Source organism: Streptomyces sp. NPDC045967, from assembly GCF_056430495.1.
Genome location: NZ_JBWKLE010000008.1, coordinates 225,051 through 274,046, shown reverse-complemented (window position 1 = coordinate 274,046; position 48,996 = coordinate 225,051). Strand labels below are relative to the sequence as shown.

Genomic DNA, 48,996 nt, shown 5'->3' with positions numbered 1-48,996 from the left:
CCGCACATGGAGAAGACCGACGACGAGGGCAAGGGCACCATCGTGCTGGCCACCGTCCGCGGTGACGTCCATGACATCGGCAAGAACCTGGTCGACATCATCCTGACGAACAACGGCTACAACGTCGTCAACATCGGCATCAAGCAGCCCGTCTCGGCGATCTTGGAAGCCGCGCAGGAGCACAAGGCCGACGTGATCGGCATGTCGGGACTGCTGGTGAAGTCCACCGTGATCATGAAGGAGAACCTGGAGGAGCTCAACCAGCGCAAACTCGCCGCCGACTACCCCGTCATCCTCGGCGGCGCCGCCCTCACCCGCGCCTACGTCGAACAAGACCTCCACGACATCTACGAAGGCGAAGTCCGCTACGCCCGCGACGCCTTCGAGGGACTGCGCCTCATGGACGCCCTCATCGCCGTGAAGCGCGGCGTGCCCGGCGCCGGCCTCCCCGAGCTCAAGCAGCGCCGCGTCGCCAAGAGGGACACGCCCGCGCTCCAGGTGGAGGAGCCAGAGGAGCCCGGCGGCCGCTCGGACGTGGCCGTGGACAACCCGGTGCCCGCCCCGCCGTTCTGGGGCACCCGCGTGGTCAAGGGCATCCCGCTCAAGGACTACGCCTCCTGGCTGGACGAGGGCGCGCTCTTCAAGGGCCAGTGGGGCCTCAAGCAGGCCCGCGCCGGCGGCGCCACGTACGAGGAACTGGTCGAGAGCGAGGGCCGTCCGCGGCTGCGCGGCCTGCTGGAGAAGCTGCACACGGAGAACCTGCTCGAGGCCGCCGTGGTCTACGGCTACTTCCCGTGCGTGTCCAAGGGCGAGGACCTGATCATCCTCGACGAGCAGGGCAACGAGCGGACCCGCTTCACCTTCCCGCGCCAGCGCCGCGGCCGCCGCCTGTGCCTCGCCGACTTCTTCCGCCCCGAGGAGTCCGGCGAGACCGACGTCGTCGGCCTCCAGGTCGTCACCGTCGGATCGAGGATCGGCGAGGCCACGGCCAAGTTGTTCGAGTCCGACTCCTACCGCGAGTACCTGGAGCTGCACGGCCTCTCCGTCCAGCTGGCCGAAGCCCTCGCCGAGTACTGGCACGCCCGCGTCCGTGCCGAGCTCGGGTTCGGCGGCGAGGACTCGGACAAGGTCGAGGACATGTTCGACCTGAAGTACCGCGGTGCCCGCTTCTCCCTCGGCTACGGCGCCTGCCCCGACCTGGAGGACCGTGCGAAGATCGCCGACCTCCTCCGGCCGGAGCGGATCGGCGTCCACCTGTCCGAGGAGTTCCAGCTCCACCCGGAGCAGTCCACCGACGCGATCGTCATCCACCACCCCGAAGCGAAGTATTTCAACGCACGCTGAGGCGGACCGGCGTACACTGGTCGGTCCCATACAGGCCGGTCACCTGTTCCCGAGGGGATGTCCCCGCGGGCGGAGGTGACCGGCCTTCTCGTCCCCCAAGAGAGGCGTGCGCATGACCAGCACCGTTCCCGCCCCCGTCGTCCGTACGGCCGACGGACACGCCCTTCAGGCGGTACTGCTGGACATGGACGGAACCCTCGTGGACACCGAGGGCTTCTGGTGGGAGATCGAGGAGGAGGTCTTCCGGGAGCTCGGACACCCGCTCGAGGACGCCTGGAGGGACGTGGTCGTCGGCGGCCCGATGAGCCGCAGCGCCGCCTTCCTGATCGAGGCCACCGGCGCCTCCATCGGCCTCGACGAGCTCAGCGTGCTCCTCAACGAGCGTTTCGAGGCGCGGATCGCCGACCAGGTGCCGCTGATGCCCGGCGCCGACCGGCTGCTGAGCGAGCTGGCCCGGCACAACGTGCCGACCGCCCTCGTCTCCGCCTCGCACCGGCGTGTCATCGACCGGGTCCTGCTCACCCTCGGGCGGGACCGCTTCACGATGACCGTCGCCGGTGACGAGGTGCCCCGTACCAAGCCGCACCCCGACCCCTACCTGCTCGCCGCCGGCGCCTTGGGCGCGCACCCCTCCCGGTGCGCCGTCATCGAGGACACCGCCACCGGGGTGGCCGCCGCCGAGGCCGCGGGCTGCCGGGTCGTGGCCATCCCCTCGGTGGGCCGCATCGACGCGGCCCCCGGCCGGACCGTCGTGCGCTCGCTCGAAGAGGTCGACCTGCCGTTCCTGCGCTCGCTCATCACTCCGCTGAACTGAGCGCGCGCGGGCCGCCGGCTGACGCAGGGGCATTCCGCGCATACGCTCCGTGCCGAACAGAACACCGCACGATTCCGGTCCCACGAGAGGATCTTCCGTGGACCGACCCGGAGGCTGAAATTCCATCCCTTCCGGGCTGCTTGTCCCAGGTGACCTTTGTCACCCGTATAGCCCCCGAGACACCTGTCCGGGGGCTTCTGTGCCTTCCCATCTGTCCGGGTTGATCAGCTCCTGACCGAATCTGCGCGAACCGCGGGATCGACAGCCAGTCCGCGCTCATCACGGTGCGATTACACCCCAAGTCCGGCCAGTTCCAGCCATCCCGTCCCGGCCCACTAATGTCAGGCCGGGCACCGCGCCGTACCTCGGCGTCCCGGACACACACCCCTGTTCCCGGACGCAGTGGACCGATCGTCATACCACCGGCCCGATCGTTCCGCCCCGAACGGGCGACCGTCGCGAATCGTGCCCTTTACGCCGCTTTGACCAAGTGCCGGGTACAGGGAGTTCTTCCAGCATGAACCGCAAGACCATGGTGCTGACGGCCGCGGCCGGACTGCTCACGCCCACGCTCGCCGCCTGCGGCAGCGCCAGCGGCACGGCAGCGGGATCCGGGGCGATCGTCGTCGGGACCACCGACCGGTTCGAAGCCGCAGAACTCGCCCCCGCCCCGTTCGACCCCGCCTACGCGTACGACGCCGGCGCCTGGAACGTCCTGCGCCAGACCGTCCAGACCCTGATGCACACCCCGCGCGGCGGCGGCCAGCCCGTCCCCGAAGCGGCCTCCGACTGCCGCTTCACCGACGCCGGCAACGAGAGCTACCGCTGCACCCTGCGCCCCGGTCTGAAGTTCGCGAGCGGCGACCCGGTCACCGCCAAGGACGTCAAGTTTTCCATCGACCGCGTCCTCGCCATCAAGGACGAGAACGGCCCGTCCTCGCTGCTCTCCACCGTCGGCAGCGTCGAGGCCAAGAGCACCGACACCGTCGTCTTCCACCTGAAGACCCCCGACGCGACGTTCCCGTACAAGCTCTCCACCCCCGCCACCGGCATCGTCAGCGAGAAGCACTACGACGCCGGCAAGCTCCGCGAGGGCTTCGCCGTCGACGGCTCCGGCCCCTACACGATGAAGGCCGAAGTCAAGGACAACCACCTCGTCCGGGCCGTCTTCACCAAGAACCCGCACTACAAGGGCGACCTCAAACTGCAGAACGACAAGGTCGAGCTGCGGGCCTTCGACGACTCCGACGCCATGGGCAGGGCACTGACCGACGGCAAGATCCACATGGTCTCCCGCACCCTGTCGCCCGCCCAGATCGCCCAGTTCACGGCCACGCCCCCCAAGGGCGTCAAGCTCTTCCCCCTGCCCGGCCTGGAGATCCGCTACCTCGGCTTCAACACCGAGGCCCCGGTCGTCAAGGACAAGGCCGTGCGCCAGGCGCTCGCCGCCGCCGTCGACCGCGACGCCGTCATCTCCAAGGTGTACGGCAAGTCCGCGCAGCCCCTGTACTCCCTGGTCCCCACCACCGTGACCGGCCACGTCAACTCCTTCTTCAGCAAGTACGGCGAGGCCAACACCGCCAAGGCCGCCGCCCTGCTCAAGGACGCCGGGATCAAGACCCCGGTCAAGCTGACGCTGCACTACACCAAGGACCACTACGGCGACGGAACGGCCGCCGAGTTCGAGGCCCTCAAGGCCCAGCTGAACTCCACGCAGCTGTTCGACATCACCGTCCAGGGCAGCGACTGGGCCGACTTCCGCCCCGCGCAGAAGAGCGGCCAGTACGCCGCCTACGGGCTCGGCTGGTTCCCCGACTACCCGGACGCCGACAACTTCCTCGCCCCGTTCCTGGAGCAGGACAACTTCCTGGGCACCCCGTACGCCAACAGCACGGTGCGCACCAGGCTCATCCCCGAATCCCGGCGCGCCGTCGACCGCAACGTCGCCGTCCCCGCGATCACGGAGATGCAGGACATCGTCGCCGAGGACGTACCCGTCCTGCCCCTGTGGCAGGGCAAGCAGTACGTCGCCGCGCGCGACGGGATCACCGGAGTGGAGTGGTCGGTCAACGCCATCTCCGACCTCCAGCTGTGGGAGCTCGGCCGCGGCGTAAGCGGCTGACAACGGCAAGGACCGGCAGCGGGCGCCGCGGGCCGGAGCAACGAGACAGTTCGACTGTGAAGGACGTACCGTGAATCGACGTAACCAGTGGCTGGCGGCCCCGCTCGGCGCAGCCACCGCCGCCGCGCTGCTCAGCGGTTGCGGTTCGACCGATGGCTCCAACGCCGGCAGCGGCAAGGGCGTGGTCATGGGCATATCCGACAAGGTGAAGGCCACCGACCCCGCCTCCGGCTACGACCCCGGCTCCTGGCTGCTGTTCAACAACGTCTTCCAGTCGCTGCTGAGCTTCCCCAAGGGCGGCACCACCCCCGAGCCCGACGCCGCCGAGAGCTGCGGATTCGAGGGCGGCGACAGCAAGCTCTACAAGTGCGTCCTGCGCACCGGCCTGAAGTTCAGCAACGGCCACGCCCTCACCTCCGAGGACGTCAAGTTCTCCTTCGAGCGCACCCTGAAGATCAACGACGAGAACGGCCCGGCCGTCCTGCTGTCGTCGATCGCCGGCATCGACGCGCCCGACGACCGGACCATCGTCTTCCGTCTGAAGACCTCCGACGCCACCTTCCCCAGCAAGATCGCCTCGGGTGCCGGCTCCATCGTCGACCACAGCGAGTACCCGGCCGACAAGCTGCGCTCGGACAACAAGGCGATCGGCTCCGGCCTCTACAAGCTGGACTCCTTCAGCGACAAGAGCGCCAGCTTCTCCGTCAACGACAAGTACACCGGCAAGGCCAAGCCCAAGAACACCGGCGTCACCCTCAAGTTCTTCAACGGCGACCAGGCCGGCCTGAAGTCGGTGCTGGAGAGCGGCGAGGTGGACTTCGCCTTCCGCGGGCTGGCCGCCAAGGACGTCGCCGCCCTCGCGGCGGTCAAGACCGGCGACAACAAGATCGACGTCGTCCAGGGCGCCGGCGCCGAGGTCGAGCACATGGTCTTCAACGTCAACGACCCCGTCGTCGGCAAGCTGCCCGTCCGCAAGGCCATCGCCTACCTCGTGGACCGCGAGGCGCTCGTCCGCGACGTGTACGCGGGCACCGCCACCCCCCTGTACTCCATCGTCCCCGCCGGCATCGCCGGACACACCACCCCGTTCTTCGACCGCTACGGCGGCAGCCCGCAGCCCGAGAAGGCCAAGGCCGTCCTCAAGGCCGCCGGCATCAACGGCAAGGTGAAGGTCACCCTCTACTCCACCCCCTCGCGCTACGGCCCCTCCACCGACCAGCAGTTCGCCGTCATCGCCAAGCAGCTCAACGACAGCGGCCTGTTCGAGGCCGACATGAAGTCCGTCGAGTACGAGCAGTACGAGAAGGACATCCACGACGGCAAGTACGGCATCTACGTCAAGGGCTGGGTCCCCGACTACCCGGACGCCGACAACTTCACCCAGCCGTTCTTCGGCCCCGGCAACGTCCTCGGCAACAACTACGACAACAAGGAGATCAGCGGGACGATCATCCCGTCGACCTCCGCGAAGTCCGACCGCACCGCGGCCAACATCGACTACGACCGGCTCCAGGACATCGTCGCCGACGAGCTCCCGATCCTCCCGCTCTGGCAGGGCAAGCAGTACGCCGTCACCCGCCAGAACGTGACCGGCCTGCAGTGGTCCCTCGACGCCTCGACCGTCTTCCGCTTCTGGGAGATCAGCAAGGGCTGACCGGCCCCCCGGCCACGCGACGACGGGCCGGCGACCGCACCACGCGGTCGCCGGCCCGTCGTCGCGAGCACTCCCGTTCGACGCTACTGCGCGCCCGGGCGCACCAGCCCGCTCTCGTACGCGTACACCGCCGCCTGAACCCGATCGCGCAGGCCCAGCTTCGTCAGCACGTGCCCCACATGCGTCTTGACCGTCGTCTCGCTCACGAACAGGTCCGCCGCGATCTCCGCGTTCGACAGGCCCCGGGCCACCAGCCTCAGCACCTCCACCTCGCGCTCGGTCAGCCTCCCCAGCGCATGCGGAACGCTCTCCTCACCGGAGGGCAGGTGCCCCGCGTACTTGTCCAGCAGCCGGCGCGTGACGCTCGGCGCGAGCAGCGCCTCACCCGCCGCCACCACCCGGATCGCCTGCACCAGCTCATGGGCCGGGGCGTCCTTCAGCAGGAAGCCGCTGGCCCCCGCCCGCAGCGCCTCCACCACATACTCGTCCAGGTCGAACGTGGTCAGGACGAGCACCTTCGCCGGGCCGTCCCGGCCCGGACCGGTGATCTGCCGGGTCGCCTCCACCCCGTCCATCCGCGGCATCCGGATGTCCATCAGCACCACGTCCGGCTGCAGCGCACGCACCTGCTCCAGCGCCTGCAGACCGTCCCCGGCCTCCCCGACCACCGCCAGGTCGCCCTCCGCCTCCAGGATCATCCGGAAACCGGTGCGCAGCAGGGGCTGGTCGTCGACCAGCAGGACGCGGATCGCCACAGGGTCTCCTCGATTCGTCGGACGGCTACGGCGGATCCGCCCATTGTGCCCTGCGGCCCCGCTCAGGAATCCGCCGGGCGGACCTCCTCCGACCCCGCCCGCGGCGCGGGCACCTCCCCGCGCGAGGCGGGCAGGACCGGCAGCGGATACACCGGGGGAGTCCCGCCGAACTCCGGACACACCGCCCGGTGATCACACCACCCGCACAGCTTCGTCGGCCGGGGCCGCCACTCGCCCGACTCCGTCGCCTCCCGGATCGCCTCCCACAGCGCCAGCAGCTTGCGCTCCACCCGCTCCAGATCCGCCACCACCGGGTCGTAGGTCAGCACGTCCCCGCTGCCCAGATACACCAGCTGCAGCCGCCGCGGAACCACCCCCTTCAGCCGCCACACCACGAGCGCGTAGAACTTCATCTGGAACAGCGCGCCCTCCGCGTACTCCGGCCGCGGCGCCTTGCCCGTCTTGTAGTCGACGATCCGCACCTCACCCGTCGGCGCGACGTCCACCCGGTCGATGATCCCGCGCAGCCGCAGCCCCGAATCCAGCTCCGTCTCCACGAAGAACTCCCGCTCCACCGGCTCCAGCCGCGTCGGGTCCTCCAGCGTGAACCACCGCTCCACCAGCGCCTCGGCCTCCGTCAGCCACCGCGCCAGCCCCGCCCCCTCGTCACCTTGCGGGAACAGCTCCGCCAGCTCCGGCTTCGCCTCCAGCAGCCGCTCCCACTGCCCCGGCACCAGAGCCTTCGCCCGCGGCGCCGTCCGCTCCTGCGCCGGATGATCGAAGAGCCGCTCCAGCACGGCGTGCACCAGCGTGCCCCGGGTGGCCGCCGCGCTCGGCTTCTCCGGCAGCCTGTCGATCACCCGGAACCGGTACAGCAGCGGGCACTGCATGAAATCGCTCGCCCGCGAAGGGGAGAGCGAAGTGGGCCGTGCGGCGCCGGGCGCCACCTCGACCGGACCGTCACCGGAGCTCGTCGTCATGCACAAAACCCTACGACCCGCCACCGACAGCACGCGCATACCATCGACGCAAAGGCCCCGAGCACTGCATGATCGAGGCATCACACCCCGCCGCCCGACGAAGCGGACCGCCCCAGACACACCCCCGGGCTCACCCACCGAGGCCCCCAGAACGAAGGACAGACGTGGCAGACACCGACGAAACCGGCGAGCGCGCGCACCGGCGCTCCGGACCGGGCGGCGGACTCCTCATGGGCCGCCCCTTCGGCGTACCCGTCTACGTCTCGCCCAGCTGGTTCCTCGTCGCCGCCCTCATCACCTGGGTCTTCGGCGACCAGCTCGACCGCATCCTCCCCGACCTCGGCCCCGTCCGCTACCTCGTCTCCCTCTTCTTCGCGGTCGCCTTCTACGCCTCCGTCCTCGTCCACGAGCTCGCCCACACCGTCGCCGCCCTGCGCTACAAACTCCCCGTGCGGCGCATCCAGCTCCAGTTCTTCGGCGGCGTCTCCGAGATCGAGAAGGAATCCGAGACCCCCGGCCGCGAATTCGTCCTCGCCTTCGTCGGCCCCCTGCTCTCCCTCCTCCTCGCCGCGGGCTTCTACCTCGGGATGAAAGCCGTCGACCCCGCGACCGTCCCCGGCGTCCTCCTCGCCGGCCTGATGATCTCCAACCTGCTCGTCGCCGCCTTCAACCTCCTGCCCGGCCTCCCCCTCGACGGCGGACGCATGCTCCGCGCCGTCATCTGGGGCATCACCGGCAAACCCATGGCCGGCACCATCGCCGCCGCCTGGATCGGCCGCGCCCTCGCCGTCGCCGTCCTCCTCGGCCTGCCCCTGCTCACCCACACCGGCACCCTCGGCAACCGCCCCGCCGACATCGGCGGCATCGACACCGTCATGGACGCGCTGCTCGCCGCCATCCTCGCCGCCATCATCTGGACCGGCGCCGGCAACAGCCTGCGCCTCGCCCGGCTGCGCGAACACCTCCCCGCCCTGCACGCCCGCGCCCTCACCCGCCGGGCCATCCCCGTCCCGAGCGCCACCCCCCTCTCCGAAGCCCTGCGCCGCGCCACCGAAGCCGGCGCCCGCGCCCTCGTCGTCGTCGACGGCCACGGCGACCCCACCGCCATCGTCCGCGAGAGCGCCATCGCCTCCGTCCCCGAACACCGCCGCCCCTGGGTCGCCGTCAGCGGACTCGCCCAGGACCTCACCGACGGCATGAAGGTCTCCGCCGACCTCACCGGCGAAGCACTCCTCGAGCGCCTGCGCACCACCCCCGCCACCGAGTACCTCGTCCTCGAACCCACCGGCGAGATCTACGGCGTCCTGTCCACCGCCGACGTCGAGAAGGCCTTCGTCAAGGCCATGGCACGGCCCCGGTCCTGAAGCCAATACACTGGTCACATGTCCGAACCGACCGGTGCCGCCCGCCGACGCGGGCCCTTCGAGGTCGGGGACCAGGTACAGCTCACCGACCCCAAGGGCCGCCACTACACGTTCACGCTCGAAGCAGGGAAGAATTTCCACACCCACAAGGGTTCCTTCCCGCACGACGAGCTGATCGGCGCTCCCGAAGGAAGTGTTGTCCGCACCACGGGGAACGTCGCGTACCTCGCGCTGCGCCCCCTGCTCCCCGACTATGTCCTGTCCATGCCCCGCGGCGCCGCCGTGGTCTACCCCAAGGACGCGGGCCAGATCCTGGCCTTCGCCGACATCTTCCCCGGCGCCCGCGTCGTGGAAGCAGGAGTGGGCTCCGGCTCCCTCAGCAGCTTCCTGCTGCGCGCCATCGGCGACCAGGGCATGCTCCACAGCTACGAGCGCCGCGCGGACTTCGCCGAGATCGCCACCGCCAACGTCGAGCGCTACTTCGGCGGCCCCCACCCCGCCTGGCAGCTCACCGTGGGCGACCTCCAGGACAACCTGTCCGACACCGACGTCGACCGCGTCATCCTCGACATGCTCGCACCCTGGGAATGCCTCGAGGCCGTCTCCAAGGCCCTGGTCCCCGGCGGCATCCTCTGCTGCTACGTCGCCACCACCACCCAGCTGTCCAAGACCGTCGAGTCCATCCGCGAGATCGGCTGCTTCGCCGAGCCGCAGCCGTGGGAATCGATGATCCGCAACTGGCACGTCGAGGGCCTCGCGGTCCGCCCCGACCACCGCATGATCGGCCACACCGGCTTCCTCGTCACCGCCCGCCGCCTCGCCGACGGCGTCGAGCCCCCCATGCGCCGACGCCGCCCCGCCAAGGGCGCCTACGGCGAGGACTACGAAGGCCCCGGCAGCGACCGCTCCGCCTAGGCCCTGTCGTCAAAGTCGCGCCGGGCCCGCGGCGCCCGGCACCGCACCTCGCCGCGTTGTCGGGGGGCCCGAGTACGTCCCGTACACGGGCGCCCCTCCGCCGTGCGATGCACGGCACCGGACGCCGCGGGTCTGACCGGCGCCACTGTGACGCCAGGACCCAGGCCCGGGGCCCGTCCTTTCCGGCCCCAGCGGACCCGCCGAGGACGGCCCCCGCGGCCGCCCAACACGAAAGCGCCGTGGCGCAGTTCCCCCCACCAGGTCGGGAACTGCGCCACAGCGCCTTCTGGTTGAACGGACACCGGACCGGACCCGCCCGTTCCCCCTCGGTGTGAGGTGTGGCACGATGCTGGCTCCCCGTCACCCTTCGCACAGGAGACACCCCGCGTGCCGCACAGCCCCGCACTGCTGGAGCCGACCACGGAAACCCTGGCGCACAGCCACACCCGGCCCGCCCACTGGCTCGCCACCGCCACCGCCATGGCCGCCGTCATAGCCACCGCGGGACTCGTCCAGCCGGCCACCGGCACCCCCGCCGCCGCCACCGAGCACGCCGCCGCACACGCCGCCCCGAGCCCCACCCCCGCACCCGACGCCGCCGCCGTCACCTACCCCCTCGACTGCAAGGGCGCCCCGCAGACCGTCACCGCCACCGCCCACGGCGACCTCGACGGCGACGGCCGCCCCGAGACCGTGGCGGCCGTCCGCTGCCAGGCGGGCTCCGGCACCCCGCCCCACGCCCTCTACGTCCTCACCCAGGCGGCACCCGCCACCGGCGCCGCAGCGGCCGGCCCCCGCGTCGTGGCCACCCTCCTCGACCCCGCACAGCGCCAGAACGCCACCGACCTCACCGTGCGCGACGGAACCGTGACGGCCACGCTCCTCGGCTACTCCTCGCCCGAGGTGCCGCGCTACAGCCCCGACGTGACGAAGCTCGCCAAGTGGCGCTGGACCGGCGGAAAATTCCGCCAGGAGCTGACGGACTCGACCGCCAGGCGTGTTTGAAGCGTCACTCGGCGTCCGGACCGAAGACCTCCACCCCGTCCGAAACGCGCCTCACGTGAATGCAGTCACCCGGGCACTCCTTCGCCGAGTCCACCACGTCCTGCAGCAGCACCAGCGGAACCGGAGTACTCGCCCCCGCCTCCTGCAGCAGCTCGTCCTGCGGGCTCTTCACGTACGCCAGACCGTCGATGTCCAGCTCGAACACCTCCGGCGCGTACTGCGCGCAGATCCCGTCCCCCGTGCAGAGGTCCTGGTCGATCCAGACCTCCAGCGGCTCCCCGGCCTCGCCGGTGCCGCCCCTCGGAGCCTCCTGCTGCACGGTCATATCTCCTGCCGTTCCCTGCGCTCGGTGATCCATCCCGGTCACTCCCCGCAGCAAGTCGCGCGAGCTCTGACGGGTGTTGAACACATCGACCTTACAACCGGCCGCTTTCAGATGTTCACGGGTGGGTATTTCCTTGACGAGAGGGAGTACGCAAGGGTGAAGATCGGACACACCCCTACCGTCTTTGTGATCTAGGGGTTTCAATCACCACCAGCCCAGGTAGGGTCAGGAAGCGTCCAGCTCCCCTTGGAGGAGGTGAGGACCGTGGCAGCCCACGACGACGACATCAACCGCGGCATCCGGCCCGGGCGAGGGTCTGAGGACCCCGCCGGCCAGGTTGCCTATCTCGAGCAGGAAATCGCCGTCCTGCGACGCAAGCTCGCCGACTCTCCGCGGCACACGAGGATTCTCGAAGAGCGGATCATCGAGCTCCAGACGAATCTGGCCGGCGTCTCCGCGCAAAACGAACGACTCGCGAACACCCTCCGTGAGGCCCGCGACCAAATCGTGGCCCTCAAGGAAGAAGTCGACCGGCTCGCACAGCCGCCGGCAGGCTTCGGTGTCTTCCTCCAGGCGAACGAGGACGGCACCGTCGACATCTTCACCGGAGGCCGAAAGCTCCGCGTGAACGTCAGCCCCAGCGTCGAACCGGAAGACCTCCGGCGCGGCCAGGAGGTCATGCTCAACGAAGCGCTCAACGTGGTCGAGGCCATGGCATACGAGCGGGCCGGGGACATCGTCACCCTCAAGGAGATCCTCGAGGACGGCGAGCGCGCCCTGGTCGTCGGGCACACCGACGAGGAAAGGGTGGTGAGGCTCGCCGAGCCGCTCCTGGACATCACCATCCGCCCCGGCGACGCCCTCCTGCTCGAACCCCGCTCCGGCTACGTCTACGAGGTCGTCCCCAAGAGCGAGGTCGAAGACCTCGTCCTCGAAGAGGTCCCGGACATCGACTACGACAAGATCGGCGGCCTGGGCGACCAGATCGAGCTGATCCGCGACGCGGTCGAACTCCCCTACCTCTACCCCGACCTCTTCAAGGAACACGAACTGCGGCCCCCCAAGGGCATCCTGCTCTACGGCCCGCCCGGCTGCGGCAAGACGCTCATCGCCAAGGCCGTCGCCAACTCCCTTGCCAAGAAGGTCGCCGAGGTGACCGGACAGGCCCAGGGCAAGTCGTACTTCCTCAACATCAAGGGCCCCGAACTCCTCAACAAGTACGTCGGCGAGACCGAGCGGCACATCCGCCTCGTCTTCCAGCGTGCCCGCGAGAAGGCCAGCGAGGGAACACCCGTCATCGTCTTCTTCGACGAGATGGAATCCCTCTTCCGCACCCGCGGATCCGGCGTCAGCTCGGACGTGGAGAACACCATCGTCCCCCAGCTGCTCGCCGAGATCGACGGCGTGGAGGGCCTGGAGAACGTCATCGTCATCGGCGCCTCCAACCGCGAGGACATGATCGACCCCGCCATCCTGCGCCCCGGACGCCTCGACGTGAAGATCAAGATCGAGCGCCCGGACGCCGAAGCGGCCAAGGACATCTTCGCCAAGTACCTCAAGGCCTCCCTGCCCCTGCACACGGACGACCTGTCCGAACACCAGGGCTCCACGGCCGGCACCGTCCACAGCATGATCCAGACCGTCGTCGAGCAGATGTACGCCGAAACCGAGGAGAACCGCTTCCTCGAGGTCACGTACGCCAACGGCGACAAGGAAGTCCTCTACTTCAAGGACTTCAACTCGGGCGCGATGATCCAGAACATCGTGGACCGTGCGAAGAAGATGGCCATCAAGGCCTTCCTCGAGCACAACCAGAAGGGCCTGCGCGTCTCCCACCTCCTTCAGGCATGCGTGGACGAGTTCAAGGAGAACGAGGACCTGCCCAACACCACCAACCCCGACGACTGGGCCCGCATCTCCGGAAAGAAGGGCGAGCGGATCGTATTCATCCGCACGCTCGTCACCGGAAAGCAGGGCGCGGACACCGGACGCTCCATCGACACGGTGGCGAACACCGGCCAGTACCTCTGACCGAGCGGAGCGGCTGCGGATGCCCTCCCCGGGCATCCGCAGCCGACTGCTTTACCGACTGCTTTCCAGCCGGTGACGAGGCCGATCCAATGACGGAAATGATCTCCCCACGAGCGCGGAGTGGTCCTAGGCTCTTCCGTACCGCCGGACGCGCAGTGCGGGGACGGGCACCGCACGAGCACACGCAAACGGAGCACCAGCGGTACTTGAGCGACGCTCCCGAAGGGGAACGCCGCCGGGCAAGGAGGGCCGCATGACCGTACGGCGAGTAATGGGAATCGAGACGGAGTACGGGATCTCCGTCCCCGGACACCCGAACGCCAATGCCATGCTCACCTCATCCCAGATCGTCAACGCCTACGCGGCGGCGATGCACCGGGCGCGCCGCGCCCGCTGGGACTTCGAGGAGGAGAACCCGCTGCGGGACGCCCGCGGCTTCGACCTCGCCCGCGAGGCCGCCGACACCAGCCAGCTCACCGACGAGGACATCGGCCTCGCCAACGTCATCCTCACCAACGGCGCACGCCTCTACGTCGACCACGCGCACCCCGAATACAGCTCGCCGGAGATCACCAACCCGCTCGACGCCGTGCTCTGGGACAAGGCCGGCGAACGCATCATGGCCGAGGCGGCCGAACGGGCCGCCCAGCTCCCCGGCGCCCAGCCCATCCACCTCTACAAGAACAACACCGACAACAAGGGCGCCTCCTACGGCACGCACGAGAACTACCTGATGAAGCGGGAAACCCCCTTCTCGGACATCGTGCGCCACCTCACCCCCTTCTTCGTCTCCCGCCAGGTCGTCACCGGCGCCGGACGCGTGGGCATCGGCCAGGACGGCCGCGAACACGGCTTCCAGATCAGCCAGCGCGCCGACTACTTCGAAGTCGAGGTCGGCCTCGAGACCACCCTCAAGCGCCCCATCATCAACACCCGCGACGAACCCCACTCGGACGCCGAGAAGTACCGCCGCCTCCACGTCATCATCGGCGACGCGAACCTCTCCGAGATCTCCACCTACCTCAAGCTCGGGACCACCTCCCTGGTCCTGTCCATGATCGAAGACGGGTTCATCACCGTCGACCTCGCCGTCGACCAGCCCGTGCGCACCCTGCACCAGGTCTCGCACGACCCCGACCTCACCCACCTCATCACGCTGCGCAGCGGCCGGACCCTGACCGCCGTACAACTCCAGATGGAGTACTTCGAGCTGGCCAGGAAGTACGTGGAGGAACGGTTCGGGGCGGACGTGGACGAGCAGACGGCGGACGTGCTGACCCGCTGGGAGGACGTGCTCGGCCGGCTGGAGACCGACCCGATGAGCCTGTCGGGGGAGCTCGACTGGATCGCCAAGCGAGAGATCCTGGAGGGCTACCGGCGGCGGGACGGACTCGGCTGGGACGCCGCGCGGCTCCACCTGGTGGACCTCCAGTACTCGGACGTACGGCCGGACAAGGGCCTGTACAACCGCCTGGTGGCCCGCGGCAAGATGCAGCGGCTCGTCACCGAGCCGGACGTGGAACGGGCGCAGAGCAAGCCTCCGGAGGACACCCGGGCCTATTTCCGCGGCCGCTGCCTGGAGCAGTACGCGGACGACGTGGCCGCGGCGTCCTGGGACTCCGTGATCTTCGACCTCCCGGGCCACGACTCGCTCCAGCGGGTGCCCACGCTGGAGCCGCTGCGGGGCACGCGGGCCCACGTGAAGGAGCTGCTGGACCGGTGCCGCACGGCGCAGGACCTGGTGCGGCTGCTTTCGGGGAGGTGAGGGGGCCTGAAAGGGCTCCGACACGGGAATCATGAAGAGAACCGGACGTTGTGAAAGTACGGGGACGAACGTCGGACCCTCCTTGTAGGGTCGGACGTAGGTCTGATCTTGAGGGATCCCGAATCCCGGGGTCCCTCGACGTGAGCGTGCGAACCGAGCGGGGTGAGGTAGACATGGCGACCAAGGACACCGGCGGCGGACAGCAGAAGGCGACGCGCTCGACCGAGGAGGTCGAGGAGGCGGCGGTCGAGGAATCGACCGACCTCAAGGAGCGCCAGGAAAAGCTCTCCGACGACGTCGACTCCGTACTGGACGAAATCGATGATGTGCTCGAGGAGAATGCCGAGGATTTCGTTCGGAGTTTCGTACAAAAAGGCGGCGAATAGCCTTCGAATCTAAGGTGAACTTGCCAGCATCGGTTTCATGTCCAATGGAACGAAGTGGTGTCGCGGCTGTAGCCGGGACGTCCCGCTGAGCGGGTTCGCCCTAGATCGGAATCGTGGCGACGGTCTCCAGCCGAGGTGCCGTGAGTGCGTGGCGGAGTACTCAGCCGCGCACTACCGGCGCCGCCAGGCGGCCAGCGGCAAGGTCGTCAAGGAGAAGGTGGATGTCCCGGTCGGCCACAAGCTCTGCCGACAGTGCGGTGAAGTCAAGCCGCACGCCGAGTGGCACAAGAACGCGTCGGCGTCTGACGGCCTATCGACTCGGTGCAAGGCGTGCAGGGCGATCCAGGGCCGGGCGGGCCACTTGAAGCGCTCCTACGGCCTCACCGAGGCGCAGCGGGACGAGATGATCACCGCTCAAGGCGGTGTCTGCGTGATCTGCCGGTTGGCCCCGGCCGAGCACGTTGATCACGATCATCAGACGGGTAAGGTCCGAGGCGTACTGTGCTTCAGCTGCAACGCAGCCCTGGGGCAGTTCAAGGATCGGCCGGACGTCATACGGCGTGCAGCCGCTTACGTGGAAGGAAACCTGTGGAACCCAACACTCGTAGCACAGGGCGTCTACCGGCAGCCTTCCTGACGCCGGGGTCGTCGTCCTTCATGGACTTCCTGGGCGCGCACTCGCCCGAGATGCTGCCCGGCAACCGCAAGCTGCCGGAGGGTGTCGTCGAGGCGCCGCACGGGACGACCATCGTCGCGGCCACGTTCCCCGGCGGGGTCGTCCTCGCCGGTGACCGGCGGGCGACCATGGGGAACATGATCGCGCAGCGGGACATCGAGAAGGTGTTCCCGGCCGACGAGTACTCGGCCGTCGGCATCGCCGGCACCGCCGGCCTGGCCGTGGAGATGGTGAAGCTGTTCCAGCTGGAGCTGGAGCACTTCGAGAAGGTGGAGGGGACGACCCTCTCGCTGGAGGGCAAGGCGAACCGCCTGTCCACCATGATCCGGAGCAATCTGGGCATGGCGATGCAGGGCCTGGCCGTCGTGCCGCTCTTCGCCGGGTTCGACGAGGCGAAGGAGAAGGGCCGGATCTTCTCCTACGACGTGACCGGCGGACGCTCGGAGGAGCACGGCTACGCGGCGACCGGTTCGGGTTCCATCTTCGCCCGCGGGTCGATGAAGAAGCTCTACCGTCCCGATCTGACGGAGCAGCAGGCCACGACGCTGGTGGTGCAGGCGCTGTACGACGCGGCCGACGATGATTCGGCGACCGGTGGGCCGGACCTGTACCGCAACATCTACCCGATCGTCACCGTCATCACGGATGAGGGTTTCCGCAGGCTGACGGACGAGGAGTCGCAGGAGCTCGCCCGCGCCGTCACCAACCGTCGTCTCGAGCAGCCCGACGGCCCGCGCGCCGCCCTGCTCTGACCATCCGTCTCCCTGTAGGAACCCAGAAGAAAGGGACGGACAGCCGGTGTCGACTCCGTTCTATGTGTCACCCCAGCAGGCCATGGCCGACCGGGCGGAATACGCCCGGAAGGGCATCGCCCGCGGCCGCAGCCTGGTCGTGCTGCAGTACGCCGACGGCATCGTGTTCGTCGGCGAGAACCCCTCGCGCGCGCTGCACAAGTTCAGCGAGATCTACGACCGGATCGGCTTCGCGGCCGCCGGCAAGTACAACGAGTACGAGAACCTGCGGATCGGTGGTGTGCGCTACGCGGATCTGCGCGGATACACCTACGACCGTGATGATGTGACGGCCCGTGGGCTGGCGAACGTGTACGCGCAGACGCTCGGCACGATCTTCTCCAGTGCGGGGGAGAAGCCGTACGAGGTGGAGCTGGTGGTCGCCGAGGTGGGTGCGACGGCGGCCGGTGACCAGATCTACCGGCTTCCGCACGACGGGTCGATCGTGGACGAGCACGGCTCGGTGGCGGTCGGCGGGAACGCGGAGCAGATCAGCACGTTCCTGGATCAGCGGCACCGGGACGGGATGACGTTGGCGGAGGCGCTGAAGCTGGCGGTGCAGGCGTTGTCGAGTCAGGCCAATGGTGCCGACAAGGCGATTCCGGCGGAGCGGCTGGAGGTCGCGGTGCTGGACCGGACGCGGTCGCAGCAGCGGAAGTTCAAGCGGATCCGCGGTCGGCAGCTGGCGCGGCTGCTGGAGGCGGATGTTCCGGCGGCGGCTCAGGCTGATGCCGTGTCGAACGACGAGGCTCCGGAGGACGAGGCGGAGTAGTTCCGCCGGTGTGCGTGCGGCCCCGGTTCGCCCCTTGCGGGCGGGCCGGGGCTTCGTCGTGTTCAGCGGGCGGCGGGGTCGGGGGCCGGGCCGGTGGAGTCGCGGACGATCAGTTCGACGGGGATGTCGGGGGCGGTCGAGGGGGTGCCGTCGAGGACGGCGAGGAGGGCGCTCATGCCCTGTTCGCCGACGCGTTCGGCGGGGAGGTGGACGGTGGTGAGTTCGGGTTCGACGGCGGTGGCGAGGGCGAGGTCGTCGAAGCCGGTGACGGAGAGGTCGGCGGGGATGTGCAGGCCGAGGCGGCGGGCGGCCTTGCAGGCGCCGGCGGCCAGGATGTCGTCGTCGCAGACGACGGCGGTGGGCCGGGGCCCGGGGGCCGTGAGGGCGGCTTCGGCGGCCGTACGGGCGCCGTGGACGCTGAGGGGGGCCCGGACGGTGCGCAGCTGTGCGTGGGGGCTCAGGCGGGCGCTGAGGGCCTGGGCGCGGATCTGGAAGGTCCAGGAGTCGACGGCGGAGGCGAGGTGGAGGACGTTGCGGTGGCCGAGGGCGAGGAGGTGGTCGGCGACCTGGTGCATGCCGTCGGCCATGTCGAGGTTGACGTGTGCGGCGGCGGCGGTGGCGTCGGGGTCGCTGTCGAGCATGACGAGGGGGAGGGTGTCGCCGCCGAGGGCGTCGAGGGCGTCGGCGGCCATGGAGGAGGCGATGACGCCGTCGAGGGCGGCGCGGGCGGAGGCGAAGGGGTCGCGGGCGGGGCCGGTGCCGTCGGGGGAGGGGTAGAGGACGACGCCGAAGTCGTGTCGGGCGGCGATGCGGGCGGCGCCGGTGTGGACGCGGGCGAAGAACTCGTTGGTGAGGGCGGGTACGACGAGGAGGGCGGTGCGGGTGGTGCCGAGGCGGAGGCTGCGGGCGGCGAGGTTGGGGCGGTAGCCGAGGGTGGCGGCCGTCGTGCGGACGTGGTCGGCGGTGCGGGGGGAGACGCGGCCGCGCCATTTGTCGCCGAGGACGAGGGAGACGGTGGCTTGGGAGACTCCGGCGGCGGTGGCGACGTCGCGGCTGGTGGGTCTCGTCACACGGGCTCCTGAAGTGCGTGGTCGGTGGGGGGTGGCGGGGTGGTCGCGGGTGTGCCGGGTGGACTGGTGAGCTGGGGCCATGGTACGTATGACGAGTCACGTTATACGTATTACCCCGGCTCGATCCGGGCAGAAGGGGGCGCTCATGGCCGCGGGGTACGCGGAGCTGCTCAGGACCCGGCATGCCGCGAGGCTGCTGGCGGGCACGCTCGTGGGCCGGCTGCCCAACGCCACGGCGCCGATCGCGATCGTGCTGTTCACCCGGGCCGAGGGCGGCAGCTACAGCCTGGCCGGGGCGCTGGCGGCCGCGTACGGGGTGGCCAACGCGGTGGGGCAGCCGCTGCTGGGGCGTGCCGTGGACCTGTACGGGCAGCCGCGGGTGCAGCTGCCGGCCGCGGTGGTCTCGGCGCTGGGGATGGTGTGGCTGGCGGTGGCCGGTACGGCGCCGGTGGCGGGCGCGTATGCCGCGGTGGTGGTGGCGGGGCTGTTCACGCCGCCGCTGGAGGGCGGGCTGCGGGCGCTGTGGCCGGGGGTGCTGGGCGGCAGGGAGGAGCGGGTGCACGCGGCGTACGCGATGGACGCGGTGGCCCAGGAGGTCATGTTCACGGTGGGGCCGCTGCTGGTGACGCTGTTCGTGGCGGTGTGGTCGCCGGCCGGGGCGCTGCTGGCGCTGAACGCGATCGGGGTGCTGGGGGCGGTGTCGGTGGTGGTGAGCGAGCCTTCGCGGGCATGGCGTTCGGCGCCGCGCGAGGCGCACTGGCTGGGGGCGTTGCGTTCGCGCGGGCTGCTGGCGCTGCTGGGGGCGTTCTTCTTCGTGGGGACGGCGCTGGGGTCGATCACGGTGGCGGGTGTCGCGTATGCGGACGACCACGGGGACCAGGCGGTGTACGGGTGGCTGATGGCGGCGCTGGGGCTGGGTGCGCTGATCGGCGGGGTGTTCTACGGGTCGCGTGAGTGGGTCGGGCGCCCGGAGCGGCGGCTGCGGATGCTGGTGGCGCTGCTGGCGGTGTGCTATCTGCCGCTGGTGCTGACGCCGGGGCCGGTGGCGATGACGGTGCTGGCGGCGGTGGCGGGCGTGTTCCTGGCGCCGGCGCTGGCGTGCGCGTTCATCGTGGTGGACCGGCACGCGCCGGCGGGGACGGTGACGGAGGCGTTCTCGTGGCTGGTGACGTTCTTCGGTGTCGGTGCGGCGATCGGTACGGCGGCGGCGGGGCCGGCGGTGGAGCTGGGCGGCACGGCGTCGGGCTTCGGGGTGGCGGGGGTGGCCGGTTTCGCGGCGCTGATCGTGCTGATGGCGACTCAGCGGGTACTGGCGGCCGGGGGCCGCGGCGGCGGGCCGGAGGGGGCGTCGGAGGGGGCGTCGGGGGGCTCGTCGGCGGAGGGTGCCGGGGTGGCGTCGGGGGTGCGGGCGGAGGGCTGATCGGGGGGCGGCCGGGCGGCCGGATGGCGGTGCGGGCCGGGGCGGTTTCGGCAAATTGATCGAAACGGCGCTCGCGAACCCGGTTTCAGAAGAGGGCAGGAGGCGTAATGTTCAGTCATGGACCGCCGCATTTTCGGGCTGGAGAACGAGTACGGCGTCACGTGCACGTTCAGGGGACAGCGCCGACTGTCTCCTGACGAAGTGGCGCGCTACCTCTTCCGCCGTGTTGTGTCATGGGGCCGCAGCAGCAATGTCTTCCTGCGGAACGGTGCCCGTCTGTACCTTGACGTGGGCTCACATCCGGAATATGCAACTCCCGAATGTGACAACGTGACCGAGTTGGTCACGCACGACAAGGCGGGCGAGCGCATTCTCGAGGGCCTACTCGTCGACGCCGAACGCCGCCTGCACGAGGAGGGAATCGCGGGCGACGTCTATCTCTTCAAGAACAACACCGACTCGGCGGGCAACTCGTACGGTTGCCACGAGAACTACCTGGTGGCCCGGCACGGGGAATTCTCCCGGCTGGCGGACATTCTCATTCCGTTCCTCGTCACGCGGCAGCTGATCTGCGGGGCGGGCAAGGTGCTGCAGACGCCCCGGGGCGCGGTCTACTGCGTGAGCCAGCGGGCCGAGCACATCTGGGAGGGCGTCAGTTCCGCGACGACCCGTTCGCGTCCGATCATCAACACCCGCGACGAGCCCCACGCGGACGCGGAGCGCTACCGCCGGCTGCACGTGATCGTGGGCGACTCGAACATGTCCGAGACGACCATGCTGCTGAAGGTCGGGGCGACCGACCTGGTGCTGCGCATGATCGAGGCGGGCACGGTGATGCGGGACCTGACCCTGGAGAACCCGATCCGGGCGATCCGTGAGGTCAGCCACGACATCACCGGTCAGCGCAAGGTGCGCCTGGCCAGCGGCCGGGAGGCGTCGGCGCTGGAGATCCAGCGGGAGTACTACGACAAGGCGGTGGACTTCGCGGAGCGGCGGGGGATCCGTACGGGCGTGGTGGACCAGGTGCTGGAGCTGTGGGGCCGCACGCTGGACGCGATCGAGGCGGAGGACCTGGACCGGATCGGGACCGAGATCGACTGGGTCATGAAGTACCAGCTGATCGAGCGGTACCGGGGCAAGCACAACATGACCATGTCGAATCCGCGGGTGGCGCAGATAGACCTCGCCTACCACGACATCCACCGGCGGCGCGGGCTGTACTACCTGCTGGAGCGCAAGGGGCAGGCGGCGCGGATCTGCAACGACCTGAAGATCTTCGAGGGCAAGTCGGTGCCCCCGCAGACGACGCGGGCGCGGCTGCGCGGCGACTTCATCCGGCGTGCGCAGGAGCAGCGGCGCGACTTCACGGTGGACTGGGTCCACCTGAAGCTGAACGACCAGGCGCAGCGGACGGTGCTGTGCAAGGACCCGTTCCGGTCGGTGGACGACCGGGTGGAGAAGCTGATCGCCGGCATGTGAGTGCCCGGTGTGACCCGGCACCGATCTCGCGCAGGGCCCCGTACGGTCTCGTACGGGGCCCTGCGCACGGCTTAGAGTGGCGGGCGACCGCCTTGCCGTCTGAGATCTGAGGAACACGTGCGCCGACTTGCCGGCCTGCTTGTCGTACCCCTTCTGCTGCTGTCGACAGCGGCGTGTGGCGACGACAGCGGCTCCGACTCCGCCCAGATGAAGAACGGGGTGCCCGCGATCACCAAGGGCGCCAAGTTCGGGGAGACGCCCACCCTGTCGCAGGGGAAGGGCACGCCGCCGAAGGACCTGAAGGTGGAGACCCTCAGCGAGGGCGACGGCCCTGCGCTGAAGAAGGGCGACATCGCCCAGGTCAACTACCTCGGGCAGGTGTGGGACGGCAAGGAGCCGTTCGACGCGAGCTTCGGCAAGGGCAAGCCGTTCGACGTGACCATCGGCGCGGGCATGGTCATCAAGGGCTGGGACCAGGGCCTGGAGGGCCAGAAGGTCGGCAGCCGTGTCGAGCTGGTCATCCCGCCGGCGCTCGGTTACGGCGAGCAGGGCTCGGGCGACAAGATCAAGCCCAACGCGACGCTGGTGTTCGTCGTGGACATCGTCAAGGGCACGTCCGTCCCGGCCTCGGCCACGGGCAAGGAGGTCGCCCAGGACAACAAGGACCTGCCGAAGGTGGGGACGAACACGGACGGCAAGGAAGTCTCCGTGACGGTCCCGAAGGACACCGCCGAGCCGGGCAAGCTGGTGTCGAACTACGTCCTCGAGGGCGACGGTGCCGCGGTGAAGGACACCGACAACGTCGTGGTCAAGTTCAACGGCAAGACGTGGAAGGACGACAAGACCTTCGAGAGCACGTACACCAGCGACACGACGGTCACCTGGCCGATGGAGCAGCTGTCGGTCAAGGGGCTGAAGGAGGGCCTGCTCGGCAAGAAGGTCGGCAGCCGTGTCCTGCTGGTCATCCCGCCGGACCTGGCCTTCGGCGACAAGGAGCAGGGGACGATCCCGGCCAAGTCGACGCTGGTGTTCAGCCTCGACATCCTCGCGGTGATGTAAGACTGTCCCGGTTGGGCCCCCGTTCGTACGTATGAGGAGCAGTTCCGTGAGCGACAAGCTCGAGAAGCCCGAGATCGACTTCCCCGAGGGCCCGGTTCCGACCGACCTGGTCAAGGAGGACCTCTGGCTGGGCGACGGCGCCGAGGCCAAGGCCGGCGACAACGTCAAGGTCCACTACGTGGGCGTGGCGTTCTCCACCGGTGAGGAGTTCGACGCTTCCTGGAACCGCGGCACGCCGCTGCAGTTCAAGCTCGGTGCCGGCCAGGTCATCTCCGGGTGGGACCAGGGCATCCAGGGCATGAAGGTCGGCGGGCGCCGCAAGCTGACGATCCCGGCGCACCTCGCCTACGGCGACCGCGGCGCGGGCGGCGGCGTGATCGCCCCGGGCGAGACGCTGATCTTCGTCTGCGACCTGATCGCCGTCTGATCCCGAAGGCGCGCCCGCCAGGGCCCCCGCCGTGAGGCGGGGGCCCTCGCTTTTTGTCCCGGACGGCCGGGGCGGTACGGTCAGCGCTCACGGGTGTGTGTCGAGGACGGGGGAGCGGCGTCGATGGCGATTGCCAAGGCCGAGCGGCTGATGAATCTGGCGCTGTGCCTTCTGGGTACCCGACGGCCGCTGAGCAAGCGGGAGTTGCGCGGTTCCATCGAGGCATACCTGGAAGCCGGCAACGACGAGTCCTTCAACCGCATGTTCGAGCGGGACAAGGACGACTTGCGGGAACTCGGCCTGGTCATCGAGACGGTGGAGAACCTGGAGGGCGAGATCGGCTACCTCGCGCGCCGGGACAGCAACCGGCTGCCCCCGGTCTGCCTGGACGCCGAGGAGGCCGCCGCCCTGGGCCTGGCGGCCAAGGTGTGGCAGCAGGCCCGGCTCGCCGGCGCCGCCAGCGGCGCCCTGCAGAAGCTCCGGGCGGGCGGGATGCCGGAGGCGGGGGACCCCTACGAGGGGCAGCACAGTGCCATCGAACCGCGCATCCCCGTGCACGAGGCGGCCTTCGAGCCGCTGATGCTGGCCTGCCGGGACCGCCGGCCGGTGGTCTTCGACTACCGCAAGTCCACCGCCGCCACGCCCGGTACCCGCCAGGTGGAGCCCTGGGCGCTGGAGTGCTGGCGCGGCCACTGGTACCTGGCCGGCTTCGACCGCGACCGCGGGGCGGAGCGGGTGTTCCGGCTCTCCCGGATCACCGGCAAGGTGCGCTCCCGCGCCGGCCGGTACACCGCGGAGGTGCCGGACGTGGTGACCGTGCGGGAGACGGTGGAGCGTTTCGCGGGGGAGAGCGCGGAGCGCTCGGCGCTGATCCGGCTGCGCGCCGGGGCGGGTTATCCGCTGCGCGCCAAGGCCACCGCCGTGCGTGAGGGCGGCGACGGCTGGGACGAGCTGGAGATCCCCTACGGGCACGGGCTGGACGCCTGGCTCGTGGAGTTCGGCCCGGACGTGGTGGTCGTGGAGCCGGCCGATCTGCGGGCGGACGTGGTGGACCGGCTGCGCGCCGTCGCCCAGGGCTGATCCGATACACCTGTCGCTACGCCCTGAGGGGGAGACGTACCAGCATGGCTGCCAACGCCATCGACCAGACCCGCCGGATGCTGTCCCTGGTGACGTATCTGCGCGAGCGCCCGGGCGCGCACGTCGCCGACGTGGCGCGTGCCTTCGGGATCACCGAGGACGAGCTGATCTCGGACCTCGACGTGCTGCCCATGTGCGGGACCAGCTTCCGCGGCGGGGACCTGCTCGACATCGACACCGACGGCGAGCGGATCTGGTGGCGCAATCCCGACGCCTCGGGGGAATCCACCGCCGAGCCGCTGCGGCTGGCCGCCGACGAGGCGACCGCGCTGCTGGTGGCCGCCCGCGCGGTGGCGACGCTGCCCGGGCTGCGGGAGGGCGACCGGGACGCGCTGCTGCGGGCCACCGCCAAGCTGGAGGCCGCGGCGGGCGAGGCCGCCGGGGCCAGCTCGCGGCTGTCGGTGACGTTCGAGTCGGAGGGCGGGGTCTTCGCGGACGTCGACCGGGCGATCTCGGAGCGGCGCCGGCTGTGGCTGCGGTACTACTCGCCGGCGCGCGACGAGCTCACCGAGCGCAAGGTCGACCCGATCCGGCTGTTCGCGGTCGGGCACACCTACATGGAGGGGTGGTGCCACCTCTCCGAGGCCCGGCGCACTTTCCGTCTGGACCGGGTCGCGGAGATCCGGCTGCTGGACGAGCGGGCCGAGCCGCCCGCGATCGAGCCGCGCGACCTGTCCGAGGGGCTGGTCCAGCCGGCCGCCGAGGATCCCGAGGTGGTGGTCGAGGTCGGGCCCGGCGGGCGCTGGGTGGCCGAGTACTACCCGCACGACAGCGCCGAGGAACTGGCCGGGGGCGGCCTGCGGATCACGCTGCGCAGCCCGGATCCGGCGTCGCTGCGCCGGCTGGCGCTGCGGCTGGGCCGCGAGGGGCGGATCGTGGCTCCCGCGGAGCTGGCGGACAGCGCGCGCAGTGCGGCCCGGGAAGCGCTGGCGGGGTACGGGGAACAGGTCTGAGGGGAGCAGCGGTCGATGTCGCCTACGTCGGGTATGTCGGTTTCTTCGGGTGCTCCGGGATCGTCCGCGGCATCGGGGTGCGTGTCGTTCAAGGCGGCCTGTCCTGACTGCGGCGCCCGCTTCGAGCTGGACGCGGGCGCCCTGCGGCTGGTCATCGGCGGAAGCCGGCGGACCACCTTCTACTCCTTCACCTGTCCGGGGTGCGGGCGGTCGGTCCGCAAGCCGGCGGGGGAGCGCATCGTGGAACTGCTGACCGGCGGGGGCGTGAGCACCCTGCGCAGCGTCTGAGCCGCCGGGTGGCCTAGGCTCGTCCCATGCTGTGGCCGATGTTCGCAATTGCCCTGGGTTTCCTCGGGATCGCCGTCCTCGCCGTGCCCGCGGTACGGGTCTTCGTGGAGGTCCGCAGGCTCTCTGTGCAGGTTGCGGCGGCCAGCCGCCGGATCACCGAGGCCGCGGAGGACCTGGAGCGGTCCGCGGCCGACCTCGCCCGGGCGGGACGCGGCGTGCGGCCGTGAAACGGGGCGAACCGGGGCGGACCGGGTGCGGGTGGGGGCTCCGCGCGCAAGCGCGGGTACCCCGGGGGATTGCCCGGCGTTAACCCCCGGGGGTTACGATCCTTGCCTGAGCGGTTGCCGGATTTGGGTCCGAGCCGTCCACAGCCACCACAACCAGTCGTTTCGGTGAGAAGGAAGACACACATGATCGGCAATCTGAAGCCCCTTGAAATCTTTCTGATCATCGCTGTCATCGTGCTGCTGTTCGGCGCCAAGAAGCTCCCCGAGATGGCCCGCTCCCTCGGCAAGTCGGCCCGCATCCTCAAGAGCGAGGCCAAGGCCATGAAGAAGGACGGCGAAGCGGACGACGCGGCCCCGGCCGCCGACCAGGCCGCGCAGCAGCCCGTCGTCCCGCGCACCATCCAGGCCGCGCCCGGTGACGTCACCAGCTCGCGGCCCGTGAGCGAGCCGAACCGCACCACCCAGGGCTGACGCGAGCCGGCACGCCAGTCATCTGCAACGAGACGAGGGACGTGGGTTGCTCAAGTCTGCCCGCAAGCAGGAGAAACCAGGACGACAGGCCAAGGACGCCGAAGGGCGCATGCCTCTCGTCGAGCACCTGCGTGAGCTGAGAAACCGTCTGCTGAAGTCGGTCCTGGCGATCCTCGTGATCACCGTCGTGGCGGCCTTCTTCTACAAGGACCTCATCGACTTCATGCTGCGGCCGATGCTGGACTCCGTCGGCTGCACCGACGGGGTGCTCTCGCAGCGCAACGGCCGGCCCTGCGCCGACATGACCGTCAACGGCCTCATCGCCCCCTTCTCGATCGCCCTGAAGGTCTCGCTCACCGCCGGTGTGGTGCTGTCCGCGCCGGTCTGGCTCTACCAGCTGTGGGCGTTCACCGCCCCCGGCCTGCACAGCCACGAGAAGAAGTACGCGATGAGCTTCGTCGCGGTCGGCGCCCCGCTCTTCGCCGCCGGCGCGGTGCTCGCGTACAAGGTCCTGCCGCAGACCGCGACGATCCTGCTGGACTTCACCCCCGAGCACGCCCGCAACCTGCTCCCGGTCGACGACTACCTCGACCTGGTCACGCGCATGGTCGTCGTCTTCGGCCTGGCGTTCGAGCTGCCGCTGCTGCTGATCCTGCTGAACTTCACCGGCGTGCTGACGGGCAAGCGCCTGGCGAGCTGGTGGCGCGCCATGATCCTCGGCATCACCGTCTTCGCCGCCTTCGCGACGCCCACCGGCGACCCGCTCACCATGCTCTCGCTGGCCGCCCCGATCGTGGCCCTGTACTTCATCGCGCTCGGCGTCTGCCTGGTCAACGACCGCAGGCGCAAGCGCAAGGACCCCGACGCCGGGCTCGACGACGACGAGGCCGCCGAGTTGGACCTCACCCCGGCGCCCCTCGGCGAGATGGAAACCGTCCCCGCCCCGGCCGCGCTGCCCGGCCAGGCCGACGGCGGACGCCAGCGGATCAACGGCTACGACGACGCGACCTGAGGGGCCGCCTCCCTCCCGGCCGCCGCACCGGAGGGACCGCGGCGCCGGCCGCCCCGGCACCCGACGCGCCCGGCGCCCCGGCCCCCGCCTCCTCACTTAAATGATCGCGACTGTTGTCAGGGGTGACGGGTAGGCTCGAACCCAAGATGACCGAAGAACTCTCACCGGCCGAGCGGTACGCCGCCGCCCGGATCCGCGCCGCCGAAGAGGCCAGCGCGCTGGCCCCCTTCCGCGAGATGTACGCATTCGATCTGGACCCGTACCAGGTCGAGGCCTGTAAGGCACTGGAGGCCGGCAAGGGCGTCCTGGTGGCCGCTCCGACCGGTTCGGGCAAGACGATCGTCGGCGAGTTCGCCGTGCACCTGGCCCTCCAGCAGGGCCGCAAGTGCTTCTACACCACGCCCATCAAGGCCCTGTCGAACCAGAAGTACGCCGACCTCGTCAGGCGCTACGGCGCGGACAAGGTCGGCCTGCTGACCGGCGACAACAGCGTGAACTCCGAGGCGCCGGTGGTCGTGATGACCACCGAGGTGCTCCGCAACATGCTCTATGCCGGCTCCCAGTCGCTGGGCGGCCTCGGCTACGTGGTGATGGACGAGGTGCACTACCTCTCCGACCGGTTCCGCGGGGCCGTCTGGGAGGAAGTGATCATCCACCTGCCCGAGTCGGTGACCCTGGTGTCACTCTCGGCGACGGTGTCCAACGCCGAGGAGTTCGGCGACTGGCTGGACACCGTGCGCGGCGACACCCAGGTGATCGTCTCCGAGGAGCGGCCCGTACCGCTGTGGCAGCACGTCATGGCCGGCCGCCGGATCTTCGACCTCTTCGAGGAGGAGTCCGACCACGGAGGCCGCGGCTCCGCCCGCCGCGAGGTCAATCCCGACCTGCTGCGGATGGCGCGCGAGGAGAACAGCCGCACCTACAGTCCCAAGGACCGGCGGCGCGGGAAGATGGTCCGGGAGGCGGACCGCGAGCGCGAGCGGCGCTCGCGCGGCCGGATCTGGACGCCCTCGCGGCCCGAGGTCATCGCCCGCCTCGACGGCGACGGGCTGCTGCCCGCCATCAACTTCATCTTCAGCCGGGCCGGCTGCGAGGCCGCCGTCCAGCAGTGCCTCTACGCGGGCCTGCGGCTCAACGACGACTCCGCGCGCCTGCGGGTCCGCGAGATCGTCGAGGCGCGGACGGCGTCCATCCCCCGGGAGGACCTGCACGTCCTGGGCTACTACGAATGGCTCGAAGGTCTGGAGCGGGGCATCGCCGCGCACCACGCGGGCATGCTGCCCACCTTCAAGGAGGTCGTCGAGGAGCTCTTCGTACGGGGCCTGGTCAAGGCCGTCTTCGCCACCGAGACCCTGGCGCTCGGCATCAACATGCCCGCGCGCACGGTCATCCTGGAGAAGCTGGTCAAGTGGAACGGCGAGCAGCACGCCGACATCACTCCCGGCGAGTACACGCAGCTCACCGGCCGGGCCGGGCGGCGCGGCATCGACATCGAGGGCCACGCCGTCGTGCTGTGGCAGCGGGGCATGGACCCGGTGGCGCTCGCCGGGCTCGCGGGCACCCGTACCTATCCGCTGCGCTCCAGCTTCAAGCCCTCCTACAACATGGCCGTGAACCTGGTCAGCCAGTTCGGGCGGCACCGCTCGCGCGAACTGCTGGAGACCTCCTTCGCGCAGTTCCAGGCCGACCGCTCGGTCGTCGGGATCTCCCGCCAGGTGCAGCGCAACGAGGAGGGCCTGGAGGGCTACCTCGAGGGCATGACCTGCCACCTCGGCGACTTCGAGGAGTACGCGCAGCTGCGCCGGGACCTGAAGGACCGGGAGACCGAACTGGCCAAGCAGGGCGCCGCGCAGCGCCGGGTGCAGGCGGCCGGCTCGCTGGAGAAGCTCAAGCCGGGTGACATCATCCACGTGCCCACGGGCAAGTTCGCCGGGCTCGCGCTGGTCCTGGACCCCGGTGTGCCGGCCGGGCGCGTCCACGGGCACCGCGGGTACGAGTACGCCGAGGGCCCGCGCCCGCTGGTGCTCACCGCCGAGCGGCAGGTCAAGCGGCTCGCCGCGATCGACTTCCCGGTGCCGGTGGAGGCCCTCGACCGGATGCGCATCCCCAAGACGTTCAACGCCCGCTCTCCGCAGTCCCGTCGGGACCTGGCCTCCCAACTGCGGGCCAAGGCCGGGCACATCACGCCGGAGAAGCGTGGGCGCGGCCGGGCCGCTGCGGCCGACGACCGCGAGATCGCCCGGCTGCGGGCGGAGCTGCGGGCGCACCCCTGCCACGGCTGCGACGAGCGCGAGGACCACGCCCGCTGGGCGGAGCGCTACCACCGGCTCAAGCGGGACACGCAAGCGCTGGAGCGGCGGATCGAGGGGCGGACCAACACCATCGCCCGCACCTTCGACCGGATCCACGCCCTGCTGACCGAGCTGGACTACCTGCGCGAGGACGAGGTCACCGTGCACGGCAGGCGGCTCGCCCGGCTCTACGGCGAGCTGGACCTGCTGGCCTCCGAGTGCCTGCGCGCCGGTATCTGGGAGGGCCTGAGCCCGGCCGAACTGGCCGCCTGCGTCTCGGCGCTGGTCTTCGAGGCGCGGCAGTCCGACGACGCGGTCGCGCCGAAGGTGCCCGGCGGCGCGGCGAAGGCCGCGCTCGGCGAGATGGTCCGCATCTGGGGTCGGCTCGACGCCCTGGAGGAGGAGCACCGCATCAACCAGGCGGAGGGCGTGGGCCAGCGCGAGCCGGACCTCGGGTTCGCCTGGGCGGCCTACCAGTGGGCCTCCGACAAGAGCCTGGACGAGGTGCTGCGCGAGGCGGAGATGCCGGCCGGCGACTTCGTGCGCTGGTGCAAGCAGGTCATCGACGTGCTGGGGCAGGTCGCCGCCGCGGCGCCGTCGGCCTCCGGCGACAGCGGGAGCACCGTGGCCCGCAACGCCCGCAAGGCCGTCGACGCACTGCTGCGGGGCGTGGTGGCCTACAGCTCCGTCGGCTAGCCGGCGCCGGGCCGTGGATCAGGACCCCGCCTCCCAGGCGGCGGGGTCCTCCCAGGCCCGCAGGGTGCGGTCGCTCTCGAAGCGGTGGCTGATGCCGGTGACCGGGTCGGTGAACTCCAAGGCCCGGGCGAGGAGTTGCAGCGGGCGCCGGTAGTCGTCCGGGGCGGGGTCGGTGACCTGCGGGTAGACCGGGTCGCCCAGGATGGGCACCCCGAGGCTGTTCATGTGCACGCGCAGCTGGTGGGTGCGGCCCGTGTGCGGGGTCAGCCGGTAGCGGCCCACCGTGTCCCGGGTCCCGGTCAGTTCCACCCGGCTCTCCGCGTTGGGTTCCGCGCCCGGCACCTCCACCGCCGCGATGACCCCGCGGGCCTTCTCGATGCGGCTGCGGACCGTGCGCGGTAGGGAGAGCGCCGGGTCGTGCGGTGCCAGCGCCTCGTACTCCTTGCGGACCCGGCGCTGCTGGAACAGGAGCTGGTACGCCCCGCGGTCCTCGGGCCGGACGCTGAAGAGCACCAGCCCCGCCGTCAGCCGGTCCAGCCGGTGCGCCGGGCTCAGGGCCGGCAGGTCCAGTTCCGCACGGAGCCGGGCGAGGGCGGTCTGGGTGACGTGGCTGCCGCGCGGGGTGGTCGCGAGGAAGTGCGGCTTGTCCGCGACCAGGAGGTGCGCGTCGCGGTACACGACGCGGATCGGGAACGGGACGGGCGCCTCCACGGGAAGGTCGCGGTGGAACCACAGGTGGCCGCCCGGCTCGTACGGGTCGCGCGCGTGCAGGACCCGGCCGCCGGGCCCCAGCACCCGGCCCGCCTCCAGCAGCCGGGCCACCGCCCCGGCGCCCGGGCCGCCCGCGTAGTGCGCGGCGAGGTAGCTGCCGAGATCGGGCCAGGTCCCGTCCGGATCGGGGGGCAGGCGCAGTCGGACCGGGTCGATGCCGGCGCGCTGGGGGAGGGGGGAGGGGGGCGGCGGGGTTCGGCGTCTCATCGGAGACAAGGCTATGCCGACACGCTACTGCTCGGTGAAGGTGCCCAGGTGGTCGGCGTCGAGGTACTCGACGCGGAGCGTGCCGTCGGCGAAGGTCACCCCGGTGCGGCCGACCGCGTTCTCGCCGGTGGTCTCGAAGCTGAAGGTGTCGCCGTCGTAGTGGGTCAGGGGGAACCGCAGCGGCTTCGGCCCGAGGGCCAGGGTCAGCGCGCCGGTGTCGTCGGCGGTGACGGTGGCCTTGCCGTAGTAGGGGCTGACGTAGCTGCCGGTGTACGCGGCGCTGTCCTGGGCCGGCCGGGCGGAGGCGGGCGGCGAGGCGTAGTCGGTGGGGGAGCGGCCCGCCTGCTCCATCTGCTCGTAGAGGGAGCCGGCCAGACCCAGCCAGTCGGCGGTGGCCTTGCCGTGCTCGGCGAAGTCGAAGAAGTCCAGGGCGACGGCGTCGGCCAGTCCGACGGGGGCGCCGTTGGTCAGGACGACGATGCCCAGGCGCTCCAGCGGGAGCATGGTGACGTTGGTGTTGGCACCCAGCTCGAAGGCCCCGGAGTGGCTCAGGCGCAACCGGCCAGCGTCGTCGTAGGAGACGTTCCAGCCGAGGCCGTAGAAGCCGGTGCGGGCGGTGGCGCCGGCCGGCGGCTGCGAGACGACGTGGGGGACGTGGGTGCGGGCCAGGGTGTCGGCGGGGATGATCCGCTTCCCGTCCAGGGTGCCGCCGGCGAGCTGCAGGCGCAGCCAGCGGGACATGTCGCGCGCGGTGGAACTGACGCCGCCGGCCGGGGCCTGCGCGTCGGGGTTGCGCACGAAGCGCGGGCTCCAGGCCCCGTCGGGGGCCTTGACGTGGGTCGCGGCGTGGTCGGGGGAGTTGACGAACGCGGAGAACTCGGTGCTGGTGTGCGTCATGCCGGCGGGCCTGAACAGGGTGTCGGCGCTGAGCTTCTGCCAGGTGGTCGCCTTGGCGCGGGCGATGGCCTCGGCGGCGGCGGTCAGACCGAAGTTGGTGTACGCGTAGCTCGCGCGGAACGGGGACAGCGGGGCCAGGCGCAGGTGGTCGAGGATGTAGGTCCGGTCGTAGCCGAGGTCCTCGAGGAGGTCGCCGGCGTGGTCGGGCAGGCCGCTGCGGTGGGAGAACAGGTCGGCGGTGGTGACGTGGCCGGTGACCCAGGGGTCCTTGAGGGAGAAACCGGGGAGGGTGGTGTGGCGGTCCCACTGGTCGGGGTCGGTGAGGGTGCCGGCCACGACGGTGGAGGACACCGGCTTGGAGAGGGAGGCGATCTGGAAGACGGTGTCGGGGCTGACGGCGGCGCTCTCGCCGGTACGGCGGACGCCGAAGCCCTGGAGGTGGACGACCTCGTCGTCGTGGACGACGGCCACCGAGACGCCGGGGACGCCGGTGCGGCGCATCATCTCCCGGACCGTGCCGTCGAGGCGGGCCACCGCCTTCGCCACGGCCGCGTCGCTGAGCGCGGGCTTCGGGGCGGGGGGTGGGCTGGGGGCCGTCGTCCCTGCGGTGACCAGCAGGACGGCTGCCCCGGCCGTGACCGCTGCGCGGAGCATGTGCATGGGCTCATTGTCCCGCCGGGGCCGGGGATCCGCGCGGGGTGGCGGCGCCGCAGCGGGGGCCCCGCGTCTCAGCCGTCGGCCCGGGCTGGATGTGGCTCGGGGGTGCTGCCGGGACTCCGCCCCGGACCCCGCGCCTCAAACGCCGGCGGGGCTGGATGGGGCTCGGTGCTGTGCGTGATCTGTCGGCGCGTGGTGGTCGGGTGCGGCGCCGTTGCCGGGGCTCCGGCCCGGACCCCGCGCCTCAAACGCCGGCGGGGCTGATGGGGGTTCGGGGGCGCTGCCGGGGATCCGGCCCGGGCGCTGGGGCTGGTGCCTGCGTACCCGGGCTTCGCCGCAGGCGGCTAGGCGGCGGTTGCGTGGTCCTGTTCGGCTTCCACCGCCGCGTTCCAGTCGCGCTTGATCGCGCGCCAGCCCTCGTCCGTCTCGCCCAGGCGCCAGTAGCCGGAGATCGAGAGGCGTTCGCGGGCGATGCCGCGTTCCAGCCGGAGGTGGCGGCGCAGGTCCTTCACGAAACCCGCCTCGCCGTGCACGAAGGCGCAGACGTCCGTGGAGGGGAACTCCAGCGCCGTGACCGCCTCGACCAGCGCCTCGCCGATCGGCCGCTCGCCGCGGTGCAGCCAGACCGGGGCGATGCCGTCCGGGGTGGTGATCCTCTGCTCCGCCGACGGGCCGTCGACCTCCACGAAGGCGTGCACCCGCGCACCCGCCGGCATCCGCTCCATCGCCGCCGCGATCGCCGGCAGCGCGCTCTCGTCGCCGACCAGCAGGTGCCAGCCGGCCGTCGGGTCGGGGGCGTAGGCGCCGCCCGGGCCGAGGAACCGGACGACCTCGCCGGGCTGGACGCGCGCGGCCCAGGGCCCGGCCAGGCCCTCGTCCCCGTGGACGACGAAGTCGAGCGTCAGCTCCCGGCGGGCCGCGTCCCACCGCCGGACGGTGTACGCGCGCTGTCTCGGCCACTGCGTCCGCGGGAAGTGGGCGCGGATCCGCTCCAGGTCCCACGGCTCGGGGTACCGGACGCCCTGCGGCGGGAAGAGGATCTTGACGTAGTGGTCGGTGAACTCGCCCGCGCCGAACCCGGCCAGTCCGTCACCGCCCAGAACCAGGCGCACCATGTGCGGCGTGAGCCGCTCGGTGCGTACGACGACGGCGGTGCCGACGGAACGGGCGCGTCCTTCTGCCACGGTGTCTCCCCTGACTCCCCAGAACCAAGCTTAGGATTACCTAAGTTAGCATCTCATGGCCGGAGCGCGCTGCTGAGACGCGACACGGCTCCACCCAGACCCCACCGACGGGCGAGGGCGTCGACGAGCTCGGGCTGGGCCGGGGCGGCCGGCAGGGCAGGGTCGAACGGCGGCAGCGGGACGTCGGAGGCCACCTGGACCACCTTCGGGGCCACGGCCAGATAGGGGCGGGATTCGTCCAGGCGCTTGCGCTGGGCGGGGGTCAGCTTCGACTTCGGGTCGTCGACCGCCGCGATGATCCCGGCGAGCGAGCCGTAGGCGTCGAGCAGCTTCGCCGCCGTCTTCTCGCCGATGCCCGGAACGCCCGGCAGGCCGTCGCTCGGGTCCCCGCGCAGCAGGGCCAGGTCCGCGTACCCGGGACCGTCCACCCCGTACTTCTCGCGCAGCCACGCCTCGTCCGTCACCTGCAGGCTGCCGACGCCCTTGAGGGGGTAGAGGACCCGCCGCCCCCGGGCGTCGTCCACCAGCTGGTACAGGTCCCGGTCGCCGGTGACGATGTCCACCGGGCCCGTCGCGCGGGCGGTGAGGGTGCCGATCACGTCGTCCGCCTCGTAACCGGCCACGCCGACCCGGGCGATGCCGAAGGCGTCCAGCGCCGCCTCGATGATCGGGACCTGCGGGGCCAGCGTGTCGGGCGTCTCCTCCACGTCCGGTCCCGCCGGGGTCTCCACGGCGACCCGGTGGGCCTTGTAGGAGGGGATCAGCTCCACCCGCCAGTGCGGCCGCCAGTCGGCGTCCATGCAGGCCACGAGGTCGTCCGGGCGGTGGTCCTGGACCAGCCGGCCGATGAAGTCGAGCAGGCCGCGCACGGCGTTGACCGGAGTGCCGTCGGGGGCCTTCACGGAGTCCGGCACACCGAAGTAGGCCCGGTAGTAGAGGGAGGCGGTGTCCAGGAGCATCAGGCGTCGTGTCGTCACGCAGACGATGATGCCGCAACGCCGCCCGGGAGCCGCCCGGGCGGCCACGGACCGTGAGCGCTCCCGTACGGGAACAGCCGTGCACGCGAAACGTGGGGCGGATGCTGCGTAAGGTGCTTACAGCACACCGATGTGCGACGGACAAGGGGAGGGCAGCCCCGACATGAACGACAGGGACGGCACGGACGGCCTGGACGACGAACGCCCCAAGGGCACGGGCAGCGACAAGGACAAGGAAAAGGACGGCAAGGAGCCGCTCCGGGTGGGCGTGGCCGTGCGCAAGCGGCGCCGCGCCCTCCACCTGACCCTGGCCGCCGTGTCGGCGCGCAGCGGGCTGTCGGTCCCGTTCCTGAGCCAGATAGAGAACGAGCGGGCCCGGCCCAGCATGCGGTCCCTGGAGAGGGTCGCCGACGCGCTGGAGACCACGGCCGTGGAGCTGCTCGCCGCGTCCGACACCGCGCGCACGGTGGACCTCGTACGGGCCGGTGACGCCTCCGGGCTCACGCCGGTGCCGGGCGTGCGGCCCCTCGTCCGCGGGCACCACCAGCTGCACGCCCTGGAGTTCACCGGGGACCAGGACGCGGGGCGCGAGTACCAGCACCGCAACGACGAGCTGATGTACGTGGTCGCGGGCGCCTGCCAGGTGGAGGCGGAAGGGCGGGCCTACCGGCTGGAGAGCGGCGACGCGCTGTTCCTGTCGGGAGGCGTACGCCATCGCTGGCGGGCCGTCACCGAGGACACCCGGATCCTGGTCGTGGCGGTGGGCGAGCACATCCACGCGACCTCCGAGCCGCCGTCCCCGGAGCACTGAGCGCCGTGCGCCGGATCGTCTCGCTGGTGCCGTCCCTGACCGAGGCGGTGGCCGTCAGCGCGCCCGGCCTGCTGGTCGGGGTCACCGACTGGTGCACGCACCCCGCGGACCTGGGGGGCGCGGCGCGCGTCGGAGGGACGAAGAACCCCGACGTACGCGCCATCGCTGCGCTGCGCCCGGACCTGGTGATCGCCAACGAGGAGGAGAACCGCGCCGTGGACCTGGCGGCGCTGCGGGCGGCCGGACTCCCGGTGCTCGTCACCGAGGTGCGCGACCTGGCGCAGGCCCTGCGGGAACTGGACCGGCTGCTGGTCGGGGTGCTGGGGCTGGCCAGGCCCGGCTGGCTGGCGGACGCCGAGGCCGCGTGGGCCCGGGTGGAGCCGGCCGCCGAACGGACGGCCTTCGTGCCGGTGTGGCGGCGGCCGTGGATGGTGCTCGGCCGGGACACCTTCGCGGGCGACCTGCTCGCCCGGCTGGGCGTGCGCAACGTCTACGCGGGGCACCCCGAGCGGTATCCCAGGATCCCGGTGGAGGAGCTCGCGGCGGCGGGCTGCGATCTGGCGGTGCTCCCGGACGAGCCGTACCGCTTCACCGCGCAGGACGGCCCGGAGGCGTTCCCCGGCCTGCCCGCCGCGCTGGTCAGCGGCCGCCACCTCACCTGGTACGGGCCCTCGCTCGCCGAGGCCCCGGCCGTGCTGGCCGGGGCGCTGCGGCAGGCGCGCGTCGCCCGCTAGGCGGCGGCCCGCCCGCTAGGCGGCGGGCAGGAGGCGGCCGGTGGACAGGCCGCGCAGGGTGTGGGCGGCGGCGAGCAGCCAGGCGGTCAGCAGGGCGAGGAAGAGGACCGCGGCGAGCCACGCGAAGGCGCTCAGGCCGGTGTGCCGGGCCAGGCCGGCCGCGCCGGTGACGCAGGTGCCGACGGGGAAGGTCAGCGCCCACCAGGTCATCGCGAAGCCCATGCCGTCGCGGGCGGCCCGGACCAGCAGGGCCGCGGCGAGGGCCAGCCACAGCAGGGCGAAGCCCATCACGGGGACTCCGTAGACGACCGCGAAGGCGCCGAGGGCGTCGGCGTAGGGGGCGCCGATCGACTGCGGGGCCATGTCGGCGAGCTGGTTCACGGCGGTGGTGGACTGCCCGAGGGGGCCGAGGACCAGGAACAGCGTGGGGGTCAGGAGCAGGGGGAGGGGGCCGCCCACGAGCAGCCGGCCGAAGACCAGGGGCAGCATCAGCAGCGTGGCCAGCAGGCTGATGCCGAACATCGCGTAGCAGGCCAGCAGCAGGGCCTCGCGGGGCTGGCCGGCGGGCAGATGGGGGATCAGCAGGGGGCCGACGGCGGCCGAGACCATCGGGGCGACCAGCGGGAGCAACCAGACGGGGGTGGCCTGCCGGGGCTCGACCTTGTGCCGGACCACCATCAGGTAGGGCACGGCCACCGCCGCGAGCAGGCCGACGGCGGTGCCGGCGGTGAAGAGCACGGCGTCCACGGCGACGGCGGCGCCGGTCCCGATGAGGTCCTTGCCGACGAGGAGCGTGCCGCAGCCGACGGCCAGCAGAGCCATCGCGAGGCAGCCGTAGAAGGGGGCGACGGCGGGGTCCAGGAGGTGGGCGCGGGCCTGGTCGGGGTGGTGGAGCCAGTGGCCGGCGCGGGCGGTGAGCAGCACGGCGAGCATGACCGCGGACAGCGCCCAGGCGAGCTGGCAGGCCACGCGCTGGCCGGGGAGCTGGTGGGGCAGGGCCGCGCCGGCGTTGGCGATGATGGCGGTGCCCATGACGCAGGCGTACCAGTTGGGGCCGAGGTGCCGCAGCGCCGGCGCCTTGTGGGCGGTGGGCGCGGGGGCGGAAGGGGTGCGGGGTCGCACGAGGGTGGTGGCCATGGGTCCAGCGTCCTGCCGGTAGGGGCCGAACGGCAGAGGCCACCTGTCTATAAGGCCATAAACTGATGTTATGGCTAATGAGGAGCGGGTGCCGCTGGCGCACCGGGTGCCGGACCTGGGGGCGCTGGAACTGCTGCTCGCCGTGGCGCGGGTGGGGAGCCTCAGCGGCGCCGCCCGGCGGCTGGGGATCACCCAGCCCGCGGCGAGCAGCAGGATCCGGGCGATGGAGGCGCGGCTCGGGGTGGCGCTGGTGGACCGTTCGCCGCGGGGGTCGACGCTGACGGCGGAGGGCGCGCTGGTGACCGACTGGGCCCGGCAGGTCGTGGAGGCGGCGGAGGCCTTCGACGCGGGGGCGCAGGCGCTGCGCGGGCGGCGGGACTCGCGGTTGCGCGTGGCGGCCAGCATGACGATCGCGGAGTACCTGCTGCCCGGGTGGCTGATCGCGCTGCGCGGGCAGCGGCCGGACACGGCGGTGTCGCTGCACGCGGGCAATTCGGCGGACGTGGCGGAGCGGGTCCTGAACCACGAGGCGGACGTCGGCTTCGTGGAGGGGCTGACCGTCCCCGAGGGGCTGGACTCCGCGGTGATCGCGCAGGACCGGCTGGTGGTGGCGGTGGCACCGGGGCACGCCTGGGCGCGCCGCACGAAGGGGGTGGAGGTGGCGGAGCTGGCGGCGGCCCCGCTGATCCTGCGGGAGCGGGGGTCGGGCACGCGGCAGGTGCTGGACGCGGCACTGGCGGGGCGCGGGGGGCTGGCCGCCCCGCTGCTGGAGCTGGCGTCGACCACCGCCGTCAAGGCGGCGGCGCTCAGCGGGGCCGGGCCGTGCGTGCTGTCGGAGCTGGCGCTGGGGGACGAGCTGGCGGCGCGGCGGCTGGTGGAGGTGCCGGTGGCCGGCGCCGCGCTGGGACGGGCCCTGCGGGCGGTCTGGCCGGCGGGCGCCCGCCCGGCGGGGCCGGCCCGCGACCTGCTCTCGCTGACCCGCCGCCGGCCGTGAGGTCCGCCCGCTCCGGGCCGATCGGGCGAGGGCGGAGCGATGCGGCGGTGCTCGAGCGGGGGCCGGACGCCGATCAGGCCACCGGGACCGCACTGCGCGCGGTGGCGGCCTCGACCAGGGAGGCCATCACCCGGGTGTCCCCGTCCCGCTCCGGATGCCACTGGACGCCCAGGACCCACCGTTCGGGGTCGGGCAGTTCGATCGCCTCCACCGTGCCGTCGACCGCGTGCGCGGAGGCGACCAGGCCGCGGCCCAGCCGTGCGACGGCCTGGTGGTGGTAGGTCGGGACCCGGGCCTCCTCCGGGACCAAGGCCGCGTACCGGGTGCCGGGGACCGGGCGGACCGGGTGCCAGGACATCTGGCCCTGGATGTCGAAGTGGCCGTCGATGTGCTGGACCAGCGTGCCGCCGAGGGCCACGTTCAGCGCCTGCATCCCCCGGCAGATCCCGAGCACCGGCACGTCCGCCTCCAGGGCGGCGGCGAGCAGGGCCAGCTCCCAGTGGTCGCGGACGGTCGCGGGCGCGCCCGTACGGGAGTCGCGCGGAGCCCCGTAGTGCACCGGGTCCACGTCCGGACCGCCCGCGACGACCAGTGCGTCCACCCGGCCCAGCACCTCCGCCGCCGCGTCCGGTTCGTCCGGCGGCAGCAGCACGGCCGCGCCGCCCGCCGCCTGGACGAGTTCGTAATACCCCGAGGGGACCAGGGAGGTCGAGAGGTCCCACACGCCGTAGCGGGTGGATTGCTCGACGTAGGTGGTGATGCCGATGAGCGGCCGTGGCACGGCTCTACCTCCGGAGGGGCGCGGTGCGGGTGGGACGGGGGCGGGTCGGGGCGGACCGGGCGGTGCGGGGCGGTACGGGGGGCCGGCCGGGCGGTGCGGGGGCAGGAGTCAGTCGCGGGACAGTTCCGCCTCGGCCCGCGCCAGCGCCGCGAACTCCTCCTCGGGTGCCGAGGCCACGAGGTGGTGCCGACTGTAGAGGGCGAAGTAGGCCAGGGCGACCGCGTACACGGCCAACGCGATGAATGCGGCGTCCCGGTCCACCAGGAAGGTGGCGACCAGGGCCGACAGGGCGAGTACGAAGGCCACCGAAGAGGTCAGGACGCCGCCCGGGGTGCGGTAGGGCCGCTGGAGGTCCGGCTCCCGGCGGCGCAGCACGATGTGCGAGAGGGCCATCAGGGCGTAGGAGATGGTCGCGCCGAACACCGCGATGTTGAGCATGCGGGCGCCGTTTCCGGTGGCCGCGGCGAGGAGGAAGCCGATTGCGCCGGGGATGAGCAGGCCCAGGTACGGAGCCTTGCGCTGCGAGGTGAGCGAGAGGAACCGGGGGAGGTAGCCGGCCCGGGAGAGGGCGAAGAGCTGGCGGGAGCCCGCGTAGATGAGGGAGAAGAAGGAGGCCACGAGGCCCGCCAGGCCCGCGTAGTTCACGAAGCGGCTCAGCGCGGTCGGGCCGCCGTCCCCCTCCAGCGCGACGACCAGCGGGTTGCCCGCGGACCTGATCGCGTCCGCGCCCCGCGCGCCGGTCGCCGCGAAGAAGGTGATCAGGGCCAGCAGCGCCAGGACGCCCATGGAGACGGCCAGCGCCCTCGGCATCGAGCGGACCGGGTCCTTGGCCTCCTCCGCGGCCAGCGGCACGCCCTCCACGCCCAGGAAGAACCACATGCCGAACGGGAACGCGGCCCAGATGCCGAGCAGGCCGAGCGGCAGCCAGGAGCTCGCACCGAAGGCGTCCGCGTCCACCGGGATGTCGTCGAGGCCGGAGGCGTCGAACTCGGTGAAGGCGCCCACCGCGAAGACCAGCAGTGCGGCGACGGCGATGGCGGTGACGACCAGGCTGAAGCGCAGCGCCTCGCCGACGCCCCAGAGGTGGACCCCGATGAAGACCGCGAAGCAGGCGAGGTAGACGGGCCAGCCGGAGGTGAGGCCGAACAGGCCGAGGGACTCCACGTAGTCGCCGATGAAGATGACGATCGCGGCCGGGGCCAGGATGTACTCGATGAGGATGGCGGTGCCGGTGAGGAAGCCGCCCCAGGGGCCGAGCGCGCGGCGGGCGAAGCCGTAACCGCCGCCCGCGGTGGGCAGGATGGTGGAGAGCTCCGCCAGGGAGAAGACCAGGCAGGCGTACATGGTCCCCATCAGGACGGTGGCGATGGCGAGGCCGCCGAAGCCGCCCTTGTCGAGGCCCACGTTCCAGCCGGAGAAGTCGCCCGAGACCACGTACGCCACACCGAGGCCCATCAGCAGCAACCAGCCGGCGCTGCCCCGGCGCAGCGTGCGCCGCTCGAGGTAGTCGTCGTGGCTGCCGCCGCCCTCGCCGGACGGGGTGGGTGCGGGGACGGCGCTCAGCCGTGCCTCGATGTCGTCGGCCATCGTGCGCTCCTGCCTCGGGGCAATGGTTGTGGGGCGTACCTTTGCCGTAGGGCGGGGGGAAGCGCAAGGGCCGTGCACCGGACAGGCGCCGGAGGAGCCTCCCCCGGAGCCCGCGGGTTCATGCCAGGAAGCCGCGCAGCAGTGCCGCCGTGCCGCAGCAGTGCTCGCGCATCACCGCGCGGGCCCCGTCCGCGTCCCGCTCCAGCACCGCCTCCACCAGGGCGGTGTGCTGCTGCTGCGAGTGCTCCAGATTGCGCACCAGCAGCGGAATGCAGTCCAGCAGTTCGTTGACCGTGGCCCGGACGGCGGCGTACTGCGCCGTCAGCGTGGCGGACCCGGCCAGTTCGCACAGGGTCAGGTGGAAGAGGGTGTCCTGGCGCCGGTAGTCGGCCAGCGGGGCGTCGTGGGTGGCGGTCAGGGCGGCGAGCAGCCGTTCGACGTCCGCCTCGGCCAGCCCCTGCGCGGCGCACAGCCCGGCCGCCCCCACCTCCAGGACCTCGCGGAACCGCAGGGCGTCCTCGATGTCCACGCCCGCGACGCGCCGGCGCAGCTCCTCCTCGGCGCCGCCCGCCGGGGGGTCCGGGCGGTGCAGCACGAAGGTTCCGCCGTACCGGCCGCGGCGCGCCTCCACCAGCCCCTGGTCCTGCAGGACCTTCAGCACCTCGCGCAGGGTGACCCGGCTGATCCCCATCCGCTCGGCCAGCTCGCGCTCGGGCGGCAGCCGTTCGCCGCCCGGCACCAGGCCCAGTCGGACGACCTGGAGGATCTGCTCCAGCGCCTCCTCGAAACCGTTGCCCGCGCGCACCTGCCGCAGCACGGGGTTCAGCCGCGCGATCGCGCCGTCCCCGCTCGCCGTGTCGCCCATCCGGCCCCACCCCTTCCCAAGCAATGGTTCTTTTCAATACCTTAGGCGTCCTCGGCTCACCGAAGGAGAGAATCCCGTGGTAGACCGCAAGCCGCCGCTGGCGACCGAGGAGCTCCGCTCCCTGGTGGCCGCCGGCGAGATCGACACAGTCGTCCTGGCCTTCCCCGACATGCAGGGGCGCCTCCAGGGCAAGCGGTTCGCCGCACAGTTCTTCCTCGACGAGGTCCTCGCCCACGGCACCGAGGGCTGCAACTACCTCCTCGCCGTCGACACCGAGATGAACACCGTCGACGGGTACGAGATGTCCTCCTGGGACCGGGGATACGGCGACTTCGCCATGCACCCCGACCCCGCCACCCTGCGCCGGATCCCCTGGAACCCCGGCAGCGCCCTCCTCCTCGCCGACCTCGCCTGGAACGACGGGACGCCCGTCGTGGCCGCCCCGCGGCAGATCCTGCGCCGCCAGCTCGAGCGGCTGGCCGAGCACGGCCACACCGCGATGGTCGGCACCGAACTGGAGTTCATGGTCTTCCAGGACACCTACGAACAGGCATGGAACGCGGGTTACCGCGGCCTGACCCCCGCCAACCAGTACAACATCGACTACTCCGTCCTCGGAACCGGCCGCATCGAACCCCTGCTGCGCCGCATCCGCAACGAGATGCGGGACGCGGGCCTGACCGTGGAGTCGGCGAAGGGAGAGTGCAACCTCGGCCAGCACGAGATCGCCTTCCGCTACGACGAGGCGCTGACCACCTGCGACCAGCACGCCGTCTACAAGACCGGGGCGAAGGAGATCGCCGCCCAGGAGGGCGTGTCGCTCACCTTCATGGCCAAGTACGACGAGCGGGAGGGCAACTCCTGCCACATCCACCTCTCCCTGGCCGACGCCGACGGACGCAACGCGATGGCCGCCCCCGACGGGGACGGCGACGAGCGGGGACCCGGCATGTCCCCGGTCATGCGCCACTTCCTGGCCGGCCAGCTCGCCGCGCTGCGCGACTTCTCCCTTCTCTACGCCCCCAACATCAACTCCTACAAGCGCTTCCGGCCGGGATCCTTCGCGCCGACCGCCGTCGCCTGGGGCGTCGACAACCGGACCTGCGCGCTCCGGGTCGTCGGCCACGGCCGCTCCCTGCGCTTCGAAAACCGCCTGCCCGGCGGCGACGTCAACCCCTACCTCGCCGTCGCGGGCCTGGTCGCGGCCGGCCTCCACGGCATCGAGAACCGCCTCGAACTGCCCGAGGTGTGCACCGGCAACGCCTACACCGCCGACTACGCGCATGTGCCCACGACCCTGCGCGAGGCCGCCGAGCTGTGGGAGAACAGCGAGATCGCCAAGGCCGCCTTCGGCCCCGAGGTCGTCGCCCACTACCGCAACATGGCCCGCGTGGAACTCGACGCGTACGACTCCGCGGTGACCGACTGGGAGCTGCGCCGCTCCTTCGAACGCCTGTGACCCACCGAACCGACCGAACGTCTGCGAGGCACCACGTGTCCGATGTGCTGGTCCCCCTCCCCCTCGAAGTGCTGAACCCGGCCACCGAGGAGATCGTCGCCATCGTCCCGGCCGCCACACGGGACGACGTCGACGCGGCCGTCGCCCGAGCCGCCGCGGCCCAGCGCGGCTGGGCGGCGGCCGCCCCCGCCGACCGGGCCCGCCTCCTGCGCCGCTTCGCCGCCGCCGTCGACGGCCACCTCGAGGAACTGGCCCGGCTGGAGGTCCGCGAAGCCGGGCACACCATCGGCAACGCCCGCTGGGAAGCCGGCAACGTGCGCGACCTGCTGGAATTCGCCGCCGGGGGAGTGGAACGGCTCTCCGGCCGCCAGATCCCCGTCGCCGGCGGCATCGACGTCACCTTCCTGGAACCCCTCGGCGTCATCGGCGTGATCGCCCCCTGGAACTTCCCCATGCCGATCGCCGCCTGGGGCCTGGCCCCCGCCCTCGCCGCGGGCAACGCCGTCATCCTCAAACCCGCCGAGACCACCCCGCTCACCGCCTTGCGCCTCGCCGAACTCGCCCTCGAAGCCGGGCTCCCCGAGCACCTCTTCCAGGTGCTCCCCGGCTACGGCGCGGTCGCGGGCGACGCACTGGTCGAGCACCCCGGCGTCGCCAAGATCGTGTTCACCGGCTCCACCCGCACCGGCAAGCAGATCATGGCCAAGTGCGCCGACCGGGTGAAGCGCGTCACCCTCGAACTGGGCGGTAAGAGCCCCAACATCGTCTTCGCCGACGCCGACCTCGAAGCCGCCGCGGCCGCCGCCCCCATGGCCTTCCTCGACAACAGCGGGCAGGACTGCTGCGCCCGTACCCGGATCCTCGTCCAGCGCTCCGTCCTCGACCGGTTCCTGGAGCTCGTCATCCCCGCCGTCGAATCCGTGGCCGTCGGCGACCCCCTCGACGAGCGGACCCAGATGGGCCCGCTCATCTCCCGCACCCAGCTGGAGCGCGTCCGGTCCTACGTCACCGCCGACCTCACCGCCGTGCGGGGCAAGGCCCCCGAGGGCCCCGGCTTCTGGTATCCGCCGACCCTCGTCACGGACGTCGCGCCCACCGCCCCCGTCGCCGCCGAGGAGGTCTTCGGCCCCGTCGCCGTCGTCCTGCCCTTCGAGGACGAGGAGGACGCCGTACGCCTGGCCAACGCGACCGAGTACGGCCTCTCCGGCTCCCTGTGGACCCGCGACATCGGCCGCGCCCTGCGCGTCTCGCGCGCCGTCGCCGCCGGCAACCTGTCCGTCAACTCCCACAGCAGCGTCCGCTACTGGACCCCCTTCGGCGGTTACAAGCAGTCCGGCCTCGGCCGGGAGCTCGGACCCGACGCCCTCACCGCTTTCACCGAGACCAAGAACGTCTTCATCAGCACGGAGGCCTGAACCCATGAGCACCGAAGAGACCGTCTGCCGCCGCCTGGTCGGCCGTACCGCCGTCATCACCGGAGCCGGCAGCGGCATCGGCCTCGCCACCGCCCGCCGCCTGGCCTCCGAGGGCGCCCGCGTCGTCTGCGGCGACATCGACGAGACGGCCGGCAAGGCCGCGGCCGAGGAGGTCGGCGGCACCTTCGTGAAGGTCGACGTCACCAGCCCCGAGGAAGTCGAGGCCCTCTTCAGGACGGCCTTCGAGACCTACGGCTCCGTCGACATCGCCTTCAACAACGCCGGCATCTCCCCGCCGGAGGACGACTCGATCCTCACCACCGGCCTGGAGGCGTGGAAGCGCGTCCAGGACGTCAACCTCACCTCCGTCTACCTCTGCTGCAAGGCCGCCCTGCCCTACATGCAGCGCCAGGGCCGCGGCTCCATCATCAACACCGCCTCCTTCGTGGCCGTGATGGGCGCCGCCACCTCGCAGATCTCCTACACCGCCTCCAAGGGCGGCGTGCTGGCCATGTCCCGCGAGCTCGGCGTGCAGTTCGCCCGCGAGGGCATCCGCGTCAACGCGCTCTGCCCGGGGCCGGTCAACACCCCGCTGCTGCAGGAGCTGTTCGCCAAGGACCCCGAACGCGCCGCCCGCCGGCTCGTGCACATCCCGCTGGGCCGGTTCGCCGAGCCCACCGAGATCGCCGCCGCCGTCGCCTTCCTCGCCAGCGACGACTCCTCCTTCGTCAACGCCACCGACTTCCTGGTCGACGGCGGCATCTCCGGCGCGTACGTCACCCCGCTGTAGCCCGCCGGCACTCAGAGGAACGTGCGGCCCTCGCCCCGGTACGTCGGGGCGGCGGCCGTCACCCGGTCCCCCTCCACCAGGTGCAGGGTGTCGAACCGCTCGCACAGCTCGCCCGCCTTCGCGTGGCGGAACCAGACCCGGTCGCCGATCAGCAGGTCGTCGGCCGGGGCGCCCAGCAGCGGGGTCTGCACCTCGCCCGCGCCCTCCTGCGGGTCGTAGCGCAGGCCCTGCGGCAGATAGGGGACCGGCAGCCGGTCCGGGCCGGGCGCGCCGGAGGCGGGATAACCACCCCCGAGCACGGTCACCACCCCCACCCCGGGCCGGCGGACCACCGGCTGGGCGAACAGGGCCGCCGGCCGGCCGCTGAAGGAGGTGTAGTTGTCGAACAGACGCGGAACGTACAGGCCCGACCCGGCAGCGATCTCGGTCACCGCGTCCTCCGCGGCCGTCTGCGCGACGCTGCCCGTGCCGCCGCCGTTGACGAACTCCAGGTCCGGGACCACCGCCCGCACCGCCCGGACCACCTCCGCCCGCCGCGCCGCCAGCTCCTTGCGGGCCGCGCCCTGCATGAGGCGGATCGCCCGCGACCGCAGCGGCCGCCCGGCCACCGCGTCCCCGACCCCGGCCACATGGCCCTCGTACGCCATCAGCCCCACCACCCGGAAGCCGGGCCGGGCGGCGACGGCCCGGGCCAGCCCGGCCAGCTGGGCGGGCTCGCGCAGCGGCGACCGGAGGGCCCCGACCCGCATCCGCCCGCCGAACATCCGCAGGGCGGTGTCCAGCTCCAGGCAGACCCGGATCTCCTGCCGGCCGCCGTCCCTGGAGCGGTCGATGAGCTCCAGCTGGGCTACGTCGTCCACCATGACCGTGACCGCCGCGGCCAGCTTCGGATCGCCCGCCAGCTCGGCGAACCCGGCGCGGTCGGCGGACGGATAGGCGAGCAGCACGTCCTCGAACCCGGACCGGGCCAGCCACAGCGACTCGGCGAGGGTGTAGGACATGACCCCGGCGAACCCCGGCCGGGCCAGGACGCGTTCCAGGAGCACCCGGCAGCGGACGGACTTGCTGGCCACGCGGACGGGCTTCCCGCCGGCCCGGCGCACGAGGTCGTCGGCGTTCGCGTCGAACGCCTCCAGGTCCACGACGGCCAGCGGCGCGTCCAGGTGCGCGGTCGCCCGGTCGTAGCGGGCGCGGTCGGCGGCGGGGGAGTTCATGGCGGGAGCTTGCCAGACGCCTCTACCGATGGGTAGGGGTCCGGGGCGGGCCCGCCTGGTCCCCGGGCGCCCGCAGGACCGTAGAGTACGGACAGGCAGCCGTACGGAAGCGGGGGGCGGAGCCGCCGGATGACCACGACGACACCGCGGACCGCGGTCCTGGGCGAGGGCGACCCGCCCCCGGAGCCCGGCCCGGCCCCGCCGCCCCTCCCCGCACCGCCGCGCCGCGGCACCGGACGCGTCGCCGCCGCCGTGCTGTGCGCCCTCCTCGGCAGCGGACTCGTCGCGGGCGCGGCGGCCGACACCTGGCTCGAACACCGGGCGGCCCAGCGACCCTTGTCCGCCGAGGCCGTCCACCGCAAGGCCGGGTCGCTGTGGCGGTCCGCGCCCGTGGACGCCCTCTTCCCTCCCGTCCTCCCCGGCCCCGGGGCCGGGCCCGGCGGCTCCGACCGGGTCTGGACCCGCATCGCGGTCGCCCCGGACGCCGACTGCCCGTCCGCCCTCGCCGCCGACTGGCAGGGCCTGCTCGCCGAGACCGGCTGCACGCGGGTCCTGCGAGCCACCTACACCGACGCCACCCGCAGCTTCCTGATCACCGCCGGCATGGTCTTCACCCCCGCCGGCGCGCCCGCGATGACCGCCCTGACCGGCCGGTTCACCGCCCCGCCCGGCTACGGGTTCGCCGACTCCCAGCGCGCCGCCTGGACCGCGTCCGTCATCGGCGGGGCTCCCGTCGTCCTCTACACCGTCTCCGCCTTCGCCGACGGCCGTCCGCTGGACGCGCCCGCCCCCGCCGAGGACGTGATGGAGAAGGACGCCACCGGCGCGGTGGCCCAGGCGGGCCTCGGGCACGAGGCCAAGGCCGTCGCCGACCGCCTCCGCAACGGCGTGGCGCTGCTCGCCGCCCCGCCCGCGCCGGAAGGCTCCCGATGAGGCCCCGCCCGGCCTTCGCCCGGGGCGCCGCCGCCCTGGCCCTCGCCACCGCCCTGACGGCCGGCGGCGCGGCCCCGGCCGCCGCCGACACCGTCCGCGATCGCCAGTGGGCCCTGACGGCCCTGCGCGCCGAAGAGGCGTGGGGCACCACCCGCGGCGACGGCGTCACCGTCGCCGTCCTGGACACCGGGGTGGACGGTTCCCACCCCGACCTCGCCGGACAGGTGCTGGAGGGGACCGACCTCATCGGCATGGGCGCCGGCCGCGGCGACCGCTCGTGGGCGCGCCACGGCACCGCCATGGCCGGCATCATCGCCGGGCACGGCCACGGCCCCGGCCGGGGCCAGGGCGTCCTCGGCCTCGCCCCGCAGGCCAGGATCCTTCCCGTGCGGGTGATCCTGGAGGAGGGCGACCCGGGCCGCGCCCAGGCCCGCGACAGCAAGGGCGGTGCCCTCGCCGAAGGCATCCGCTGGGCCGCCGACCACGGCGCCGACGTGATCAACCTGTCCCTCGGTGACGACAGCGACTCCGCCCACCACGAAGCGGGGGAGGACGAGGCCGTCCAGTACGCCCTCGGCAAGGGCGCGGTCGTCGTCGCCTCCGCGGGCAACGGCGGCGGGAGCGGCGACCGCCTCTCCTACCCGGCCGCCTACCCGGGGGTCATCGCCGTCACCGCCGTCGACCGGCGCGGCCGCAAGGCGGGGTTCTCCACCCGCACCTGGTACTCCTCCGTCAGCGCCCCCGGCGTCGACGTGGTCATCGCCGACCCCGACCGCTCCTACTACGAGGGCTGGGGCACCAGCGCCGCGGCGGCCTTCGTCTCCGGCGCCGTCGCCCTCGTCAAGGCCGCCCATCCGGACCTCTCCCCGGCCCAGATCAAGAAGCTGCTGGAGGACACCGCCTCCGACAGCCCGGCCGGGGGCCGCGACGACGCCCGCGGCCACGGCCTGGTGGACCCCGCCGCCGCCCTCCAGGTCGCCGGGGCCGTGCGGCCGGAGCCGCCGGTCCCCGCGGCCGCCGCTGCAGGCGCGCCCTACTTCGGCCCTGGGCCCGAGCCGGTCCGGCCGCCCGAGCGCGGGGCCCGGCTCGGCGCCCCGGAGGCCGCGGCCGCCGGGGCGGTGCTGCTCCTCCTGGCCGCCGTACTGGCGCGCCGGCCGCGGCGCGGCATCCGGGGGCGGAGCCGGGCCTGGCACCCCTGACGGCACCTGCGCGCCCGGCACAGTAGGGTCGGGTCACTGTGGCGAACATGGCGAACAAGAACATCCCCGACCCGGGTTTCTCCGACGACGACGGCTCGGCCGACCCCCGGCTGAGCGCCGCCCTGGCCGCGTGGTCCGAGGACCGGACGCGC

The 48,996-nt window shown here is 71.9% G+C and carries 46 protein-coding genes (1 of these 46 cut by a window edge); 33 read left to right on the top strand and 13 right to left on the bottom strand.

The features are described from left to right. From AC07FY_RS19005 to AC07FY_RS18990, 4 genes are all read left to right on the top strand, one after another. On the top strand, positions 1-1,344 hold a 1,344-nt coding region (locus AC07FY_RS19005; protein WP_479007607.1), incomplete at its 5' end, for a vitamin B12 dependent-methionine synthase activation domain-containing protein. A gap of 112 nt (positions 1,345-1,456) precedes the next feature. After that, the gene (locus AC07FY_RS19000) at positions 1,457-2,158 is read left to right on the top strand and encodes an HAD family hydrolase (RefSeq protein WP_479007606.1); all 702 of its coding nucleotides are present in this window, start codon (positions 1,457-1,459) and stop codon (positions 2,156-2,158) included. Between the two features lie 517 nt (positions 2,159-2,675). Beyond that, on the top strand, positions 2,676-4,280 hold the full coding sequence (locus tag AC07FY_RS18995) for an ABC transporter substrate-binding protein (RefSeq protein ID WP_479007604.1): 1,605 nt from the start codon (positions 2,676-2,678) through the stop codon (positions 4,278-4,280). Positions 4,281-4,350: 70 nt separating this feature from the next. Continuing rightward, on the top strand, positions 4,351-5,934 hold the full coding sequence (locus tag AC07FY_RS18990; protein ID WP_479007602.1) for an ABC transporter substrate-binding protein: 1,584 nt from the start codon (positions 4,351-4,353) through the stop codon (positions 5,932-5,934). An 83-nt stretch (positions 5,935-6,017) separates the two neighbouring features. On the opposite strand, the gene AC07FY_RS18985 is transcribed toward AC07FY_RS18990, so the two are convergent. Then, a complete protein-coding gene (locus AC07FY_RS18985; protein WP_479007600.1) occupies positions 6,018-6,689 on the bottom strand; it encodes a response regulator in 672 nt (223 codons plus the stop codon). Positions 6,690-6,751: 62 nt separating this feature from the next. Then, complete coding sequence (locus AC07FY_RS18980; RefSeq protein ID WP_479007598.1) at positions 6,752-7,669, bottom strand: RecB family exonuclease; 918 nt, start codon at positions 7,667-7,669, stop codon at positions 6,752-6,754. Positions 7,670-7,833: 164 nt separating this feature from the next. Here AC07FY_RS18980 and AC07FY_RS18975 point away from each other — a divergent pair, with 164 nt between their 5' ends. The 3 genes from AC07FY_RS18975 (at position 7,834) to AC07FY_RS18965 (ending at position 10,953) form a co-directional block, all read left to right on the top strand. Then, positions 7,834-9,033, top strand: a complete 1,200-nt coding sequence (locus AC07FY_RS18975) for a site-2 protease family protein (protein WP_479007596.1) — start codon at positions 7,834-7,836, stop codon at positions 9,031-9,033. 18 nt (positions 9,034-9,051) lie between these two features. Then, positions 9,052-9,948 carry a tRNA (adenine-N1)-methyltransferase gene (locus tag AC07FY_RS18970; RefSeq protein WP_362596102.1) on the top strand — a complete coding sequence of 299 codons (897 nt, stop codon included), beginning with the start codon at positions 9,052-9,054 and terminating at the stop codon, positions 9,946-9,948. 480 nt (positions 9,949-10,428) lie between these two features. Further along, positions 10,429-10,953 (top strand): hypothetical protein, encoded by a 525-nt coding sequence (locus AC07FY_RS18965; protein WP_479007621.1) that lies wholly within the window; start codon positions 10,429-10,431, stop codon positions 10,951-10,953. Positions 10,954-10,957: 4 nt separating this feature from the next. On the opposite strand, the gene AC07FY_RS18960 is transcribed toward AC07FY_RS18965, so the two are convergent. Then, positions 10,958-11,278: a ferredoxin gene (locus tag AC07FY_RS18960; protein ID WP_479007594.1), complete on the bottom strand. Its 321-nt coding sequence runs from the start codon at positions 11,276-11,278 to the stop codon at positions 10,958-10,960. Positions 11,279-11,542: 264 nt separating this feature from the next. On the opposite strand from AC07FY_RS18960, the gene arc reads away from it, so the two are divergent. The 6 genes from arc (at position 11,543) to prcA (ending at position 17,699) form a co-directional block, all read left to right on the top strand. Next, positions 11,543-13,309, top strand: coding sequence for a proteasome ATPase (gene arc, locus AC07FY_RS18955; protein WP_479007592.1), 1,767 nt, complete (start codon positions 11,543-11,545; stop codon positions 13,307-13,309). 253 nt (positions 13,310-13,562) lie between these two features. Further along, positions 13,563-15,074, top strand: coding sequence for a depupylase/deamidase Dop (gene dop / locus AC07FY_RS18950; protein WP_479007590.1), 1,512 nt, complete (start codon positions 13,563-13,565; stop codon positions 15,072-15,074). A gap of 173 nt (positions 15,075-15,247) precedes the next feature. Continuing rightward, positions 15,248-15,460, top strand: coding sequence for a ubiquitin-like protein Pup (locus AC07FY_RS18945; protein ID WP_030233608.1), 213 nt, complete (start codon positions 15,248-15,250; stop codon positions 15,458-15,460). Between the two features lie 37 nt (positions 15,461-15,497). Continuing rightward, a complete protein-coding gene (locus tag AC07FY_RS18940; protein ID WP_479007588.1) occupies positions 15,498-16,097 on the top strand; it encodes an endonuclease VII domain-containing protein in 600 nt (199 codons plus the stop codon). Next, positions 16,049-16,888 carry a proteasome subunit beta gene (gene prcB, locus AC07FY_RS18935; RefSeq protein ID WP_479007586.1) on the top strand — a complete coding sequence of 280 codons (840 nt, stop codon included), beginning with the start codon at positions 16,049-16,051 and terminating at the stop codon, positions 16,886-16,888. The genes AC07FY_RS18940 and prcB overlap by 49 nt, the downstream gene beginning before the upstream one ends. A 46-nt stretch (positions 16,889-16,934) precedes the next feature. After that, the gene (prcA, locus tag AC07FY_RS18930; RefSeq protein ID WP_479007584.1) at positions 16,935-17,699 is read left to right on the top strand and encodes a proteasome subunit alpha; all 765 of its coding nucleotides are present in this window, start codon (positions 16,935-16,937) and stop codon (positions 17,697-17,699) included. A gap of 62 nt (positions 17,700-17,761) precedes the next feature. Here prcA and AC07FY_RS18925 read toward each other — a convergent pair whose 3' ends face one another. Next, positions 17,762-18,769, bottom strand: a complete 1,008-nt coding sequence (locus AC07FY_RS18925) for a LacI family DNA-binding transcriptional regulator (RefSeq protein ID WP_479007582.1) — start codon at positions 18,767-18,769, stop codon at positions 17,762-17,764. A 145-nt stretch (positions 18,770-18,914) separates the two neighbouring features. Between AC07FY_RS18925 and AC07FY_RS18920 the strand changes: the two genes are divergently transcribed. The 11 genes from AC07FY_RS18920 (at position 18,915) to AC07FY_RS18870 (ending at position 30,232) form a co-directional block, all read left to right on the top strand. Next, positions 18,915-20,189 (top strand): MFS transporter, encoded by a 1,275-nt coding sequence (locus tag AC07FY_RS18920; RefSeq protein ID WP_479007580.1) that lies wholly within the window; start codon positions 18,915-18,917, stop codon positions 20,187-20,189. A gap of 117 nt (positions 20,190-20,306) precedes the next feature. Continuing rightward, positions 20,307-21,668, top strand: coding sequence for a Pup--protein ligase (pafA, locus tag AC07FY_RS18915; protein WP_030655944.1), 1,362 nt, complete (start codon positions 20,307-20,309; stop codon positions 21,666-21,668). Positions 21,669-21,785: 117 nt separating this feature from the next. Then, positions 21,786-22,727, top strand: coding sequence for an FKBP-type peptidyl-prolyl cis-trans isomerase (locus AC07FY_RS18910; protein ID WP_479007578.1), 942 nt, complete (start codon positions 21,786-21,788; stop codon positions 22,725-22,727). 46 nt (positions 22,728-22,773) lie between these two features. After that, a complete protein-coding gene (locus tag AC07FY_RS18905) occupies positions 22,774-23,154 on the top strand; it encodes an FKBP-type peptidyl-prolyl cis-trans isomerase (protein WP_479007576.1) in 381 nt (126 codons plus the stop codon). A 123-nt stretch (positions 23,155-23,277) separates the two neighbouring features. Next, positions 23,278-24,234, top strand: coding sequence for a helix-turn-helix transcriptional regulator (locus AC07FY_RS18900; protein ID WP_479007574.1), 957 nt, complete (start codon positions 23,278-23,280; stop codon positions 24,232-24,234). 44 nt (positions 24,235-24,278) lie between these two features. Next, the gene (locus AC07FY_RS18895) at positions 24,279-25,247 is read left to right on the top strand and encodes a helix-turn-helix transcriptional regulator (RefSeq protein ID WP_479007572.1); all 969 of its coding nucleotides are present in this window, start codon (positions 24,279-24,281) and stop codon (positions 25,245-25,247) included. A gap of 33 nt (positions 25,248-25,280) precedes the next feature. After that, complete coding sequence (locus AC07FY_RS18890; RefSeq protein ID WP_479007570.1) at positions 25,281-25,535, top strand: hypothetical protein; 255 nt, start codon at positions 25,281-25,283, stop codon at positions 25,533-25,535. A 26-nt stretch (positions 25,536-25,561) separates the two neighbouring features. Further along, positions 25,562-25,762, top strand: coding sequence for a hypothetical protein (locus AC07FY_RS18885; RefSeq protein WP_479007568.1), 201 nt, complete (start codon positions 25,562-25,564; stop codon positions 25,760-25,762). Positions 25,763-25,945: 183 nt separating this feature from the next. Continuing rightward, a complete protein-coding gene (tatA, locus tag AC07FY_RS18880) occupies positions 25,946-26,233 on the top strand; it encodes a Sec-independent protein translocase subunit TatA (RefSeq protein ID WP_479007566.1) in 288 nt (95 codons plus the stop codon). A gap of 46 nt (positions 26,234-26,279) precedes the next feature. Beyond that, a complete protein-coding gene (tatC, locus tag AC07FY_RS18875) occupies positions 26,280-27,245 on the top strand; it encodes a twin-arginine translocase subunit TatC (RefSeq protein ID WP_479007564.1) in 966 nt (321 codons plus the stop codon). A gap of 146 nt (positions 27,246-27,391) precedes the next feature. Further along, on the top strand, positions 27,392-30,232 hold the full coding sequence (locus tag AC07FY_RS18870) for a DEAD/DEAH box helicase (RefSeq protein WP_479007563.1): 2,841 nt from the start codon (positions 27,392-27,394) through the stop codon (positions 30,230-30,232). Positions 30,233-30,250: 18 nt separating this feature from the next. Here the strand turns inward: AC07FY_RS18870 and AC07FY_RS18865 are convergent, their stop codons facing one another. The 4 genes from AC07FY_RS18865 to AC07FY_RS18850 all read right to left on the bottom strand — a co-directional run bounded on the left by AC07FY_RS18865 (position 30,251) and on the right by AC07FY_RS18850 (position 34,907). Further along, a complete protein-coding gene (locus AC07FY_RS18865) occupies positions 30,251-31,210 on the bottom strand; it encodes an RluA family pseudouridine synthase (RefSeq protein WP_479007561.1) in 960 nt (319 codons plus the stop codon). Between the two features lie 24 nt (positions 31,211-31,234). Beyond that, positions 31,235-32,767 (bottom strand): serine hydrolase, encoded by a 1,533-nt coding sequence (locus AC07FY_RS18860; RefSeq protein WP_479007559.1) that lies wholly within the window; start codon positions 32,765-32,767, stop codon positions 31,235-31,237. A 341-nt stretch (positions 32,768-33,108) separates the two neighbouring features. Then, complete coding sequence (locus tag AC07FY_RS18855) at positions 33,109-33,948, bottom strand: siderophore-interacting protein (protein WP_479007557.1); 840 nt, start codon at positions 33,946-33,948, stop codon at positions 33,109-33,111. A 53-nt stretch (positions 33,949-34,001) separates the two neighbouring features. Beyond that, complete coding sequence (locus AC07FY_RS18850) at positions 34,002-34,907, bottom strand: 5'-3' exonuclease (protein WP_479007619.1); 906 nt, start codon at positions 34,905-34,907, stop codon at positions 34,002-34,004. Positions 34,908-35,088: 181 nt separating this feature from the next. Between AC07FY_RS18850 and AC07FY_RS18845 the strand changes: the two genes are divergently transcribed. Both AC07FY_RS18845 and AC07FY_RS18840 read left to right on the top strand, forming a co-directional pair. Further along, complete coding sequence (locus AC07FY_RS18845) at positions 35,089-35,736, top strand: helix-turn-helix domain-containing protein (protein ID WP_479007555.1); 648 nt, start codon at positions 35,089-35,091, stop codon at positions 35,734-35,736. Positions 35,737-35,741: 5 nt separating this feature from the next. Next, the gene (locus AC07FY_RS18840; protein ID WP_479007553.1) at positions 35,742-36,470 is read left to right on the top strand and encodes a helical backbone metal receptor; all 729 of its coding nucleotides are present in this window, start codon (positions 35,742-35,744) and stop codon (positions 36,468-36,470) included. A 15-nt stretch (positions 36,471-36,485) separates the two neighbouring features. Here the strand turns inward: AC07FY_RS18840 and AC07FY_RS18835 are convergent, their stop codons facing one another. Further along, complete coding sequence (locus AC07FY_RS18835; RefSeq protein WP_479007552.1) at positions 36,486-37,607, bottom strand: TDT family transporter; 1,122 nt, start codon at positions 37,605-37,607, stop codon at positions 36,486-36,488. A 70-nt stretch (positions 37,608-37,677) separates the two neighbouring features. Here AC07FY_RS18835 and AC07FY_RS18830 point away from each other — a divergent pair, with 70 nt between their 5' ends. Further along, a complete protein-coding gene (locus AC07FY_RS18830; RefSeq protein WP_479007550.1) occupies positions 37,678-38,601 on the top strand; it encodes a LysR family transcriptional regulator in 924 nt (307 codons plus the stop codon). 73 nt (positions 38,602-38,674) lie between these two features. On the opposite strand, the gene AC07FY_RS18825 is transcribed toward AC07FY_RS18830, so the two are convergent. The 3 genes from AC07FY_RS18825 to AC07FY_RS18815 all read right to left on the bottom strand — a co-directional run bounded on the left by AC07FY_RS18825 (position 38,675) and on the right by AC07FY_RS18815 (position 41,834). Then, the gene (locus AC07FY_RS18825) at positions 38,675-39,382 is read right to left on the bottom strand and encodes a gamma-glutamyl-gamma-aminobutyrate hydrolase family protein (protein ID WP_479007548.1); all 708 of its coding nucleotides are present in this window, start codon (positions 39,380-39,382) and stop codon (positions 38,675-38,677) included. Between the two features lie 108 nt (positions 39,383-39,490). Then, on the bottom strand, positions 39,491-40,969 hold the full coding sequence (gene eat / locus AC07FY_RS18820) for an ethanolamine permease (RefSeq protein WP_479007546.1): 1,479 nt from the start codon (positions 40,967-40,969) through the stop codon (positions 39,491-39,493). Between the two features lie 118 nt (positions 40,970-41,087). Continuing rightward, on the bottom strand, positions 41,088-41,834 hold the full coding sequence (locus tag AC07FY_RS18815; RefSeq protein WP_479007544.1) for a FadR/GntR family transcriptional regulator: 747 nt from the start codon (positions 41,832-41,834) through the stop codon (positions 41,088-41,090). A gap of 76 nt (positions 41,835-41,910) precedes the next feature. Here AC07FY_RS18815 and AC07FY_RS18810 point away from each other — a divergent pair, with 76 nt between their 5' ends. From AC07FY_RS18810 to AC07FY_RS18800, 3 genes are read left to right on the top strand one after another with little or no spacing between them, the layout of a single operon-like run. Further along, positions 41,911-43,293: a glutamine synthetase family protein gene (locus AC07FY_RS18810; RefSeq protein WP_479007542.1), complete on the top strand. Its 1,383-nt coding sequence runs from the start codon at positions 41,911-41,913 to the stop codon at positions 43,291-43,293. 35 nt (positions 43,294-43,328) lie between these two features. Beyond that, on the top strand, positions 43,329-44,708 hold the full coding sequence (locus AC07FY_RS18805; protein ID WP_479007541.1) for an aldehyde dehydrogenase family protein: 1,380 nt from the start codon (positions 43,329-43,331) through the stop codon (positions 44,706-44,708). A 4-nt stretch (positions 44,709-44,712) separates the two neighbouring features. After that, on the top strand, positions 44,713-45,498 hold the full coding sequence (locus AC07FY_RS18800; RefSeq protein ID WP_479007539.1) for a 3-oxoacyl-ACP reductase: 786 nt from the start codon (positions 44,713-44,715) through the stop codon (positions 45,496-45,498). 11 nt (positions 45,499-45,509) lie between these two features. Here the strand turns inward: AC07FY_RS18800 and AC07FY_RS18795 are convergent, their stop codons facing one another. Beyond that, positions 45,510-46,712 carry an amino acid deaminase/aldolase gene (locus AC07FY_RS18795; RefSeq protein WP_479007537.1) on the bottom strand — a complete coding sequence of 401 codons (1,203 nt, stop codon included), beginning with the start codon at positions 46,710-46,712 and terminating at the stop codon, positions 45,510-45,512. 129 nt (positions 46,713-46,841) lie between these two features. Between AC07FY_RS18795 and AC07FY_RS18790 the strand changes: the two genes are divergently transcribed. The 3 genes in view from AC07FY_RS18790 to AC07FY_RS18780 are tightly spaced (at most 47 nt apart) and all read left to right on the top strand, a layout consistent with a single transcriptional unit that may run on beyond the window. Then, on the top strand, positions 46,842-47,645 hold the full coding sequence (locus AC07FY_RS18790) for a hypothetical protein (protein ID WP_479007535.1): 804 nt from the start codon (positions 46,842-46,844) through the stop codon (positions 47,643-47,645). Next, positions 47,642-48,844 carry a type VII secretion-associated serine protease mycosin gene (gene mycP / locus AC07FY_RS18785; RefSeq protein ID WP_479007533.1) on the top strand — a complete coding sequence of 401 codons (1,203 nt, stop codon included), beginning with the start codon at positions 47,642-47,644 and terminating at the stop codon, positions 48,842-48,844. Before AC07FY_RS18790 ends, mycP begins: the two co-directional genes overlap by 4 nt. Before the next feature lie 47 nt (positions 48,845-48,891). Continuing rightward, on the top strand, positions 48,892-48,996 hold the 5' end (the start) of the coding sequence (locus tag AC07FY_RS18780) for an SseB family protein (RefSeq protein WP_479007531.1). Its footprint extends 636 nt past the window's final position; only the first 105 of its 741 coding nucleotides appear in the window; the start codon lies at positions 48,892-48,894; its stop codon lies beyond the right edge, outside the window.

What these genes read in the sequence shown, in the direction of transcription:
- AC07FY_RS18830 (WP_479007550.1), top strand. Translation starts at nt 37,678, where the DNA reads ATGGCTAATGAGGAGCGGGTGCCGCTGGCGCACCGGGTGCCGGACCTG.
- AC07FY_RS18870 (WP_479007563.1), top strand. Translation starts at nt 27,392, where the DNA reads ATGACCGAAGAACTCTCACCGGCCGAGCGGTACGCCGCCGCCCGGATC.
- AC07FY_RS18940 (WP_479007588.1), top strand. Translation starts at nt 15,498, where the DNA reads ATGTCCAATGGAACGAAGTGGTGTCGCGGCTGTAGCCGGGACGTCCCG.
- AC07FY_RS18895 (WP_479007572.1), top strand. Translation starts at nt 24,279, where the DNA reads ATGGCTGCCAACGCCATCGACCAGACCCGCCGGATGCTGTCCCTGGTG.
- AC07FY_RS18920 (WP_479007580.1), top strand. Translation starts at nt 18,915, where the DNA reads ATGGCCGCGGGGTACGCGGAGCTGCTCAGGACCCGGCATGCCGCGAGG.
- AC07FY_RS18865 (WP_479007561.1), bottom strand. Translation starts at nt 31,210, where the DNA reads ATGAGACGCCGAACCCCGCCGCCCCCCTCCCCCCTCCCCCAGCGCGCC.
- AC07FY_RS18885 (WP_479007568.1), top strand. Translation starts at nt 25,562, where the DNA reads ATGCTGTGGCCGATGTTCGCAATTGCCCTGGGTTTCCTCGGGATCGCC.
- AC07FY_RS18980 (WP_479007598.1), bottom strand. Translation starts at nt 7,669, where the DNA reads ATGACGACGAGCTCCGGTGACGGTCCGGTCGAGGTGGCGCCCGGCGCC.
- AC07FY_RS18965 (WP_479007621.1), top strand. Translation starts at nt 10,429, where the DNA reads ATGGCCGCCGTCATAGCCACCGCGGGACTCGTCCAGCCGGCCACCGGC.
- AC07FY_RS18945 (WP_030233608.1), top strand. Translation starts at nt 15,248, where the DNA reads ATGGCGACCAAGGACACCGGCGGCGGACAGCAGAAGGCGACGCGCTCG.
- mycP (WP_479007533.1), top strand. Translation starts at nt 47,642, where the DNA reads ATGAGGCCCCGCCCGGCCTTCGCCCGGGGCGCCGCCGCCCTGGCCCTC.
- dop (WP_479007590.1), top strand. Translation starts at nt 13,563, where the DNA reads ATGACCGTACGGCGAGTAATGGGAATCGAGACGGAGTACGGGATCTCC.
- pafA (WP_030655944.1), top strand. Translation starts at nt 20,307, where the DNA reads ATGGACCGCCGCATTTTCGGGCTGGAGAACGAGTACGGCGTCACGTGC.
- AC07FY_RS18900 (WP_479007574.1), top strand. Translation starts at nt 23,278, where the DNA reads ATGGCGATTGCCAAGGCCGAGCGGCTGATGAATCTGGCGCTGTGCCTT.
- AC07FY_RS18815 (WP_479007544.1), bottom strand. Translation starts at nt 41,834, where the DNA reads ATGGGCGACACGGCGAGCGGGGACGGCGCGATCGCGCGGCTGAACCCC.
- AC07FY_RS18960 (WP_479007594.1), bottom strand. Translation starts at nt 11,278, where the DNA reads ATGACCGTGCAGCAGGAGGCTCCGAGGGGCGGCACCGGCGAGGCCGGG.
- AC07FY_RS18845 (WP_479007555.1), top strand. Translation starts at nt 35,089, where the DNA reads ATGAACGACAGGGACGGCACGGACGGCCTGGACGACGAACGCCCCAAG.
- AC07FY_RS18860 (WP_479007559.1), bottom strand. Translation starts at nt 32,767, where the DNA reads ATGCACATGCTCCGCGCAGCGGTCACGGCCGGGGCAGCCGTCCTGCTG.
- AC07FY_RS19000 (WP_479007606.1), top strand. Translation starts at nt 1,457, where the DNA reads ATGACCAGCACCGTTCCCGCCCCCGTCGTCCGTACGGCCGACGGACAC.
- AC07FY_RS18790 (WP_479007535.1), top strand. Translation starts at nt 46,842, where the DNA reads ATGACCACGACGACACCGCGGACCGCGGTCCTGGGCGAGGGCGACCCG.
- AC07FY_RS18995 (WP_479007604.1), top strand. Translation starts at nt 2,676, where the DNA reads ATGAACCGCAAGACCATGGTGCTGACGGCCGCGGCCGGACTGCTCACG.
- eat (WP_479007546.1), bottom strand. Translation starts at nt 40,969, where the DNA reads ATGGCCGACGACATCGAGGCACGGCTGAGCGCCGTCCCCGCACCCACC.
- AC07FY_RS18850 (WP_479007619.1), bottom strand. Translation starts at nt 34,907, where the DNA reads ATGCTCCTGGACACCGCCTCCCTCTACTACCGGGCCTACTTCGGTGTG.
- AC07FY_RS18970 (WP_362596102.1), top strand. Translation starts at nt 9,052, where the DNA reads ATGTCCGAACCGACCGGTGCCGCCCGCCGACGCGGGCCCTTCGAGGTC.
- AC07FY_RS18795 (WP_479007537.1), bottom strand. Translation starts at nt 46,712, where the DNA reads ATGAACTCCCCCGCCGCCGACCGCGCCCGCTACGACCGGGCGACCGCG.
- AC07FY_RS18890 (WP_479007570.1), top strand. Translation starts at nt 25,281, where the DNA reads ATGTCGGTTTCTTCGGGTGCTCCGGGATCGTCCGCGGCATCGGGGTGC.
- tatA (WP_479007566.1), top strand. Translation starts at nt 25,946, where the DNA reads ATGATCGGCAATCTGAAGCCCCTTGAAATCTTTCTGATCATCGCTGTC.
- AC07FY_RS18800 (WP_479007539.1), top strand. Translation starts at nt 44,713, where the DNA reads ATGAGCACCGAAGAGACCGTCTGCCGCCGCCTGGTCGGCCGTACCGCC.
- AC07FY_RS18835 (WP_479007552.1), bottom strand. Translation starts at nt 37,607, where the DNA reads ATGGCCACCACCCTCGTGCGACCCCGCACCCCTTCCGCCCCCGCGCCC.